The 57,671-nt window shown below is 58.3% G+C and carries 51 protein-coding genes, 2 tRNA genes, 1 rRNA gene and 1 pseudogene; 22 read left to right on the forward strand and 33 right to left on the reverse strand.

All coding sequences use genetic code 11. From position 1 onward, the window contains the following. Both A3220_RS02275 and tyrS read right to left on the reverse strand, forming a co-directional pair. Nucleotides 1-590 (reverse strand): 16S ribosomal RNA (locus A3220_RS02275); the annotation flags it as partial. Between the two features lie 463 nt (nt 591-1,053). Further along, entirely contained in the window at nt 1,054-2,253 is a 1,200-nt protein-coding gene (tyrS, locus tag A3220_RS02280) for a tyrosine--tRNA ligase (protein WP_044629499.1), read from the reverse strand. Nucleotides 2,254-2,369: 116 nt separating this feature from the next. On the opposite strand from tyrS, the gene A3220_RS02285 reads away from it, so the two are divergent. Beyond that, nucleotides 2,370-3,512, forward strand: a complete 1,143-nt coding sequence (locus A3220_RS02285; RefSeq protein ID WP_062372973.1) for an anhydro-N-acetylmuramic acid kinase — start codon at nt 2,370-2,372, stop codon at nt 3,510-3,512. A gap of 9 nt (nt 3,513-3,521) precedes the next feature. Here A3220_RS02285 and A3220_RS02290 read toward each other — a convergent pair whose 3' ends face one another. Together A3220_RS02290 and A3220_RS02295 are read right to left on the reverse strand one after the other, a co-directional pair. Beyond that, entirely contained in the window at nt 3,522-4,685 is a 1,164-nt protein-coding gene (locus tag A3220_RS02290) for a PilT/PilU family type 4a pilus ATPase (RefSeq protein ID WP_084812735.1), read from the reverse strand. A gap of 24 nt (nt 4,686-4,709) precedes the next feature. Then, entirely contained in the window at nt 4,710-5,753 is a 1,044-nt protein-coding gene (locus A3220_RS02295) for a type IV pilus twitching motility protein PilT (protein WP_058578305.1), read from the reverse strand. A gap of 33 nt (nt 5,754-5,786) precedes the next feature. On the opposite strand from A3220_RS02295, the gene A3220_RS02300 reads away from it, so the two are divergent. The 6 genes from A3220_RS02300 (at nt 5,787) to A3220_RS02325 (ending at nt 10,459) form a co-directional block, all read left to right on the forward strand. Further along, nucleotides 5,787-6,485: a YggS family pyridoxal phosphate-dependent enzyme gene (locus A3220_RS02300; protein WP_062372865.1), complete on the forward strand. Its 699-nt coding sequence runs from the start codon at nt 5,787-5,789 to the stop codon at nt 6,483-6,485. Between the two features lie 88 nt (nt 6,486-6,573). Next, nucleotides 6,574-7,401 (forward strand): pyrroline-5-carboxylate reductase, encoded by an 828-nt coding sequence (gene proC, locus A3220_RS02305; protein ID WP_044629496.1) that lies wholly within the window; start codon nt 6,574-6,576, stop codon nt 7,399-7,401. 100 nt (nt 7,402-7,501) lie between these two features. Next, on the forward strand, nt 7,502-8,095 hold the full coding sequence (locus A3220_RS02310; protein ID WP_058578303.1) for a YggT family protein: 594 nt from the start codon (nt 7,502-7,504) through the stop codon (nt 8,093-8,095). Nucleotides 8,096-8,168: 73 nt separating this feature from the next. After that, nucleotides 8,169-9,365, forward strand: coding sequence for a homoserine O-acetyltransferase (locus A3220_RS02315; RefSeq protein ID WP_062372869.1), 1,197 nt, complete (start codon nt 8,169-8,171; stop codon nt 9,363-9,365). Next, complete coding sequence (metW, locus tag A3220_RS02320) at nt 9,365-9,961, forward strand: methionine biosynthesis protein MetW (protein ID WP_062372871.1); 597 nt, start codon at nt 9,365-9,367, stop codon at nt 9,959-9,961. The genes A3220_RS02315 and metW overlap by 1 nt, the downstream gene beginning before the upstream one ends. A gap of 36 nt (nt 9,962-9,997) precedes the next feature. Next, nucleotides 9,998-10,459, forward strand: a complete 462-nt coding sequence (locus A3220_RS02325; RefSeq protein WP_054640979.1) for a DUF4426 domain-containing protein — start codon at nt 9,998-10,000, stop codon at nt 10,457-10,459. Nucleotides 10,460-10,467: 8 nt separating this feature from the next. Here the strand turns inward: A3220_RS02325 and sfsA are convergent, their stop codons facing one another. Both sfsA and A3220_RS02335 read right to left on the reverse strand, forming a co-directional pair. Then, complete coding sequence (sfsA, locus tag A3220_RS02330) at nt 10,468-11,196, reverse strand: DNA/RNA nuclease SfsA (RefSeq protein WP_062372875.1); 729 nt, start codon at nt 11,194-11,196, stop codon at nt 10,468-10,470. Beyond that, nucleotides 11,193-12,353, reverse strand: a complete 1,161-nt coding sequence (locus tag A3220_RS02335) for an aminotransferase class I/II-fold pyridoxal phosphate-dependent enzyme (protein WP_062372878.1) — start codon at nt 12,351-12,353, stop codon at nt 11,193-11,195. The genes sfsA and A3220_RS02335 overlap by 4 nt, the downstream gene beginning before the upstream one ends. Nucleotides 12,354-12,543: 190 nt before the next feature. Here A3220_RS02335 and dksA point away from each other — a divergent pair, with 190 nt between their 5' ends. The 11 genes from dksA (at nt 12,544) to A3220_RS02385 (ending at nt 24,917) form a co-directional block, all read left to right on the forward strand. Next, the gene (dksA, locus tag A3220_RS02340) at nt 12,544-12,981 is read left to right on the forward strand and encodes an RNA polymerase-binding protein DksA (RefSeq protein ID WP_044629489.1); all 438 of its coding nucleotides are present in this window, start codon (nt 12,544-12,546) and stop codon (nt 12,979-12,981) included. Nucleotides 12,982-13,099: 118 nt separating this feature from the next. Next, nucleotides 13,100-13,999, forward strand: coding sequence for a tRNA glutamyl-Q(34) synthetase GluQRS (gluQRS, locus tag A3220_RS02345; protein ID WP_062372880.1), 900 nt, complete (start codon nt 13,100-13,102; stop codon nt 13,997-13,999). 1 nt (nt 14,000) lies between these two features. Next, a complete protein-coding gene (locus tag A3220_RS17400) occupies nt 14,001-14,177 on the forward strand; it encodes a hypothetical protein (protein ID WP_044629487.1) in 177 nt (58 codons plus the stop codon). Further along, the gene (locus tag A3220_RS02350; RefSeq protein WP_062372882.1) at nt 14,167-17,112 is read left to right on the forward strand and encodes an ATP-binding protein; all 2,946 of its coding nucleotides are present in this window, start codon (nt 14,167-14,169) and stop codon (nt 17,110-17,112) included. Before A3220_RS17400 ends, A3220_RS02350 begins: the two co-directional genes overlap by 11 nt. Beyond that, entirely contained in the window at nt 17,090-18,472 is a 1,383-nt protein-coding gene (locus A3220_RS02355) for a sigma-54 dependent transcriptional regulator (RefSeq protein ID WP_054645009.1), read from the forward strand. The genes A3220_RS02350 and A3220_RS02355 overlap by 23 nt, the downstream gene beginning before the upstream one ends. Nucleotides 18,473-19,375: 903 nt before the next feature. After that, nucleotides 19,376-20,764, forward strand: coding sequence for a polynucleotide adenylyltransferase PcnB (gene pcnB / locus A3220_RS02360; protein ID WP_058578296.1), 1,389 nt, complete (start codon nt 19,376-19,378; stop codon nt 20,762-20,764). Then, entirely contained in the window at nt 20,757-21,284 is a 528-nt protein-coding gene (gene folK / locus A3220_RS02365; RefSeq protein WP_062372889.1) for a 2-amino-4-hydroxy-6-hydroxymethyldihydropteridine diphosphokinase, read from the forward strand. The genes pcnB and folK overlap by 8 nt, the downstream gene beginning before the upstream one ends. Before the next feature lie 154 nt (nt 21,285-21,438). Beyond that, nucleotides 21,439-22,230 (forward strand): 3-methyl-2-oxobutanoate hydroxymethyltransferase, encoded by a 792-nt coding sequence (gene panB, locus A3220_RS02370; RefSeq protein WP_062372893.1) that lies wholly within the window; start codon nt 21,439-21,441, stop codon nt 22,228-22,230. Nucleotides 22,231-22,251: 21 nt separating this feature from the next. Next, nucleotides 22,252-23,112 (forward strand): pantoate--beta-alanine ligase, encoded by an 861-nt coding sequence (panC, locus tag A3220_RS02375; RefSeq protein WP_062372896.1) that lies wholly within the window; start codon nt 22,252-22,254, stop codon nt 23,110-23,112. A gap of 33 nt (nt 23,113-23,145) precedes the next feature. Further along, nucleotides 23,146-23,526 carry an aspartate 1-decarboxylase gene (panD, locus tag A3220_RS02380; protein ID WP_009723730.1) on the forward strand — a complete coding sequence of 127 codons (381 nt, stop codon included), beginning with the start codon at nt 23,146-23,148 and terminating at the stop codon, nt 23,524-23,526. A gap of 212 nt (nt 23,527-23,738) precedes the next feature. Then, nucleotides 23,739-24,917, forward strand: coding sequence for an acetyl-CoA C-acetyltransferase (locus tag A3220_RS02385; protein ID WP_044629480.1), 1,179 nt, complete (start codon nt 23,739-23,741; stop codon nt 24,915-24,917). A 74-nt stretch (nt 24,918-24,991) separates the two neighbouring features. On the opposite strand, the pseudogene A3220_RS02390 reads toward A3220_RS02385, so the two are convergent. The 16 genes and pseudogenes from A3220_RS02390 to rlmE all read right to left on the reverse strand — a co-directional run bounded on the left by A3220_RS02390 (nt 24,992) and on the right by rlmE (nt 42,067). Beyond that, nucleotides 24,992-26,162, reverse strand: a pseudogene (locus A3220_RS02390) (MFS transporter). Between the two features lie 90 nt (nt 26,163-26,252). Then, nucleotides 26,253-28,418, reverse strand: coding sequence for a polyribonucleotide nucleotidyltransferase (pnp, locus tag A3220_RS02395; RefSeq protein ID WP_054645008.1), 2,166 nt, complete (start codon nt 28,416-28,418; stop codon nt 26,253-26,255). A gap of 136 nt (nt 28,419-28,554) precedes the next feature. Continuing rightward, nucleotides 28,555-28,824, reverse strand: a complete 270-nt coding sequence (gene rpsO, locus A3220_RS02400; protein ID WP_009723734.1) for a 30S ribosomal protein S15 — start codon at nt 28,822-28,824, stop codon at nt 28,555-28,557. A 117-nt stretch (nt 28,825-28,941) separates the two neighbouring features. After that, complete coding sequence (truB, locus tag A3220_RS02405; RefSeq protein WP_054640975.1) at nt 28,942-29,862, reverse strand: tRNA pseudouridine(55) synthase TruB; 921 nt, start codon at nt 29,860-29,862, stop codon at nt 28,942-28,944. Further along, nucleotides 29,862-30,275, reverse strand: coding sequence for a 30S ribosome-binding factor RbfA (gene rbfA, locus A3220_RS02410; protein ID WP_044629476.1), 414 nt, complete (start codon nt 30,273-30,275; stop codon nt 29,862-29,864). The genes truB and rbfA overlap by 1 nt, the downstream gene beginning before the upstream one ends. Before the next feature lie 19 nt (nt 30,276-30,294). After that, complete coding sequence (infB, locus tag A3220_RS02415; RefSeq protein WP_062372898.1) at nt 30,295-32,835, reverse strand: translation initiation factor IF-2; 2,541 nt, start codon at nt 32,833-32,835, stop codon at nt 30,295-30,297. A gap of 27 nt (nt 32,836-32,862) precedes the next feature. Beyond that, nucleotides 32,863-34,377 carry a transcription termination factor NusA gene (gene nusA / locus A3220_RS02420; protein WP_062372901.1) on the reverse strand — a complete coding sequence of 505 codons (1,515 nt, stop codon included), beginning with the start codon at nt 34,375-34,377 and terminating at the stop codon, nt 32,863-32,865. Between the two features lie 70 nt (nt 34,378-34,447). Next, complete coding sequence (rimP, locus tag A3220_RS02425; RefSeq protein WP_044629473.1) at nt 34,448-34,909, reverse strand: ribosome maturation factor RimP; 462 nt, start codon at nt 34,907-34,909, stop codon at nt 34,448-34,450. A 325-nt stretch (nt 34,910-35,234) separates the two neighbouring features. Further along, nucleotides 35,235-35,311: transfer RNA gene (locus A3220_RS02430), tRNA-Met, on the reverse strand. A 147-nt stretch (nt 35,312-35,458) separates the two neighbouring features. Then, nucleotides 35,459-35,545: transfer RNA gene (locus tag A3220_RS02435), tRNA-Leu, on the reverse strand. 34 nt (nt 35,546-35,579) lie between these two features. Next, a complete protein-coding gene (gene secG, locus A3220_RS02440; protein ID WP_062372904.1) occupies nt 35,580-35,939 on the reverse strand; it encodes a preprotein translocase subunit SecG in 360 nt (119 codons plus the stop codon). 4 nt (nt 35,940-35,943) lie between these two features. Beyond that, the gene (gene tpiA / locus A3220_RS02445) at nt 35,944-36,693 is read right to left on the reverse strand and encodes a triose-phosphate isomerase (protein WP_044629471.1); all 750 of its coding nucleotides are present in this window, start codon (nt 36,691-36,693) and stop codon (nt 35,944-35,946) included. Between the two features lie 129 nt (nt 36,694-36,822). After that, on the reverse strand, nt 36,823-38,172 hold the full coding sequence (gene glmM / locus A3220_RS02450) for a phosphoglucosamine mutase (RefSeq protein WP_062372907.1): 1,350 nt from the start codon (nt 38,170-38,172) through the stop codon (nt 36,823-36,825). Beyond that, complete coding sequence (gene folP / locus A3220_RS02455; RefSeq protein WP_062360588.1) at nt 38,169-39,086, reverse strand: dihydropteroate synthase; 918 nt, start codon at nt 39,084-39,086, stop codon at nt 38,169-38,171. Before folP ends, glmM begins: the two co-directional genes overlap by 4 nt. A 107-nt stretch (nt 39,087-39,193) precedes the next feature. Continuing rightward, entirely contained in the window at nt 39,194-41,191 is a 1,998-nt protein-coding gene (gene ftsH, locus A3220_RS02460; protein ID WP_062372910.1) for an ATP-dependent zinc metalloprotease FtsH, read from the reverse strand. A 228-nt stretch (nt 41,192-41,419) separates the two neighbouring features. Further along, nucleotides 41,420-42,067 (reverse strand): 23S rRNA (uridine(2552)-2'-O)-methyltransferase RlmE, encoded by a 648-nt coding sequence (rlmE, locus tag A3220_RS02465; protein ID WP_044629468.1) that lies wholly within the window; start codon nt 42,065-42,067, stop codon nt 41,420-41,422. A gap of 114 nt (nt 42,068-42,181) precedes the next feature. Here rlmE and yhbY point away from each other — a divergent pair, with 114 nt between their 5' ends. Continuing rightward, nucleotides 42,182-42,508 (forward strand): ribosome assembly RNA-binding protein YhbY, encoded by a 327-nt coding sequence (gene yhbY, locus A3220_RS02470; RefSeq protein ID WP_062372912.1) that lies wholly within the window; start codon nt 42,182-42,184, stop codon nt 42,506-42,508. Nucleotides 42,509-42,610: 102 nt separating this feature from the next. Here the strand turns inward: yhbY and greA are convergent, their stop codons facing one another. The 8 genes from greA to grpE form a co-directional block, all read right to left on the reverse strand. After that, nucleotides 42,611-43,087, reverse strand: a complete 477-nt coding sequence (gene greA, locus A3220_RS02475) for a transcription elongation factor GreA (protein ID WP_044629467.1) — start codon at nt 43,085-43,087, stop codon at nt 42,611-42,613. After that, on the reverse strand, nt 43,084-46,314 hold the full coding sequence (carB, locus tag A3220_RS02480) for a carbamoyl-phosphate synthase large subunit (protein ID WP_062372915.1): 3,231 nt from the start codon (nt 46,312-46,314) through the stop codon (nt 43,084-43,086). Before carB ends, greA begins: the two co-directional genes overlap by 4 nt. Before the next feature lie 75 nt (nt 46,315-46,389). Continuing rightward, nucleotides 46,390-47,535: a glutamine-hydrolyzing carbamoyl-phosphate synthase small subunit gene (gene carA, locus A3220_RS02485; protein WP_174524455.1), complete on the reverse strand. Its 1,146-nt coding sequence runs from the start codon at nt 47,533-47,535 to the stop codon at nt 46,390-46,392. A 381-nt stretch (nt 47,536-47,916) separates the two neighbouring features. Beyond that, a complete protein-coding gene (dapB, locus tag A3220_RS02490) occupies nt 47,917-48,723 on the reverse strand; it encodes a 4-hydroxy-tetrahydrodipicolinate reductase (protein WP_062372920.1) in 807 nt (268 codons plus the stop codon). Nucleotides 48,724-48,837: 114 nt separating this feature from the next. Further along, nucleotides 48,838-49,119 (reverse strand): DUF2218 domain-containing protein, encoded by a 282-nt coding sequence (locus A3220_RS02495; protein WP_044629464.1) that lies wholly within the window; start codon nt 49,117-49,119, stop codon nt 48,838-48,840. A gap of 188 nt (nt 49,120-49,307) precedes the next feature. After that, the gene (dnaJ, locus tag A3220_RS02500; protein ID WP_044629463.1) at nt 49,308-50,447 is read right to left on the reverse strand and encodes a molecular chaperone DnaJ; all 1,140 of its coding nucleotides are present in this window, start codon (nt 50,445-50,447) and stop codon (nt 49,308-49,310) included. A gap of 109 nt (nt 50,448-50,556) precedes the next feature. Then, nucleotides 50,557-52,488, reverse strand: coding sequence for a molecular chaperone DnaK (dnaK, locus tag A3220_RS02505; protein WP_062360542.1), 1,932 nt, complete (start codon nt 52,486-52,488; stop codon nt 50,557-50,559). A 145-nt stretch (nt 52,489-52,633) separates the two neighbouring features. Beyond that, nucleotides 52,634-53,263, reverse strand: coding sequence for a nucleotide exchange factor GrpE (gene grpE / locus A3220_RS02510; protein WP_044629461.1), 630 nt, complete (start codon nt 53,261-53,263; stop codon nt 52,634-52,636). A 199-nt stretch (nt 53,264-53,462) separates the two neighbouring features. Here grpE and recN point away from each other — a divergent pair, with 199 nt between their 5' ends. Then, on the forward strand, nt 53,463-55,136 hold the full coding sequence (gene recN / locus A3220_RS02515; RefSeq protein ID WP_062372923.1) for a DNA repair protein RecN: 1,674 nt from the start codon (nt 53,463-53,465) through the stop codon (nt 55,134-55,136). A gap of 144 nt (nt 55,137-55,280) precedes the next feature. Here recN and fur read toward each other — a convergent pair whose 3' ends face one another. Next, a complete protein-coding gene (gene fur / locus A3220_RS02520; RefSeq protein ID WP_016915905.1) occupies nt 55,281-55,733 on the reverse strand; it encodes a ferric iron uptake transcriptional regulator in 453 nt (150 codons plus the stop codon). Nucleotides 55,734-55,805: 72 nt separating this feature from the next. On the opposite strand from fur, the gene bamE reads away from it, so the two are divergent. Next, entirely contained in the window at nt 55,806-56,270 is a 465-nt protein-coding gene (gene bamE / locus A3220_RS02525) for an outer membrane protein assembly factor BamE (RefSeq protein WP_062372926.1), read from the forward strand. An 8-nt stretch (nt 56,271-56,278) separates the two neighbouring features. Here bamE and A3220_RS02530 read toward each other — a convergent pair whose 3' ends face one another. Together A3220_RS02530 and A3220_RS02535 are read right to left on the reverse strand one after the other, a co-directional pair. Beyond that, nucleotides 56,279-56,590 carry an RnfH family protein gene (locus A3220_RS02530; protein WP_044629458.1) on the reverse strand — a complete coding sequence of 104 codons (312 nt, stop codon included), beginning with the start codon at nt 56,588-56,590 and terminating at the stop codon, nt 56,279-56,281. Next, on the reverse strand, nt 56,580-57,014 hold the full coding sequence (locus tag A3220_RS02535; protein WP_039181434.1) for a type II toxin-antitoxin system RatA family toxin: 435 nt from the start codon (nt 57,012-57,014) through the stop codon (nt 56,580-56,582). The genes A3220_RS02530 and A3220_RS02535 overlap by 11 nt, the downstream gene beginning before the upstream one ends. A 127-nt stretch (nt 57,015-57,141) precedes the next feature. Between A3220_RS02535 and smpB the strand changes: the two genes are divergently transcribed. Then, a complete protein-coding gene (gene smpB, locus A3220_RS02540; RefSeq protein WP_062360527.1) occupies nt 57,142-57,633 on the forward strand; it encodes an SsrA-binding protein SmpB in 492 nt (163 codons plus the stop codon). The last annotated feature ends 38 nt before the right edge of the window (nt 57,634-57,671 follow it).

Here is a 57,671-nt window from a genome sequence, read left to right on the forward strand (position 1 = left end):
GCTTATCAAGCCACCTACGCGCGCTTTACGCCCAGTAATTCCGATTAACGCTTGCACCCTCCGTATTACCGCGGCTGCTGGCACGGAGTTAGCCGGTGCTTCTTCTGCGAGTGATGTCTTTCCTAGCGGGTATTAACCGCTAGGCGTTCTTCCTCGCTGAAAGTGCTTTACAACCCGAGGGCCTTCTTCACACACGCGGCATGGCTGGATCAGGGTTTCCCCCATTGTCCAATATTCCCCACTGCTGCCTCCCGTAGGAGTTCGGGCCGTGTCTCAGTCCCGATGTGGCTGATCATCCTCTCAGACCAGCTACGGATCGTGGCCTTGGTAAGCCGTTACCTCACCAACTAGCTAATCCGACATAGGCTCATCCCATAGCGGGAGCCGGAGCCCCCTTTCTCCCGTAGGACGTATGCGGTATTAGCCTGGGTTTCCCCAGGTTATCCCCCACTATCGGGCAGATTCCTATGCATTACTCACCCGTCCGCCGCTCGTCAGCATCCAGCAAGCTGGACCTGTTACCGCTCGACTTGCATGTGTTAGGCCTGCCGCCAGCGTTCAATCTGAGCCATGATCAAACTCTTCAGTTTAAGATCAATGCGATCCTTACTCGCTGCCCGAAGGCAACAAAAGCGGATCAAACTTGGCTCAAGGTTCAAACGAACTTGAAAGATGTGAACATCTTTCTTGTGCGCTTGCCTTGATAATTGGTGATTTATCACCCTCATCGGCAAGCGCCCACATGAATTACCTGATCAAATTGTTAAAGAGCAACTTCCTTAATTTCGCTGCGACGGGCTCGATGACCTGAACCGTGCTGCCTCAGCGAGGAAGGCGTATTCTACGCACTTCCTGGCGTTTGTCAACCGCTGTTTTCAGCGAGTGAAGCGAGCGATCTAAACAACAACAAGACGGCTCTAACCTCCTGACAAACCAGAGGTTTTTCAACCTCATTCACCGCTGGTAACGCTGGGCGTCCCCGGCAGCGGATGCGTACTTTACGGATTCGCGGCCGGGTTGGCAAGAGCTAATGTGAAAAAGTTTTCAGAAAGTTCACACCAGGGTCACGCGAGCGTAACGCTTCTTGCCCGCTTGAATCACATACACTTTACCAGTGGCGAGCATGGTGTCTTGAGCAACGACCTCACCATCCACTTTGACACTGCCATTTTTCAGCATGTCTTTGGCTTGTGCGCTGTTCTTGGTTAAGCCTGAGCGATTCAGAACAGTCGCAACTGGGGCCTGCTCGCTGCCTTCAAAGTCGACGTCTACTTCTGGCAGGTCTTCCGGCAACTCACCATCGGCCAACTGGTTACCCGCCGACTTGTGCGCATTCGCGGCGGCTTCATCACCGTGGTAGCGGGCGATGAGTTCGCGGGCAAGCTCCATTTTCACATCGCGAGGATTCGCACCCTGCTCGACACTCTGCTTCAACGCCTCAATCTCTTCGTTCGATTTCAGCGAGAGCAGTTCGAAGTAACGCCACATTAAGCTGTCGGGCATGGAGACCAGCTTATTGAACATGGAGCCCGGTGCTTCATCCACGCCCACGTAGTTGCCAAGCGACTTGGACATTTTCTGCACGCCGTCCAAACCTTCTAGCAGGGGCATCGTGATGACCACCTGAGGCTCCTGGCCGAAGTGCTTTTGAATCTCGCGCCCCATGAGCAGGTTAAATTTCTGATCGGTGCCGCCCAGTTCGATATCAGCTTCTAGTGCGACGGAGTCATAGCCCTGCACTAGCGGGTAAAGAAACTCGTGAATCGCAATCGGCTGATTCGCTTTGTAGCGCTTCTCGAAGTCATCACGCTCCAGCATGCGAGCCACGGTGCTTTGTGCTGCCAGCTCAATCATTTTGGCAGCCGTTAACTCGCCAAACCATTCCGCGTTGAAGCGCACCTCGGTCTTTTCCGGATCGAGGATTTTGAACACCTGCTCTTTATAAGTTTCCGCATTCGCCTTGACGTCGGCTTCGGTCAGCGGCTTACGGGTGACGTTTTTACCGGTCGGGTCACCAATACGGCCGGTGAAGTCACCAATCAAAAAGATGACGGTATGACCGAGATCTTGGAACTGACGCATTTTGGTCAGCAGTACGCTGTGGCCCAGGTGCAAATCAGGTGCTGTAGGGTCGAACCCTGCTTTAATACGCAGCTTGCGACCAGACGCGAGCTTTTTACGCAGCTCGTCTTCTACCAGGATTTCATGCGTCCCCCGCGACAGCAGCGCTAACGCCTGATCCACCTCACTCATTGCCGATCTCCATGTACTATGTGCCGTTAAAGGCGTTTAAATAATCAATAGTGGGCGATGTTATCACGCTCCACCGCCTTGGTTGAGCCTTCACCCCGTTTTGGATGACTCGCATGATGAAAACCGCCTCCTCCACACCGACGGCCTACTATATCGGGCTCATGTCAGGCACCAGCTTGGACGGTATTGATGCCGCCCTGGTCTCTATCACTCCTGGCACGCCGCCTAAGCTATTAGCCACGGCTGCCGTTGCCATGCCCGATACGCTGCACGCGCAGCTACTGCACCTTTGCCACGCGCCAGCAGCGCACTTTGCCGAACTGGCCGCCGCCGAGGATGCCTTTTGCCGCCTCCAGGCCCAGGCCGTTACAGCACTATTAACGGAACAGGGGCTCGTCCCGGCTCAGATTACAGCGATTGGCAGCCACGGCCAGACGATTGAGCACGCGCCGCAAGGTCACCAGGGTGGTCCGGCGTATACGCTACAGCTAGACAACCCGAGCCTGCTGGCAGAATTGACGGGATGCACGGTGGTGGCCGACTTTCGCCGCCGGGACTTGGCCGCTGGCGGCCAAGCAGCGCCTCTAGCGCCCGCGTTCCACCAAGCGCTGTTTGGGCAGCGCCAAGGCGAACAGCTCGTGCTGAATCTGGGCGGCTTTGCCAATCTTACATGGCTTCCTCAAGAACAGGAGCGCGCCGTGGTGGGCTTCGATACCGGCCCGGCGAACGCGCTGCTTGATGCCTGGTTTGCCAAGCATCACACCGGGCGATTTGATGAGAACGGCACTTGGGCGGCCAGCGGGCAAATCGACCAAGCGCTGCTCGCCCGCCTGCTGCAAGAACCCTTTTTTCATCAGCCGCCGCCGCGCAGCACCGGGCGCGAGCTGTTTCACTTAGCGTGGTTGAGCGACCACCTCGCTGGCGACGAAGCCCCCCGGGATGTTCAGGCAACGCTGGCCGAACTGACGGCGGTGAGTGTCGCGCAAGGGGTGACCCAACTGCCGCTAAGCCAGCCCAGCGCCACGCTACTGGTGGGCGGTGGCGGTGCTCACAATGCCTATTTGATGGAAAGGTTAGCCGCGCACCTGCCTAAGGTCACGCTGCTCTCCCCCGCCACGCTGGGCTGGCCAGAGGATTGGATTGAAGCAGGAGCCTTTGCTTGGCTCGCCCATCAGCGCCTGCACGGGTTACCCGGCAACTTGTCTTCCGTGACCGGCGCCAGCGGCCCGCGGGTACTGGGCGGCATTTACGCCCCCTAGCGGCGACCGTCAATAATCGTCACCGTCGCGCAGAGCAAGATGAGACGGCACCTGCGCATCTAACGGCTTACCGCTGGCGACGGCGTCGCCCTGCTTGATCATCAGCCGCAGGTCGTTGGCGGAATCCGCATGGGCCAGCGCCACTTGCTGGCTGACTTGGCCCGCTTGATAAAGCGCATAAAGCGCCTGATCGAAGGTTTGCATCCCCGCGTCGCGGGAGCCTGCCATGGCCTGCTTTAGTTCATCAATACGCCCTTTTCGGATCAGATCCACCACCCGTGGCGACGAGAGCAAAATCTCGATCGCCGCGCAGCGGCCACCCTGCTGAGTAGGCAGCAATTGCTGCGCCACTACAGCACGCAAATTCAGCGACAGATCCATCAGCACCTGCTCGTGCCGCTCATGGGGAAAGAAGTGAAGGATGCGCTCCAACGCCTGGTTAGCGTTGTTGGCGTGCAGCGTCGCCAAACAGAGATGCCCGGTTTCCGCAAAAGTGAGGGCGTGCTCCATGGTCTCGCGGGTACGCACTTCGCCAATCAAGATCACATCCGGCGCTTGGCGTAGCGTATTTTTCAGCGCCACCTCGAAGGACTCCGTATCCACCCCCACCTCGCGCTGATTAACGATGCCCCGCTGGTGCGGATGCAAGTACTCGATAGGATCTTCAATGGTGATGATGTGCCCACCGACTGAGGCGTTACGCTCCTGAATCATCGCCGCCAGAGTGGTGGATTTCCCCGTTCCCGTGCCGCCCACCACCAGCACCAGCCCGCGTTTGGCATTGGCCAACGCTGCCAACTGGCTAGGCACGCCCAGCGCGCTGAGGGTCGGAATAGTCTGCGCAATGCGGCGCACCACCATGGCGGGCTCGTTACGCTGTTGAAAGGCGCTTACCCGAAACCGCCCCGCGTTCTCCAGGCTTAGGGCAAAATTCGCCTCGTGCTCCTCTTGAAATCGCTCCCGCTGCTTTTCGGGAACCGCATTCAGAACCAGGCTACGCACCTGGCTAGAGGAGAGCGGCTGACGCCCCAGCGGCATTAGCCCCTTGGGCGTTTTCAAACTGGGCGGTGCGCCCACCGAAATCAGCAGGTCTGATGCCTGCTGCTCGACCATAATACCCAGCAGTTGGTGCAGCCACTGGGTCACGGTCATACCGCTGGCTGGCTCACTCATCGCGTCTATTATCCTTGTGCCGCCTTACTCATCTTTTAACGTCAGCGTGCCTTTAGCCCTTGCTTGGGCTTCGTCCATACTCACCACGCCCTCTTTAACCAGCTTAGCGAGCGAGGCATTCAGGGTCTGCATTCCCAGTGCGCCGCCGGTCTGGATAGCGGAGTAGATCTGCGCCACTTTATCTTCGCGAATGAGGTTACGCACCGCAGACGTGGCAATCAGGATCTCGTGGGCCGCCACGCGTCCGCCACCCTGACGCTTCAACAGCGTTTGCGAGATGACCGCCTGGAGCGATTCAGACAGCATCGAGCGCACCATAGATTTCTCTTCGCCGGGGAATACATCAATAATCCGGTCGATGGTTTTCGCCGCCGAAGTCGTGTGCAGCGTACCAAATACTAGGTGCCCCGTTTCAGCAGCGGTGAGCGCTAAACGGATCGTTTCGAGATCCCGCAACTCGCCGACCAAAATCACGTCCGGGTCTTCGCGCAGCGCGCTTCGCAGCGCCCCAGAGAAGCTGTGAGTATCGCGGTGAACCTCCCGCTGATTAATCAGGCAGCGCTTGCTGGTGTGCACAAACTCCACCGGATCTTCGATGGTTAGAATATGCTCGAAGCGCTGTTCGTTGATGTAGTCGATCATCGCCGCCAAGGTCGTGCTTTTCCCCGACCCCGTGGGCCCGGTCACCAGCACTAATCCTCTAGGTAGCATCGAGAGGCGCTGGAACACCTCGCCCATGCCCAAGGCGTCCATGGAAAGCACCTTGTTAGGAATGGTACGAAAGACGGCCCCTGCCCCGCGTGCCTGGTTGAAGGCATTAACCCTAAAGCGCGCCACGCCCGGCACTTCGAAGGAAAAGTCCGTTTCTAGGTGCTCTTCATAGTCGCGGCGCTGCCGATCATTCATGATGTCGTAGATCAGCCGCCGAACGTCGCTGTTCTCCATGGCGGGCACATTAAGCCGACGAATATCGCCATCAACACGTATCATGGGAGGCAGACCCGCCGAAAGGTGCAAGTCGGATGCATTCTGCTTTGCCGAGAATGCCAGCAGTTCGGTAATATCCATCTCTCTTTCCCAGCTGCGGTAAGGTGCTTGAGTATGACAGACAACGCGCTCCCCGAGTCACTTGCATCTGCGCGTGAACGCCTGCGCCGGGCGCTTGAGGATGCCGGACGCTCGCCCACCAGCGCCACCCTGCTGGCGGTGAGCAAAACCAAGCCCGCCGAGATGCTGCGCGAAGCGTGGCAGCACGGCCAGCGCGAGTTTGGTGAAAACTACCTGCAAGAGGCGCTGGATAAACAAGCGGCGCTTGAGGATCTTGACGGCATTGTGTGGCACTTCATTGGCCCACTGCAATCGAACAAGACCCGCGCTGTGGCCGAGCAGTTTGCCTGGGTACACAGCGTTGACCGGTTAAAGATCGCCAAACGCCTGAGCGAACAGCGCCCGGTAGCGTTACCGCCGCTAAACGTATGCCTGCAGGTCAATATTAGCCGCGAGGCCACGAAATCCGGCGTGCTGCCCGAGGGTACCTTGGCACTGGCCCAAGAGATTGCCGCCCTGCCAGGCCTCGCCCTGCGCGGGCTGATGGCGATTCCCGCCCCGGCGGAGACGCTAGAAGCACAGCGCCAGCCGCTGGCAGCGCTACGCCAGCTATTAGAAGAGCTCCAAGCGGCACTGCCTGAAGCACCGCTGGATACGCTCTCGATGGGTATGAGCGACGATTTAGAAGCGGCTGTCTTAGAAGGCGCCACGCTGGTACGTTTAGGCACCGCCATTTTTGGCGCTCGGGGCTAACTACGATTCACACAGCACGCGGCTCACACAACTCACGGTTTACTTTACACGCTGCAAGACGCAGCTATTTGCGAAAAAGGATACCCCCATGGCGAGCAAGATCACCTTCATTGGCGCAGGCAATATGGCCGGTGCCATTATCGGCGGCCTGATCGAAAGCGGTGTCTCACCTAGCGACATCACCGCCACGGCCCCCAACGAAAGCGAACTGGCTCCGCTGAAGGCGCGCCTGGGTATTCATACCCACACCGACAACAGTGCAGCGGTTAACGGTGCAGATGTGGTCGTGCTGGCGGTCAAACCACAGATCATGCGCGGCGTTTGTGAAGCCCTGCGTGAAAGCGTTCAGCAGCAGGCGCCGCTGGTAATTTCCATTGCTGCAGGCCTGGATGCCAACACCATCGACCAGTGGCTGGGCGGCGGCAACGCCCTGGTGCGTTGCATGCCCAACACCCCGTCACTGGTCGGCATCGGTGCCAGCGGCCTGTACGCCAACGCGGCGGTCAGCGATGCCCAGCGCACCCTCGCCACGCAGCTAATGGAAGCCGTGGGCATTGTCGAGTGGGTCGAGGAAGAGCGTTTACTAGATGCGGTGACCGCGGTTTCCGGCAGCGCCCCGGCTTACTTCTTCTTAATGTTTGAAGCCATGGAAGAGGCCGCCGTGAAGCTCGGCCTGCCTGCCGAAACCGCCCGCCGCTTGGCCATTCAAACCGCCTTGGGGGCCTCCACTATGGCCCAGCGCAGCGACAAAGACCCGGCCACCCTGAAGCAGAACGTGATGTCACCGGGCGGCACCACCGAGCGCGCTATTGCGCATATGGAAGATGCGCACCTGCGCACGATCATTGCCGACGCCATGCAGGCCTGCGCCGCGCGCGCCGATGCCATGTCCAAAGAGCTAAGCGGTAACGATTGAGTCTTACGTAGGCAACCGACCGTGAATCACACCATAAGAACGAGATGAACTGCAGGCACGCCGCTCATCTCAAGAACGACATTTTTTAGGAGAAGCCGCAATGGGAAGTCAATTAGGCAGCGCCGGGTTAATGCTGGTGAACTCGCTGATCAATATTTATCTGTTTCTGTTAATGCTGCGCTTTTTGCTGCAGGCATCCCGGGCGGATTACTACAACCCGCTCAGCCAGTCGGTGGTGAAAATCACCCAGCCTGTTGTTGGTCTGTTTCAAGGCTTCCTCGGCCCCGTGGGTGGGCGCTTTGACCTCGCCACGCTGGCGGCCGGTTTCGTGCTGAAAGTCGTCAGTATGATTGCCATTTTCATGGTGATCGGCGTGGGTATGCCGCCCATTGCAGGGCTGCTGATTGCTGGGGTGGCCGCGCTGGCCAACGCCATCTTGAAGATCTACTTCTTTGCCATGATCGTGATGATCATTCTGAGCTGGGTCGCGCCGAATGCCAGCCACCCCGGCGCGCTGCTGGTGATGCAGTTGGTCGAGCCGATCATGGCTCCGGTGAGAAAGGTGATTCCGCCGCTAGGCATGATTGATCTTTCGCCGATCGTGGTCTTTATCGCCATTAACCTAGTAGACGGCTTAGTGGTTGGCTCGCTGATCCGCGCGGCGGGCATCTCGGGCGCACTCGTAGGCCTATAAAGGCCCTATCGACTCGACTATCGCCCCGAGCTTACTTTTTGCAGGACTTATTTTTGCAGGACTAGCGCTTTCGATGCCTGATTCAGACACTCTTGCTTATGACGACCGGCCAGCGGACTCCGTTGGCCTTGTGACCCCTCACGTGGTTAAGTTCGAGACGCCGCTGCCGCTTGCCTGCGGCAAGACGCTGCCGGAGTACGAACTAATCTATGAGACCTACGGCACGCTGAACGCCGAGCGCTCAAACGCGGTGCTGATTTGCCACGCACTGTCGGGGCATCATCACGCTGCGGGCTACCACACGGCCGAGGATCGCAAACCTGGCTGGTGGGATGCCCATATCGGCCCCGGCAAATCCATCGACACCAATCGCTTTTTCGTGGTGTCGCTGAACAACCTAGGCGGCTGCCACGGCAGTACTGGCCCGGCGAGCCATAACCCGGACACCGGCCGCCAGTGGGGTCCTGACTTCCCCGTGGTCACGGTGAGCGATTGGGTCACCAGCCAAGCGCGCCTCGCCGATCATCTGGGCATTGAGCGCTGGGCAGCGGCAGTGGGCGGCAGTTTGGGCGGCATGCAGGTGCTGCAGTGGACGATCACCTACCCCGAACGGGTTGCCAATGCCGTCGTCATTGCGGCCACGCCGCGCCTCTCGGCGCAGAACATCGCCTTCAACGAGGTCGCCCGCCAAGCCATCCGCTCAGACCCGGAGTTCTTCGACGGCTGGTACGCCGAGCACGACACCGCACCCAAACGGGGGCTGAAGCTGGCCCGCATGGTCGGGCATATCACCTACCTCTCCGAAGATGCCATGGGCAGCAAGTTTGGCCGCGACCTGCGCAGCGACGACTTGAGCTTTGGCTTCGACGTCGAGTTTCAGGTGGAGTCGTACCTGCGCTATCAGGGCGATACCTTCTCGACCGCCTTTGATGCCAATACCTACCTGCTAATGACCAAAGCGCTGGACTACTTCGACCCGGCGGCCAGCTGCGACGGCGATCTTGCCTGCGCCTTGGCACCGGCGCAGTGCCCCTTTTTGATCGTCAGCTTTACCACAGACTGGCGCTTCCCGCCGTCGCGCTCCCGGGAGTTGGTGGATGCACTAACGCGCGCGGGCAAATCGGTGAGCTATGCCAACATTGAATCGCCCCACGGGCACGATGCCTTCTTATTACCGGAACCGCGTTACCAAGCGCTGTTCAGCGCCTTTATGGGCCGCGTCGCACGAGAGCAGCACATCGACGCCGCAGGCGCGGAGGAAATACGCTAATGCGCACGGATCTTGAACTGATTTACGACTGGGTTCCCCAAGGTGCACACATCCTTGACCTCGCCTGCGGCGACGGCGTTTTGCTGGAGCGGCTGGCCCAAGAGAAAGGCGTGACCGGCTACGGGTTGGAGATCGATCCAGACGGTATCACCCAGTGTGTGGCACGCGGCGTCAACGTCATCGAGCACAACCTGGACGATGGCCTGGGCAGCTTCTGCGATAACAGCTATGACCAAGTCATCATGACCCAGGCGCTGCAGGCGCTGCGCCGCCCGGATAAGATGCTTGATGAAATGCTTCGAGTAGCCGAGGAGGGCATCATCACCTTCCCTAACTTCGCCTACTGGCGTCACCGCATTCACCTGGGGTTACGCGGCTATATGCCGGTATCGAAATCGCTGCCCCACGCGTGGTACGACACCCCCAATATCCACCTCTCGACGTTTAACGACTTCGAGCATCTATGCAAAGAGAAAGGCTTGGTGATTGTTGACCGTGCCGTAGGAGTGGGCGACCACAAGGGGCACTGGACCTCGAAGTGGTGGCCGAACCTGTTTGGTGAAATCGCCATTTTCCGAGTGCGCCGACGCGCCTAATACCGCACTTACCTCACCCATGAGAGGAGACACGCTATGGCTATCGCGACACTGCGACGCTTTTCACTGCTAACGCTGCTAATGGGGACGCTGCTCAGCGCCACCCAGGCAGCGGCCGAGCAGATGGTGGAAGTGGGCGAGTACGAAATCCACTACAACGCCATTGAAACGAGCTTTCTAACGCCAGAAGTGGCGCAGGCGAACAGTATCCAGCGCAGCATCGGGCACGGCTTAGTGAATGTCAGCGTGCGCGAGCGTCAGCCAGATGGCACCACGCGACCGGTCAACGCTAGCGTTGAAGGCTACGTTAGCGACCTCACCGACACCCGCGAACCGCTCAGCTTTCGCACCGTGCACGATGGCGATGCCACCTACCATCTGGCCACGTTCACGCTGCGCCAAGACGAGCCGATGCGCTTCAATCTCGACGTGCGCTACGACCGCAATGAAAACCCCGAGCCGGTGAGCTTTATTCAGCGTTTCTATATCGAACGCTAAATCGAGCGCTAAGCCCGTACCGGTAGCGCCCGCGCCAGGCGGGCCGCTACCGGTACACTCTGCTGCCACTCCACCATCACGCCATACGCCACTACTTCCACACCCGCGTTCACCGCATCACTCAGCGCCGCCGCATAGGTGGGGTCGATATGCGTCGCCGGTGCCACGTCCGCAATCCCCTCATGCGCCACACAGAACAGCAGCACCGCCCGCTTACCCTGCTCGGCTAACGCCGCCAAGGTGTGCAAATGCTTAGTGCCGCGCACGCTCACGGAGTCGGGAAAGTAACCATGCCCATCCGCCTCTTTCAGCGTGACCTGTTTGACCTCCACGTAGGCGGCGCCCTTCTCAGGGTCATCCAAGCGAAAATCGAGCCGCGCTTCGCCTACCTTTACCTCACGCTTTAACGTTTGATAGCCCGTAAGAGGTGCTATATCGCCTGCGTTAATCGCTGCTTCGACCAAGCCATTCGCTCGCCCGGTGTGAACCGATGCCAGCGCCGTTCCACCATCTGGCTCGGGCAGCTCTATCCACTCCCAGGTCCAGGCCAGCTTGCGTTTGGGGTTATGACTGGGCGAGAGCCATACACGGCAGCCGGGTACGTTCACCGCCTTCATCGAGCCAGTATTCGGGCAATGAGCCACCACTTCCTCACCGCTATCCAGGCGCACATCGGCCAGAAAGCGCTTATAGCGGCGCAGCAGCGTGCCAGGCACCAGCCCTGGATAGGTCATCATAAGCGGCTCACAAAACGCGCGATGCGCACCACCGCCTCCTGCAGCCGTGCCACGTCGTTGGTGAACGCGATGCGCACATGGTGCTCGCCGCCCCGTACGGCAAAGTCGATACCCGGAGTGATGGCGACGTTCTCCTCCACCAACAGGCGCTCACAGAAGGCTTGGCTGTCGCGACTGTAGCGGGAGATATCCAGCCAGAGATAGAACGCCCCCTGGGGCGGTAGATCCGGCGCAAGCCCTAGCTCGACCAAGCCATCCAGCAGCACTTGGCGACGCTGTTTGAGGGTGGCGCGACGGGTTTCCAGAATATCCCGACACTCGGGAGTAAACGCTGCCAGCGCCGCATGCTGGGAAGGCGTCGGAGCAGCCAGAAACACGTTTTGCGCCAGCCGGGTGAGCGGCTCGACAGCCTGTTCTGGCGCCACCAGCCAGCCCAAGCGCCAGCCGGTCATGCCGAAGTACTTGGAGAAGCTGTTCACCACAAAGGCATCCTCCGACAGCGAGGTGGCTGAGAGTGGTGCGTCGTCGTAATTCAGCCCCTGGTAAATCTCATCGACGATGACATCGCCGCCCTTGGCCGCCACCGTGTCGATCACCTTCGTGAGCGCCTCGGCATCCAGCGTATGCCCGGTGGGGTTGGAGGGGCTGGCCAACATCGCTAACCGCGTCTTGGCCTGCCAGTGCCGCTCAATCAGCGGCGCGGTAAGCTGCCAACCGCTGTCACGCCCAACGGGCACGGTATCAATTTCCGCGCCCGCCAGGGCCATAAAGTGGCGGTTACAGGGGTAATTAGGGTCGGCCATTAATACCCGGTCGCCGCATTCGGCCAACAGTTGGCTAGCCAGCAACAGCGCGCCAGAAGCGCCGGGCGTGACCAGAATACGCGCAGGGTCCACCTTGGCATTAAAGTGTTCGGCATAGTGCCCAGCGATGGCTTCACGTAACGACGCCAAACCGGCAGCGGGGGTGTAGCGCGTTTTTCCCTCGGCAAGCGCCTGCTGACCCGCCGCCACAATGGGTGCGGGAGTGGCAAAATCGGGCTCTCCCACTTCCAGATGAATCACATCATGGCCAGCAGCCTCACGTGCCTGAGCCATTTCTAGTAAGTGCATCACGCGAAAAGGCGCAACGTGATCAACACGCGAATTCCAGGCCATCATGGCTCCTTCAACTAATAAATAGTAGATTAATCATGACCCTGGCCGCACACGATGTGGGACCATGGTCCAAAATGCACTATTATGCTTGCATCACGTGCAATTTTCAGCTAAACAAGCATCCCTTTGGCGTGAGATCGTGACACACGCTCATGGTCGATCAGCAGTCACATACGTAAGGGGCACTCCCATGCCAGTAGCGGAAAAGAAACCGGAAGCGTCCAAGTCCTTCATCCCGTATGAGCCGGCACCGGGTGAAGAGTATATGAACGAGAAGCAGCTCGCGCACTTCCGCCAGCTGCTTCTGGACTGGAAACAGGATCTCATGGAAGAGGTGGATCGTACCGTACGCCACCTGCAGGAAGATGCTAACAACTACGCCGACCCCGCTGACCGCGCGACGCAAGAAGAGGGCTTTAGCCTTGAACTGCGCACCCGGGATCGCGAGCGTAAGTTGCTGAAGAAGATCAACGAAACCATCGAGAAGATCGACGAAGACGATTACGGCTTCTGCGAAGCCTGCGGCGTGGAAATTGGCATCCGCCGTTTGGAAGCACGCCCCACCGCCACGCTTTGCGTTGACTGCAAAACCCTGGCCGAGCTGAAAGAGAAGCAACTGGGCGGTTAAGTACCAAACGCCTCGTCATCCTAAGATGACAGCCAACGGGCACCCTTGAGGTGCCCGTTTTTGTTTGTCATCTTGTGCTCTTCTCATCGCTACGCAGTTTTCCAAACGACGGGTTGCCATGACCGCCACCGCTCACTATCGAGGGCGCTTTGCCCCCACCCCTTCCGGGCCGCTGCACCTTGGCTCGCTGGTTGCCGCTTTAGGCAGCTATTTGGATGCCCGCGCCGCTAGCGGCCAGTGGCTGGTACGCATCGAAGATATCGACCCGCCACGCTGCCCAGAAGGCGCGGACAGCACTATTTTGCGCCAGCTAGAGGCCTTTGGACTAACGTGGGATGGGGAAGTGATATGGCAAAGCCATCGTCATGATGCCTACCAGCACGCGCTGGATCAGCTCGTTGAACAGGGGCTGGCATATCCATGCAGTTGCTCGCGTAAGCAGTGGCAGGCCTTTGACATCTACCCCGGCTGGTGCCGAAACGGCGTGTGCGATGCCACCAAGCCGGTCGCATGGCGGTTGCGCAGCGACCTCGCCAAACGCCCCGTAGGTTGGAATGATCGGCTGTTCGGCGAGCAGCACTTCGACCCCGCCGAACTGGGCGACGTCGTGTTAAAGCGCAAAGATCAATTATGGGCCTACCAGCTCGCGGTGGTGGTGGATGACGCCCACCAGGGCATTACCGATATCGTGCGCGGGTACGACCTGCTGGATAACACGCCTTGGCAGCAGCAGTTACAGGCAGCGCTAAGCCTACCAACACCCCGTTACCTGCACCTACCATTAGTGGTAACTACGGATGGCCAAAAGCTCTCCAAGCAGAACCTAGCACCCGCCCTAGCCGAAGAGAGCACCGGGATACGCCGCCAGCTCTTTCAGGCGCTGCAGCTACTCGACCAAGCGCCACCGCCAGCGCTTGTCGATGAATCGCCGGAAGCGCAACTACGCTGGGCAATAGAGAACTGGACGGTGTCACGCCTGGCACCGCTTGCCCATCGCCCCACTCCACCGGAGCAGTAAGATGTACATCTACCGCATCATGCTATTTCTTGTGTTTGGCGGCTACCTGCTATCACCGCTGTTTATGGATGGCTGGGGCGACCCGAGCGTGGCCTGGTACCGCCCTTTTGCGATTTGGGGCGTCCTGATTGCCCTGACGCTATGGCTTGAGCAGAAGAGGAAGTTAGATGAACGCTGAGCTGATAGGCGTTGTATTACTGGGGCTTAGCTACCTGGGGCTGCTGTTTGGCTGCGGCATGGCCGTCGAGCGGGGCTGGGTGCCAGTACGCATTACTCGCCACCCGATGGTGTATACCCTAGCGCTCGGCGTATACGCCAGCGCCTGGGCAATTTATGGCAGCATCGAATTAGCCGCGAATGCCGGGTTTGGCTACCTCGCTTACTACCTAGGGCCAGCGGGAGCTTTCTTACTCGCCCCTGTGCTGCTGGTACCGATTCAGCGCATTACCCGCACTTACCAGCTCTCTTCGTTGGCGGATCTGTTCGCCTTTCGCTACCGCTCCCGCTGGGCGGGAACGCTTGTCACGCTGCTTAGTCTGATTGCCGTACTACCGCTGCTGGGCATTCAAGTACACACCTTGAGCGACGCCGTGCAACTGCTAACCGGCAGCCGCTACAGCTCAGCGGTAGCGCTGCTGTTTTGCGCGGTCATTGCAGGCTGCGCCGTGCTGTTTGGCGCACGCCACAGCCATCGGCACCGCCACGATACACTGCTGAGCGTCATCGCCTTCGAATCGGTGATCAAACTGCTGGCCATGCTCGGGCTCGGTGCCATTGCCTTATGGTGGGTGTTTGACGGCCCTCAAGATTTACAGCGCTGGCTGGAAGGCCCGGGCGCGGCACTCCAGAGCGCCACCCCACAGCTAGAAGCCCCCCAGTGGCGCACGCTTCTGCTGCTGTTTTTCGCGGCGGCCTTTATGATGCCGCACCTATTTCAGATCACCTTTGCCGAAAGCCTCTCTCGCCATACCTTGCTGCAGGCGAGCTGGACCTTGCCGCTCTTTTTGCTACTGATGGCGCTACCGGTGCCGCTGATCTTATGGGCGGCGCAGTCGGCCAACGAGAGCGTGCCGCTCGCCGCTTACGCGGCGTATCTGATGACCGAGCACTGGTGGGTCGGCGCACTGGCGTTTATCGGCGGCCTAGCGGCCGCCAGCGGTACCATGATGATGATCGCGCTCGCACTCTCCGGCATGGTGTTGAACCACATCGTGCTGGTCGCCCGCCCGCCAGAGGCGCGTAGCGACCTCTACGGTTGGCTGCTGTGGCTGCGCCGTGCGCTGGTAGGGGCCGTAATCTTCGGCGGTTGGCTATTTGCTGAAAGCGTCGGGCGTTACCACTCTCTCACTAGCCTTGGGCTGGCTGCCTTTGTGGGCATGGCCCAGTGCCTACCGGGGCTGCTGGCGCTACTTTACTGGCCCGGCGCGAACCGCAAAGGCATGATTGCTGGCCTTATCGGTGGTATTGGCGTCTGGCTATGGGGGCTGTGGCTGCCGTTGCTATTCGACATCACCATGCCCGCGCTCCCGTTCACTCTGCTGATGCCCGCCGATGCCCCCGCGTGGTACAACGCCACGCTGATTTCGCTAGCGGTGAATATCGTCCTGCTGATCGTGGTGTCGCTGTTTACGCGCATCTCAGAGGGCGAGCGTTCGGCGGCAGAAGCCTGCTCGGTGGATGCGGTCATCCGCTCAAAACGCCTACCGCTGGAAGCCGCCACGGCGGGCGACTTCCCCGCCCACTTAGCTCAGGCACTTGGTGATGAAGCCGCCAGTCGCGAGGTGGATCGCGCCTTAAAAGCGCTCAACCTGACCCCGCAAGAGCGCCGTCCCTATGCGCTGCGCCGTTTACGCGACCGTATTCAGGCCAACTTATCAGGGCTCATGGGGCCGTCGGTGGCGCGGGATATCGTGGATAGATACCTGCCCTATCGCCACGACGATGCTCCCGTCACCGATGATATTCACTTTGTAGAGAGCCGCTTAGAAGCCTACCGCTCGCGCCTCACCGGGCTTGCCAGAGAACTCGACGGACTGCGCCGCCACCACCGTCAAACCCTGGCCTATCTGCCGGTAGGGCTGTGCGTGTTGGGCGACGACGATGAGCTGCTGATGTGGAACCAAGCGCTCTCCCAGCTCTCTGGCATCAGCGGCGAAAGCGTGATCGGCTCCCGACGCGACAGCCTGCCCCCGCCCTGGCCCACGCTGCTAGGCAGCGTGCTGAATGCCAGCCAGACGCCGCTGTACAAACAGGCGGTCACGCTGCACGGCAAAGACTACTTTTTGACGCTGCACAAAGCGGTGCTCAGCGGCCACGATAGTCGTGGCGGCAGCGTCATTCTGGTAGAGGATCACACCGAGATGAAATGGCTGGAAGAGGAGCTAGTGCACGCCGCGCGGCTCGCCTCCATTGGCCAGCTCGCCGCTGGTGTAGCCCACGAGATTGGCAACCCGATTACCGGCATCTCATCGCTGGCGCAAAACCTGCGCTACGACACCGAAGACCCGGCGCTGCTGGAAACCGCCGACCAAATTCAGCAGCTCACTCAGCGGGTGACTAAAATCGTCAACTCCCTGGTGGGATTTGCCCATGGCGGACGCCCCGCGCTACCGCTTCCCGCCGCGCCAGCATCGCTGAAAACGGTCAGCGAAGATGCGCTGCACTTGATCCATTTAGCCCGCTCAGGCGAGGATGTCACCTTTACCAACGCCTGCCCAAGTGACATTGTGGTGCGCGGTGATGCACAGCGCCTGACCCAAGTCATGGTAAATTTACTGAGCAACGCCAAGGACGCCTGCCAGCCACAGGGTACGGTACGTATTGAGGCAGGCACCCAGGCCAGCCACGCTTGGTGGCGCGTTGTCGACGACGGCCATGGGATTGATCCCAGCGTTAAACACCGCCTGTTCGAACCGTTCACCACCACCAAACCGGCGGGTGAAGGCACCGGACTTGGGTTATCGTTGGCGTATCAAATTATCAATGAGCACCAAGGCAAAATAGAGGTCGCTTCACCACCTCCCGGAAAGCCTCGCGGCACGGCCATTACGCTATGGCTACCGCTTTACCAACAGGATGATCACTTGCCCCATGCCCAGGATACTGATTGTTGAAGATGAAGCGATTATTCGCAGCGCGCTAAAGCGCTTACTGGAACGTCATCACTACAGCGTCAGCGAAGCGGCCAGCACCGAAGAGGCCCGCACGCAGCCGCTCAGCGACTTTGACCTCATCATCAGCGACCTGCGCCTGCCGGGGGAGCCGGGCACGACGCTCATTGAGCTAGCGGCCCCCGCCCCGGTATTGATCATGACCAGCTACGCCAGCATGCGTTCGGCGGTGGATGCGCTCAAGCAGGGCGCCGTTGATTATGTTGCCAAGCCCTTCGACCACACCGAGCTATTGGAAACGGTTGAACGCATTCTGCATAAGCAGTCGATGCAGCAGGGCACGCCGCCTGATATCACCGACGGAGGCGGCGGCCGTCAAACCATGATTGGCGACTGCACCGCCATGCAGGAGGTTTACACGCGCATTCGCAAAACCGCGCCTGCCGATGTCACCGTGCTGATCCAGGGCGAGTCCGGCACCGGTAAGGAGCTGGTCGCCCGCGCCATTCATCAACAAAGCAAGCGCGCCAAAGCGCCGCTGATTTGCGTGAACTGCGCGGCGATCCCCGAAACGCTGATTGAATCCGAGCTGTTTGGTCACGAGAAAGGAGCGTTTACCGGTGCCAGCGCGGCGCGCACCGGCTTGGTCGAAGCCGCCGACGGCGGCACGCTTTTTCTCGATGAAATTGGCGAGCTGCCCCTGGACGCCCAGGCGCGATTGCTGCGGGTACTGCAAGAGGGCGAAATCCGCAAAATTGGCTCCGTGGAAACCCGCCATGTGGACGTTCGCCTGATTGCCGCCACTCACCGTGACCTGCGCGCGCTTTCCAAAAGCGGCGAGTTCCGGCTTGATTTGTACTACCGGCTGAACGTGATGCAGATTGCCCTGCCACCGCTACGCGAGCGCGAAGATGACGTACTTAAAATCGCCGACATCCTGCTGGAAAAGGCCTGCAAGCGCCACGAGCGCCCCGGGCTGCGGCTCTCTAGAGCGGCTCGTCAGGATCTACGCGACTACCCCTGGCCCGGTAACGTGCGCGAGCTTGAAAATGCTCTGGAGCGCGGAGTTATTCTCGCCGAAGGGCATTTGATTCACCCCGATGATTTGGGACTTGGCCCGGCGACTAACCGACCTCACCCACCTGCCGTTAGCCCTGGGGCTTCCACAAATGACGACGCCACGACGGCTGACGAAGACGACCTTTCCCTCGAAGATTACTTCCAGCATTTTGTGCTGGAACACCAGGACCAAATGAGCGAAACCGAGCTGGCCCAGAAACTAGGTATTAGCCGTAAAAACTTATGGGAACGTCGCCAGCGACTGGGCATTCCGCGGAAAAAAACTGCCCGCCGCCAGAATTAGCGTACCGATTGGCTGTTTTTGCAGGGGCTATCCTCTGACCATAAGACTAACGTCTAATAGATTGATTTTCATAAGAAATACTCAAAATATCGTTACCCAGACACTGTTACCTTCCCACACAACGAAGCGAAAAATAGGGTCAAAAACGGGTAACACTTTCCCTTCCAATTAGTTCCCTGGCCTACCTAAAAATCGCCAAACCATTGAAATACATAACGTATCAAATGAGTGGCACGGCGAGTGCAATATTACTGGGTAAGAAGAACAAACTGGGCAGCGCGGTTAGTCGCTAACAAAAACAACATGACACCGCCCCGACCTGAGCCAAAACAAAAACAACAAGGCCAGGTAGAGATAACGGCACGAACAAGAACAACAGGCTTGAGTCTCATGACTTGCACGCGCAGCACAGGGTTACCTAGCGGAGCCAAGCAAACGCGCAGCAAACAATAACAATACACAGCAAGTGCCCAAATAAGGACGCGACGTACACAAGGTCTGCACCCAAACAACAACAACAACAATAGCAGCATAGGTGTACACCCCCGGAGCCAATAACAACTCGCCGGGAGAGAAAAGTTCGCGGTTGGATTATTGTTTTGAATACGAGGCGGTCGGAATCAGAGTGGTTCTTTACGCCTGCCGACTGCGGTGCGTATTCAGGGCGATGTGCCATCATGAATAAAAACAGCAGCATGGATGCTGATTGTCTGCTTTATAGGGGAGGCTCACGTAGCCTCCCCTTTCCGCGTTTACGGGTGGCATTGACGTCAGGCCCGACGGCTCATTGCAAACCGCTCTTTGCAAGCCCCAGGGGGTCGGATACACTCAACCCTTTACCGTCCTCCATACGGTCACGTTTTTCGAAACTGTTTTCGATACACTGCGAGTCGATATCGCCGCATGTTTAAAGGATTTACCCGTTTATTACATAGCCCGGGAGAGCACTTGAAATCCCTGCTCGATTCCCCTGAGAGCGCCTCTGATGCGCTCAGTCCTCGTATTATTCCGCGCTCCGAGCATCCCGTCTCTCGTCAGCAAATCAGTGAAGCCGCGCTCAAGGTGCTATACCGCCTCAATGGGGCTGGTTTCGATGCCTATCTTGTCGGTGGCTGCATTCGCGACGCGCTGCTGGGCAAAATGCCGAAAGATTTCGATGTTGCCACCAACGCAACGCCCGAGCAGGTGCGCGACCTATTTCGCAACTCACGCCTGATTGGCCGCCGCTTTCGAATCGTGCATGTACGCTTTGGCCGCGAAGTCATCGAGGTAACGACGTTCCGCGGCAAACCCCAGGACGAGCACGGCGACCATATCGCTCACCAATCGGACGATGGCTTGCTGCTGCGGGACAACGTATGGGGCAATATCGAAGAGGACGCACTGCGCCGCGACTTCACGGTCAATGCGCTCTACTACAACATTGCCGACTTCACCATTCACGACTTTGCCAACGGCGTGCGGGATATTGAGTCGCGCACGCTGCGGCTGATCGGCGACCCTGCGACCCGCTACCGTGAAGACCCGGTACGGATGCTACGCGCGGTTCGCTTTGCAGCCAAGCTCGACTTCACGATCGAGCCCGCCACCGAAGCTCCGATGTACGACTTGGCGCCGCTGCTGCTGCAAATTCCGCCTGCGCGCCTGTTTGATGAAGTGCTCAAGCTGTTTATGGCGGGCCACGGATTAATCACTTTCCGCCTGCTCAGCCATTACAATCTGTTTGGCATGCTCTTCCCGGAATCAGAAGAAGCCATGGCCGATGCCGCTTGGGCAGAAGAGCTCATTGAGCAGGCACTCGCCAATACCGATAAGCGTATCGCCGAAGACCGGCCCGTCACGCCCGCGTTTTTGCTGGCAGCATTTCTGTGGGCGCCGGTCGTTCACCGCCAGGCCGAGCTCGAGCGCGAGGGCATGCCTGCCGTGCCCGCCCTGCAAACCGCAGCTCAGCAGGTCGTATCGCGCCAGCTTCAGCACACCTCCATTCCCAAGCGTTTTGGGATTCCCATGCGCGAAATTTGGGAGCTTCAGGCACGTCTGCCAATGCGGCGGGGCAAGCGCGCGTTCCAAACCCGAGAGCATCCGCGCTTCCGTGCTGCTTATGACCTCCTGTTGCTACGTGAGCAGGCGGGTGAAATTCCCCGTGGGCTGGGCGACTGGTGGACGGCATTTCAGAAAGGCGATGAGCACGAACAGCTCCGCCTACTGCAAAAAGTCGGCAGCGACCCTGCCAGCCAAGGTGACCGCCGGCGCAAAAAACGCCGCAAGCCGCGGAAGGCGAACAGTGAATAACGCCATTCGCAGTTACATCGGCCTTGGTAGCAATTTGGAGAACCCCAAAGGTCAGGTGCAGCAGGCGCTTCAAGAGCTAGCTGCCCTGCCCTTGTCTCGGCTGGTGGCTAGCTCGTCACTCTACGCCACTTCCCCCGTAGGCCCTCAAGACCAGCCTGACTTTATCAACGCGGTCGCCTGCCTCGAGACCCACCTGTCGCCGCTGGCGCTCCTCGACCAGCTACAGGCGCTGGAGCAGCGCCATCGCCGGCGGCAGCTGCGCCACTGGGGGCCGCGCACGCTGGATTTAGACCTGCTGCTCTACGGCGAACTCACGCTTCATCAGCCACGCTTGACCGTTCCCCATGGGCAGATGCACGCCCGCGCTTTCGTGTTAGTCCCACTGGTGGAAGTGGCCACAGCGCTTCAGCACCCCATCACCCTACATCAGCAGCCGCTTAATCACTGGCTAACAGCTGTAAATATGAGCGATATTCGGCACTTAAATGATACCGGCGTCACCGCGACTGCTACCATCTGACACAAATCTCGACACCACGCCCCCAATCAGGTAACAATTGCCGGTTACGCCACATCGCGCAGGCAGGGACGCTGCGATAATAATGGCCGAGCAAAGCAGGCGCGTCACACGCCCCTGCCGCATCGGCCCCATAAAGATTGAATGAGAGCACGCCATGAAAACCGTCACCCTGAGCACTCTGCAGGCGTATAAGCGCGCCGGTGAAACGTTCAGTTGCCTGACTGCTTACGATGTCTCCTTTGCCCATGCCGCTAGCGCGGCAGGTATTGATGTCCTACTGGTAGGCGACTCCCTGGGCATGGTTCTGCAAGGCCATAGCAGCACCCTCCCTGTGACCATCGACGACATCTGCTACCACACCCACTGTGCAGCACGTGGCAAAGGCCACAGCCTGCTAATGGTCGACCTGCCGTTTATGAGCAACGCCACCACCGAACGCCTGTTGGAAGATGGCGCGGCACTCATGCGCGCAGGTGCGGAGCTGGTGAAGGTAGAGGGCGAGGCGTGGATGGCCGACGGCATACACGAACTGACGCGCCGTGGCGTACCAGTGTGCGCCCACTTAGGCTTAACGCCGCAAACCGTTTACCAGTTGGGCGGTTATAAAGTGCAGGGCCGCGAGGCCGAGCAAGCAGAAAAAATCATTAATGATGCCAAAGTGCTGGTCGAGGCGGGAGCATCGGTCATCCTATTAGAGTGCGTGCCCGCTAGCCTTGGCAAAGCGGTTACCGACGCCCTCGATGTCCCAGTCATCGGTATTGGCGCAGGCCCGGATACCGACGGCCAGATTCTGGTAATGCACGACGTGCTGGGCGTTACCCATGGCCGCACACCGCGTTTTGTGAAGAACTTTATGGCGGACGCACACTCTATTCAAGGTGCGTTTGAGCAGTACCATGAAGCGGTCAAAACCCGCACGTTTCCCGCTCTGGAACACTGTTTTTAAGTGAGTGACAGCGAATCCCCTATGCGCACTTTGCAAGATATTAACGAGCTACGCGCCACTCTGCGCGACTATCGCCTAAAGGGCCAGCGCATTGCGCTGGTGCCTACCATGGGCAACCTGCACGCTGGGCATTTGGCACTCATTGCGACCGCCCGCCAGCATGCAGATGTGGTCGTCTCCAGTCTGTTTGTTAACCCAATGCAGTTTGGCCCTGGCGAAGATTTAGACGCCTACCCGCGCACGTTTGAAGCTGACCAGCGCCAGCTCACCGAAGCAGGCTGTGATCTGCTGTTTGCCCCGACAGTGAGCGCCCTTTACCCCAACGGCTTGGATGCGCAAACCCGTGTTCACGTGCCCGAGGTCGGCGAAGGGCTTTGCGGTGGCTCACGCCCTGGGCATTTTGACGGTGTCTCCACCGTAGTGAGCATGCTGTTTAACCTAGTGCAGCCAGATGTCGCTTGCTTTGGTGAAAAGGATTACCAGCAGCTCGCGGTGATTCGTAAGCTGGTGGCCGACCTGCACATGCCCATCGAGATTATTGGCGTACCGATTGTACGCGCCGACGATGGCTTGGCGCTCTCCTCACGTAATGGCTACCTCAGCGAGCAGGAGCGCGCCATAGCGCCCACGCTCTACCGTACGCTGTGCGAGCTACGTGATGCGCTGGCCCAAGGCGAATCCGCCGAACAGGTACTACAACGGGGTAAAACCGCGCTGTATGATGCCGGTTTTACGCCGGACTATCTTGAGCTGCGGGATGCCACCCTAAAACCTGTGGCGGTCTCCACGCGCCATGCCGTGCTCTTAGCCGCCGCCAAGCTCGGCCCAGCCCGGCTTATCGACAATCTCAGCGTGCAGCTTCCTAGCGCTGCCACTGACTAGCCCGTCAGGCTAGCTCTTTACCCAGGAGTTTCTATGCATACCATTATGCTCAAAGCCAAGCTGCACATGGCCCGCGTTACCCACGCCGTTCTCAATTACGAAGGCTCGTGCGCCATCGACGGCGAACTGCTGGACATGGCCGGTATCCGCGAAAATGAACAGATTCAGATTTATAACGTGGAGAACGGCGAGCGCTTCACCACTTATGCCATTCGTGGCGAAGAGGGGTCACGTTTGATCTCGATCAACGGCGCAGCGGCGCATCTGGCCTCGCCAGGGCACCGCATCATTATTTGCAGCTACGCCCACTACTCAGAAGCCGAACTTGAAAACCATCAGCCTGCGCTGGTGTACCTCCAAGAAGGCAACCACGTTAGCCATACCAGCAACGCCATTCCGGTCCAATTGGCATAAGCTAATCACCTGAGAATGCGTTGTTATTTAACGGGCCGTTGATCGGCCTGTTTTTATTTGCCAAAAAAGCGTATTGCCGCAATGCACAACCTTCCCCTATGCTGATAGCCAAGCCTGTCAATACACGCTAATAACGATGTTAATAACAACGGATAGGCAGCGACGTCTATCTGCCATAGGAACGATGCAACACTTACTCAAGGAGTCATCGTATGCAAGACGTGGTCATTGTGGCGGCACGCCGCACCGCCGTAGGTAGCTTTGGTGGATCACTCGCTGGTATTCCTGCCAGCGACCTGGGCGCACTAGTGATTAAAGATATTATGGCTTCCACTGGGGTGGCTCCTGCGCAAATCGATGAAGTGCTACTGGGCCAAGTGCTCACCGCAGGCGTTGGCCAAAACCCGGCGCGCCAAGCAGCCATCAAGGCAGGCCTGCCAGACACCGTACCGGCCATGACGATCAACAAAGTGTGTGGCTCTGGCCTCAAAGCGCTGCACCTGGCGACTCAAGCCATCCGCTGCGGCGATGCTGAGATCGTGCTGGCCGGTGGTCAGGAGAACATGTCCGCCTCTCCCCATATTCTGCCGAACTCGCGCAACGGCCAGCGCATGGGCGACTGGAAGGCTATCGACTCCATGGTGCACGATGGCTTGTGGGATGCGTTCAATAACTACCACATGGGCATCACGGCCGAGAACCTGGCAGAGAAGTACGGTATCACGCGAGAAGCCATGGACGAATTTGCCGCCGCTTCCCAGCAAAAAGCTGCTGCCGCCATCAAAGAGGGCAAATTCAAAAGCCAGATTGTCCCGGTCGAGGTGCCGCAGCGTAAAGGCGACCCGGTGGTCTTCGATACCGACGAAAACCCTCGTGAAGTCACGGCAGACAAGCTGGCCGGGATGCGTCCTGCGTTCAAGAAAGACGGCACCGTGACGGCGGGTAACGCCTCGTCGCTGAACGACGGCGCGGCCGTGGTTATGCTCTGCTCGGCGGAAAAAGCCAAAGAGCTTGGCCTGGAGCCCCTAGCCCGCATTGCCGCCTACTCCAACGCAGGCGTCGACCCGGCCATCATGGGAATCGGGCCGGCCCCCGCCACCCGTCGCTGCCTAGAAAAAGCGGGCTGGAGCTTGGATGACCTGGACCTCGTTGAAGCTAACGAAGCCTTCGCTGCTCAAGCGCTGTCGGTCAATAAAGAGCTGGGCTGGGACACGTCGAAGGTGAACGTCAACGGCGGCGCCATCGCGCTAGGTCACCCTATTGGTGCGTCGGGCTGCCGCGTGCTGGTGACACTGCTCCACGAGATGATTGCCCGCGACGCCAAAAAAGGCCTCGCTACGCTGTGTATCGGCGGCGGCCAAGGGGTTGCGCTGGCGATTGAGCGTCCGTAACACCTCTTAAGCGGAACGTAGAGAGAGTGCCCCCGCCACGCGGGGGCATTTTTTTCGCCGGCCTTGCCAAGCCATTAGCGACGCTTCTCCCCCACAATGCGCGAGGGTGTGCGCCATACCAATAGCATCCCCAGCAGGAACAGCCCCGAGGCAACCCACATCGCCACCGGTAGGCTGGTGCCATCGACCACTTGCCCCCCGACCATGGCCCCCAGGCCAATCGACATGTTGAACACGAACGCCATTAACGCCGTGGCGGCTTCCGTATTGGGCGCCGTGCGTAGTATCCATGTCTGAATACTCACTGATACGCTGCCAAATACAGCACCCCACAGCATTAACAGCAGCACGCCACTGGTCGGCTCTACGCCTACCACCGGGAAGATCGCCACGACTACCAGCAGTAGGCTGGGAATCGCCAGCACCGCACGGTAGGGATGTCGCCCAGCAAAGACACCCGCCGCGATATTGCCCAAAATCCCCGCCGCCCCGTAGAGCAACAGCAAGCTTCCGACGTGACGCTGGGCAATACCGCTAATCTCCTGAAGGATCGGGCTGATAAAGGTATAAGCGGCAAAGTGGCCAACCACCACAAAGCCCGTGGTCAGCACCGCTACCCGCACGCCACGATTCTTTAGCTGTTGCGCAAGCATCCGTAACCTTACTGGCTCGCGGGGCGGCAGTGGCGGTAGCCAGCGCCAAAGCGCCAACGCCGTGAGCAAACTCAAGCCCCCCAAGGCACCAAAGGCCACGCGCCAGTTACTGATATCACCCAGCAGCGTGCCCAACGGTACGCCGAGCACCGAGGCCGCCGCCACGCCGCCAAAAATGATGGTCATGGCCCGCGACACCTGATCGCTAGGCACCAGACGTGGCGCAATACTGCCCGCAATGGCCCAAAAACCGCCGATACTGATCCCCACCAACACTCGCGCCGCCAACAGTAGGGCAAAGTTGCTGGCCATGGCGGAGAGCACGCTGCCAAGCACCATCACTGCCATCATCAGCGTCAGCATGATACGGCGATCGAGACGCCCTACCGCCACCGGTAGCAGCGGCGCTGAAAACGCCGCCACGACGCCGGGCACCGTCACCATCAACCCTGCCATACCTGGGGTCACGCCCATCGATTCTGCCACCTGAGAGAGCAAACCGATGGGTAGTTGCTCTGCGGTCACCAACAAAAAAAATGCCGATCATCACGGCCACCACCGCCCACCAACGCGGCGATTCCTGCTGCTCCATGCTATGTCCTCACATTCCTGACCTATCAAAACGACACCGCCCCCACAGCCAAGGGCTGCGGGGGGCGGTAAATCCTACGCTGAGCACTCGTTAGCTAGCGACGTCCGCCTCGGCAGCTTCAAACGCTGCTTTCTCTTCTTCGGTGATCTCTTTGATCGAGAGCTTCACGCGGTTGCGGTTGTCGATATCCAACACCTTCACGATGACATCGTCGCCTTCGTTCAGGAAGTCGCGCACGTTATTGACGCGCTCCTGGACGATTTGCGAGATGTGCACCAGGCCATCGGTTCCCGGCATGATGTTCACGAACGCACCAAAGTCGGCGATACGTACGACCTTGCCTTTGTACAGCTTGCCGATTTCCGCTTCGGCGGTGATCGCCAGTACGGTATCGATCGCTTTCTTGGCAGCGGCTTTGTCTTCGGCGTAGATGCGAACGGTGCCATCGTCATCAAGATCGATCGATGCGCCGGTGTCTTCGCAAATCTTACGAATGGTGGCGCCGCCCTTGCCGATGACGTCGCGAATCTTGTCCGGATCGATTTTGATCGTCGCCATGGAAGGGGCGTTTTCCGACACCTCGTTACGGCTCTGGCTGATCACGGCGTTCATCTGTGCCAGGATACCGATGCGCGCATCGTGGGCCTGTTGCAGCGCAGTCTCCATGATCTCTTCGTTGATGCCCTCGATCTTGATGTCCATCTGCAGGGCAGTGACGCCCTCTTCAGAACCGGCCACTTTGAAGTCCATGTCACCCAGGTGGTCTTCGTCACCCAGGATATCGGTCAGCACCGCGTAGCCGTCTTCGTCTTTGACGAGGCCCATGGCAATACCCGCCACCGGGGCTTTCAGCGGAACGCCCGCATCCATCAACGCCAGCGAGGAACCGCACACGGACGCCATGGAGCTAGAGCCATTGGATTCGGTGATTTCCGACACCACACGGATGGTGTAGGGGAACTCTTCTTCGGACGGCAGCATCGCTTGGACACCGCGACGCGCCAAACGGCCGTGGCCGATTTCACGGCGCTTTGGGCCACCCATGAAGCCCGCTTCACCCACCGAGTAGGGAGGGAAGTTGTAGTGCAGCATGAAGCGGTCTTTACGCTCGCCTTCCAGCGACTCGATGAGCTGCGAATCGCGCAGCGTGCCGAGTGTTGCGACCGCAATGGCCTGGGTCTCACCACGGGTGAAGATGGCTGAGCCGTGAGTTTTCGGCAGCACGCCGACTTCGATGTTCAGCGGACGCACGGTGACGTTGTCGCGGCCATCGATACGCGGCTCGCCCTTGACCACGCGGGAGCGCACCACACGCTTCTCAAGCGCTGCGAACGCGCCTTTCACGTCATCCTTGCTGAACTTGCCTTCCGCTTCCTCTTCGCCTTCGGCAGCCGCTAACTGTTCGACGGCCGCGTCTTTCAGCGCTGCGAGTGCATCTTGGCGCTGCATTTTATCGGTGATGCGGTACGCCTCACCCACTTTGGCTTCAAAGGCATCGGCCATGGCCGTTTTCAAGGCAACGTTTTCTGCCGGCGCCTGCCACTCCCAGCGCGGCTTACCAGCGTCGGCAGTCAATTCTTTAATGGCGTCGATCGCGACTTGCATCTCCTGGTGGCCAAACAGTACGGCACCCAGCATTTCGTCTTCGAGCAACTCTTGCGCTTCGGACTCCACCATCAGCACGGCGTTTTCGGTACCGGCCACCACCATGTCCAGCTCGGAGGTGGTCAGCTCTTCGACGGTGGGATTCAGGAAGTAGCCTTGCTCTTCGTTGAAACCAACGCGAGCAGCGCCAATCGGGCCATTGAACGGAACGCCTGAGATGCTCAGCGCCGCAGAGGTGCCCAACATGGCCGCGATGTCCGGATCGTGATTACGGTCGGTGGATAGAACGGTACAGATCACCTGTACTTCGTTCATAAACCCTTTGGGAAACAGCGGACGGATCGGACGGTCGATCAAACGCGAGGTCAGGGTCTCTTTTTCAGTCGGGCGACCTTCACGCTTAAAGAAGCCACCGGGGATTTTACCCACGGCGTAGGTTTTCTCTTGGTAGTGTACCGAGAGCGGAAAGAAGGGCTGGCCTGGGTTGACGTCTTTCTTCGCCACCACCGTACACAGGACGACGGTGTCGTCCATGGTGACCATCACGGCACCAGTGGCTTGGCGAGCAATACGCCCAGTTTCGAGGGTGACGGTGCTGCGACCGTATTGGAACGTTTTTTTGACCGGATTCACGGCTACTTCCTTTAACATTAATAGCTACTTGTCTTTTCGCTTGGGTCGTTTGACTCGCCACCATTCTAGGCGTTGACGCGCCGTACGGCTACCAGAAACAAAAAACGGGCAGCCCACAAGGAGCTGCCCGTTTTAGATCATGGCCGTTAAGAACTTAACGGCGCAGACCCAGACGCTGAATCAGAGACTGATAGCGTTCGAAATCTTTACGCTTCAGGTAGTCCAGCAGCTTACGACGCTGGTTTACCATGCGGATCAGACCACGACGGGAGTGGTGATCCTGCTTGTTGGTTTTGAAGTGGTCCTGCAGGCCGTTGATGTTGGCGCTCAGCAGTGCAACCTGAACTTCAGGGGAACCGGTATCGTTATCGCCGCGGCCGTATTCGTTGACGATCTCGGCCTTTTTCTCAGCGGTTAATGCCATCTGTCTCTCCAGTAAGCAATATGCCTAAAAATGAATGGGTGAGACCACGCATATTTGCAGTCTCAGGCGACCATTTTCGCGCAAATCGCCACATCCTTGCAACGTTTTACCGCGATATTACGAACGAGCGACCGTACTTAACAGCCGCTTAGGGGCCACTTCCTGAGGCCCTTTTACAACGCCAAGGCCGATAAACGTCTCGGCGTGATAAAGTCGTGCCAACGCATCGGGTGCCAATTCATCGACGGTGAGCTCGGCTGACTGTCCGTGGGCCAGTCGGCCAAACGAGGTGTCATCGACGCTAAGCGACGGCAGGTGATCGACCAGCACATCCACGGGCATCAGTTCCGCCTCGCGGTCGGCTTGGCTAGCCAGTGCTTCCAGTGCCTCGAGTGTCCACATCGCATCACCATCGAACGGCCCGGTTTTGAGCCGACGTAGCTGACTGATATGGGCACCACAGCCCAGCGCGTGGCCAATGTCTTCCGCCAACGTGCGGATGTACGTGCCTTTGCTGCAGCTGACTTCCAGCTCGAACGCCGTGCCCTCGAACGAAAGCAGGCGCGCATCATACACGCTTACCCGCCGCGCTGCACGTTCAACCTGTTTCCCCTCGCGGGCCAACTCGTAGAGCTTTTTACCCTGATGCTTGAGCGCCGAGTACATGGGCGGCACCTGATCGATCTCGCCGCGAAAACGCGTCAAGACAGATTCGATGTCCTCGACCGCAAGGTTTGGCACCTCGCGCCGCTCCAGCACAGTGCCTTCGGCATCGCCGGTATCGGTGATCACCCCCAGTTCGACCCGGGTGCGATACATCTTGTCGGCTTCCAGCAGATGCGCGGAAAACTTGGTGGCCTCCCCCAGGCAGATAGGCAGCAAGCCTGTCGCCATCGGGTCCAGCGTGCCGGTATGCCCGGCTTTTTGCGCGTCGAACAGACGGCGCACACGCTGCAGCGCGTGATTGCTGGAGAGGCCTTTCGGCTTATCCAGCAGCACCACGCCATTGACCGGTAATCCGCGACGGCGACGGGGCATTAGCGCGCCTCCTCACCTTGCTCTTCACTGCCGCCCTCGTCTTCCGCTTGACGGGCACGGTCAGAAGAGACCGCTTCGTCGATCAGCGATGAGAGGTGCTGGCCGCGCACCACACTTTCATCGAAATGAAAGCGCAGTTCGGGTACGTGACGCAGCTTGATGCGCTGGGCGATTTGGCTTCTCAGAAACCCTGCTGCACGTTTCAGTACCTGCAGGTTCTCCTTGATACGCTCGGGATCCTGTTCACCCAGCAGGGTGACGTAGATATCGGCGTAGCCAAGGTCACGACTAACGGTGGCCCCGCTCACCGTGACCATGCCCAAGCGCGGATCTTTCACTTCGCGTTGGATCAGTACCGCCAGCTCCTTTTGGAGCTGGTCGGCTACTCGGTCGGTACGCTTAAATTCGCGCATGGTTGCTCCTCGCGCGGCCTTACAGGCTGCGCTCGACCTTCACTTGGTCAAAGACTTCGATCTTGTCGCCGACCTGGACATCGTTGTAGTTCTTCACGCCGATGCCACACTCCATGCCGTTACGCACTTCTTGTACGTCGTCTTTGAAGCGGCGCAGCGATTCGAGCTCACCTTCGTAGATGACCACGTTGTCACGCAGAACGCGGATACGCTTGCTGCGCGACACGGTGCCTTCGACGACCATACAGCCAGCCACCGCACCGATCTTCGGCGCGCGGAACACGTCGCGTACTTCGGCCACACCCACGATCTCTTCTTTCCACTCGGGGGCGAGCATACCGCTCATCGCCTGTTTGACTTCGTCGATCAGGTGGTAGATGACGCTGTAGTAGCGCAGATCCAGACCTTCACGCTCGATGATCTCACGAGCAGCGGCATCGGCACGGACGTTGAAGCCCACCACGATGGCTTCCGAGGCCAGCGCCAAGTTGGCGTCGGTACCGGTGATCCCCCCCACACCAGAGGAGACCACGGCCACCTGCACTTCTTCGGTGGAGAGCTCTTCCAAGGCGCCTTTGATCGCTTCCAGCGAGCCCTGTACGTCGGCTTTGAGGACGATGTTGACCTTAGCCACTTCGTCTTGGCCCATCTGGCTGAACATGTTCTCCAGCTTGGCCTTCTGCTGACGCGCCAGACGCACTTCGCGGTATTTACCCTGACGGAAGTTAGCCACTTCGCGGGCTTTCTTCTCGTCGGCCACGACCATGAAGTCGTCACCAGCATCTGGTGTGCCGTCGAGACCTTGGATCTCGACCGGCATGGCGGGGCCAGCGGTATCGACCTGCTTGCCCAGCTCGTTGGTCAGCGCGCGAACGCGGCCGTAGTGCAGGCCCGCCAGGACGATATCGCCCTTCTTCAGCGTACCGTTTTGTACCAGCACGGTAGCGACCGGACCGCGCCCTTTATCCAAGCGCGACTCAACTACCACACCTTTACCCGGTGCCGACGGAACGGCTTTGAGCTCGAGTACTTCAGATACCAGCTGGATGGCTTCCAGCAGGTCTTCGATGCCTTCACCGCTCTTCGCAGAGACGTGAACGAACTGCGTATCGCCGCCCCACTCTTCCGAGATGACGCCGTGCTGAGACAGCTCGTTCTTGACACGATCAGGATCGGCCTGGGGCTTATCGATCTTGTTCACGGCCACGACCATCGGTACACCAGCAGCTTTCGAGTGCTCGACGGCTTCGATGGTTTGCGGCATGACGCCGTCGTCGGCCGCCACCACCAGGATGACCACGTCGGTGGCTTTCGCACCGCGAGCACGCATGGCGGTAAACGCCGCGTGACCCGGGGTATCCAGGAAGGTCACGCCACCGTGGTCATCTTCCACATGGTAGGCACCGATGTGCTGGGTAATACCGCCCGCTTCGCCAGTGGCGACTTTCGCACGACGGATATAGTCCAGCAGCGAGGTCTTACCGTGGTCAACGTGACCCATGACGGTGACGACCGGTGAGCGGGTGATCTCTTCGCCTTCGTAGGAGATGCCTTCCAGCATTTCCGTTTCCAGCGCGTCATCTTTCACCAGTTTGACCTTGTGGCCCATCTCTTCCACCACAATCGCCGCTGTATCCTGGTCGATTGTCTGGTTGATGGTCACCGCCGCACCCATGGTGAACATGGCTTTGATGACTTCGTTCGCCTTGATCGACATTTTGTCGGCCAGCTCAGCAACGCTGATGGACTCAGGGATCGAGACTTCACGAACGATCGGCTGCGTCGGCTTCTGGAAGCCGTGCTTGCCATTACCACTTTGGCTAGCACCACCACGACGTCCGCCACGGCGCTCGGCACGCTTCACTTTCTTGCCGCCGCCGCGCTTACGCTCTTCGCGATCGCCACGATCATCGTCGTCGTCACGACCTTTCTTCTTCGCGGCTGCCTTTTTCGGCGGCGCAGTACGACGATCGGTACGGCCCTCTTTCGGCGGTGCCGGCGGCAGATCATCGGCTACCGGCGTGTCGTCGATTTCAAGCTCGGGCACTTCGATATCCGGCACTTCAGCGGCTTTGGCTTTGGCCTTCTCTTCCGCTTCTTTACGCGCGGCGTCTTCGGCAGCTTTGGCTTTCGCAGCGGCGGCTTTCTCTTCAGCGACGCGGGCATCGCGCGCTTTACGCTCTGCTTCTGCTTCCGCCATATCGCCTACCAACTGACGCGGGCCAGAGTGCTTGGGCTCAGGCGCCTTCGGCTTCTCATCTTCTTCGCGCTTAACGTAGGTTTTCTTCTTACGAACCTGTACTTCGATCGTTTTACCGCGCTCGCCGGTCTTGATGCGGCTGCGGGTTTTACGGGTCAGCGTAATACGGTTTTTGCTCGGTTCGCTGTCGCCGCCGCCGTGGCTTTTCTTCAAAAAGCTTAGCAGTGTCTGCTTGTCATCTTCAGACACGGCGTCGTTTTCTGAAGCATGCTTCAAGCCAGCTTCTTTCATCTGTTCCAATAGGCGGGGCACATCGCGGCCCACCTTTACTGCAAAATCTTTAACTGTCATATCTGACATAGTGACCCTCCTCAGCCCGTGACCTGTTTACTGTGTGTTTGAATCCGATGTGTCATCGACTTCAAACCAGGGCGCACGGGCAGTCATGATCAGTGCCGCTGCGCGCGCTTCGTCCAACTCCTCGATATCGACCAGATCGTCGACAGACTGCTCGGCGAGATCTTCCATTGTGACGATACCGCGGCTGGCCAGAATGAAGGCCAGGTGGCGCTCCATACCGTCCATCTCCAGCAGGTCATCCGCTGGTTGGGCACCGTCCAGCGCTTCTTCCGAGGCAATCGCCATCGTCAGCAGCTCGTCTTTTGCGCGTGCACGCAGCTCTTCCACCAGCTCTTCGTCGAACTCTTCGATTTCGAGCATCTCTTCCAGCGGCACGTAGGCAACTTCTTCCAGGGTGGTAAACCCTTCCTCCACTAGCAGGCGAGCGACCTCATCATCGACCCCCAGATGATGAACAAAGGAATCCACCAGGCTGTCGATTTCCTGCTCGCGCTTGGACTCCGCTTCATCTTCGGTCATGACGTTGATCCGCCAGCCGGTCAATTCAGACGCCAAACGCACGTTCTGGCCGCTACGGCCAATGGCCTGTGCCAGGTTGTCCTGTGCCACGGCGACGTCCATAGCGTGCGCATCCTCGTCCACCAAGATCGAGGCCACGTCGGCCGGCGCCATGGCGTTGATCACCAGTTGAGCCGGGTTGTCGTCCCACAGAACGATATCTACACGCTCGTTTTGCAGCTCAGATGATACCGCCTGAACCCGTGAGCCACGCATACCGACGCAGGCACCGACCGGATCAATGCGGCGGTCGTTGGTTTTCACTGCGATCTTGGCACGTGAGCCGGGGTCGCGAGCAGCACCTTTGATTTCAATCAGCTGCTCGGCGATTTCCGGCACCTCAATTTTGAACAGCTCAATGATGAATTCAGGGCAGGTGCGTGAGAGTTGCAGCTGCGCACCGCGAGCGTCCGGGTCAACCTTGACCAGCAGCGCGCGAACACGCTCGTTCATCCGGTAGCGCTCGCCGGGGATCATCTCGTTACGCGGCAAAAACGCTTCGGCGTTTTCTCCCAGATCAATGATCAGGCCGTCACGGGTGGTCTTCTTAACGATACCCGCAACGAGTTCGCCTTCACGGTCAGCGTACTGACGCACGACTTCGGCACGCTCGGCTTCGCGCACTTTCTGCACGATGACCTGCTTGGCAGTTTGCGCGGCGATACGCCCGAACACGGCGTTTTCGATCTTTTGCTCGACCACATCGCCCAGCTTCAGCGGCGGGTCGCGCTGCTCGGCAATGCTCTGCTTGATTTCATAGTCTGGCGTTTCGAATTCGTCATCTTCGACCACGGTCCAGTAGCGGAACGTCTCGTAGTCACCGGTGCGGCGATCAATATGCACGCGCACATTGGCTTCTTCGTGCTCAAAACGCTTACGCGACGCGCTGGCCAGCGCGGCTTCTACCGCTTCGAAGATGACATCGCGGGGGACGCCTTTTTCATTAGAGATCGCGTCCACGACCATTAAAATTTCTTTACTCATGCGTTTGCCTCGCCAGAAAACCTGTCCTTTTGTGCATCATCCCGGCGCCTGCCGGAAGCCGCGACCCGTGTTATTCGTCGAACTGCGGGACAACGTGCGCAGAATCGATGCTTTCGATAGGAAAGCAGTACTCTTCGCCTTCCAGTTGCAGTAGCACTTCATCGCCCTCGACACCTGCGAGGAGCCCTTGGTATTTGCGTCGCCCATCGAACGCGACACGTAGCTTCAGAGCGACCTGGTGGCCCTGATAGCGGATAAAGTGATCCAGGGAGTAAAGGGGACGTGCCATGCCGGGCGACGAGACTTCCAAGCGGTATTCACCGGGAATGGGGTCTTCCACATCCATCACGGCACTGACTTGGCGGCTAATATCAGCGCAGTCTTCCACGCTGACACCGCTCTCGCGCTCGATGTAAATCACCAGCCGCGAATGCTTGCCCTGGGAAATATGGTCGATACCCCATAGCTCGAAGCCCATGGCGGCAACGACAGGTTCGATCAGCGCGTGAAGCGCAGCGTGTTTTGTGGCCACAGACAAAGCTCCTATAGCCGTTGCATCAGGCACCTGGCCAGGAGTCGTAAGAAAAGCTAGGTGGCTGATTGGCATTACCTGGGAATGTGTCTCTGGCTACTCGAACAACATCCGCTCTTGAGACACGCTTGGCTCGCAAAAAGCTCTTCATAAAAGCTGTTTACAAAAAACCAGTTACAAAAAGCTACTAACAAAAAGCCCCTTCACAGGAAGGGGCTTTTCAAAAGAAACCTGTAGTACCATTTTAGCAACATGTCGCGAATTTTTCGCAGCTCAAAAGCACCTTAATACATGCCGTTGATCCTAAACCATGCTACTAGATAAATGGTAGCGGGGACCGGATTTGAACCGATGACCTTCGGGTTATGAGCCCGACGAGCTACCAGACTGCTCCACCCCGCATCAATCTAGGTCGACGATAATAGACACTTGAAAGGCTTACGTCAAGAACTCATTCCAAGAACTTGTTTCAAAAACTTTTTCAAATGCGTCTTTCGCCTCAGGTGCCAATCCTGACATTCTGGGAAGCTGGTAAACCAGCGAAACAGATGGTGCCGAAGGCGGGACTTGAACCCGCACGACCATACGGTCACTACCCCCTCAAGATAGCGTGTCTACCAATTCCACCACTTCGGCATCAGGGGAGGCTAAAGAAAGCGACATCAAGCGGTTACTCGCTGCTTTCCTCTAGCACTGGCGCGGTATTATCCATACTTGCAGGAGAGTCGTCAAGCGTTGGAATGTTTTGCTGTTGTTCGATCATCTGCGCATCAGGAATACCCGCCTCCGGCGCTTGGCCTGCCTGGGTCGCGAAGTACGCAAGCGCCATGGAGGTGACAAAAAAGCCCGCCGCAAGAATACCCGTTGTGCGGGAGAGGAAATTACCGCTACCCCGCGAGCCAAACACTGTTTGCGACGCACCGCCACCAAAAGCAGCGCCTGCTTCGGCACCCTTACCCTGCTGAAGTAGGATGAGTACAACCAAGGCGACCGCAATCACCACGTGAACCATAAGAATTGCAACTTGCATGGAGTTATCCTGCTGACTGACAAATGGCGTAGAAATCGTCGGTTTTAAGCGAGGCACCGCCCACTAAACCGCCGTCGATGTCCGGCTGGGCGAGCAGCTCAGCCGCGTTACTTGCGTTCATGCTACCGCCGTAAAGCAGTTTCAGCTGCTCGGCAAGCGACGCATCAAACCCTGCCTGATAGGCACGAATGCCTGCCATGACCTCTTGCGCCTGCTCTGGCGTGGCCGTACGGCCGGTACCTATCGCCCACACAGGCTCGTAGGCAATAACGATTTGCAGACGCTGCTCTGGCGCTAAGCGAGCCATGATATAGCCTACTTGGCGCAACACAACGTCCATCGTGCGGCCTGCATCGCGCTCTTCCAGCGTTTCACCCACGCATAGAATAGGCGTCAGCCCAGCATCAAGGGCTGCCAACAGACGGTCAAACACCTGCTCGTCGCTTTCGCGGTAAAGCTGGCGGCGCTCAGAATGCCCCACCAACACGTAGGCCACACCAAACTCTTTGAGCATGCTACCGCTCACTTCCCCGGTATGCGCCCCGGAGTGATGAGGATTAAGCGTTTGCGCCCCTAACTGCAGCGGCGTGTTGCTGAACGCATGGCGCGCAGCATCTAGATAGGGAAACGGCGGAATGACCACCACGTCGATATTGGCGGGCAGCGCAGCAGAAGCAAACGTTTTGCCAAACGACTCAATCAACGCCGCAGAACCGTTCATTTTCCAGTTACCGGCGATTAATGGCGTACGCATGGATAATCCTCACTCAAGGTGGAGCGAAATGGTATAGGAGCCGCCTTGTCAAGACAACCGCTGTTGCAAGCCCAATGACAAGCAGGACGCGCTTCGCCAAGCAAGGACGGCTATTCACGACCCAGCATGCTAGCCGAGTAGCGCCTGCACTTGACCTGCCAGCTTATTGGCTAAGCGATCCACATCCAAATGAGCGCGCCCTTCCACCATTACGCGGATTAATGGCTCGGTGCCGGATGGGCGCAGCAGTACCCGCCCTTGGTCCCCTAATTCAGCCTCCAATGCAGCAACAGCATCCAACAGCGGTTGGGCAGCCATAACCTCTTTGGCATTCGACCCTGCGGGCAAGCGCACATTAACCAGTGATTGCGGCACTTTTTCCAGCCCTTTCAGCAGCGATGGTAACGGCTTTTGTTCCCGCACCATTAACCCCAGCACCTGCAAGGCTGACACAATACCATCGCCGGTCGTTTGTACGTGGCCACAGACAATGTGTCCCGACGCTTCGCCGCCCAGCTCCCAGCCGTTGGCTGCCATCATTTCCATCACAAAGCGGTCGCCTACTTTGGCACGCTGGAACGGGATACCGAGCCGGTCTAATGCCATCCCCAGGCCGAAGTTACTCATCAGCGTGCCGACCACGCCGCCTTCCAGAAGGCCGCGCTCAAAACGGTCACGGGCGATTAAGTACAAAATATCGTCGCCATCGACCTCACGACCATCCGCATCAACGAGCAGTACACGGTCGCCATCGCCATCGAACGCAATGCCTAAATCCGCCCCTTGCTGAATTACCGCCGCCCGCAGCGCTGCTGGGTGTGTCGATCCCACATGGTGGTTGATATTTAATCCATCTGGCGCGGTGCCAATCACGCTCACTTCCGCCCCTAGCTCGCGAAAAACGCTGGGGGCAATATGGTAGGTAGCGCCATGGGCACAGTCCAATACCACTTTCAGTCCGTGCAGACTAAGTCGGTCCGGCAGGGTGGATTTACAGAACTCAATATAGCGGCCTGCGGCATCGTCAATGCGTGCCGCCTTACCTAGCTGCGCCGCATCGGCGGTGGTCAACGGGGCTTCCAGCATCGCTTCAATGCGGTCTTCCACGTCATCCGGCAGCTTTTTGCCTTCTGCGGAGAAAAACTTAATGCCGTTATCGTCAAACGGATTATGAGAAGCTGAAATCACAATGCCCGCATCCGCCCGGAAGGTACGTGTGAGATAAGCGATCCCCGGCGTGGGCATCGGCCCTAACAGGGAAACATCCACACCTGCAGCCGACAGCCCCGCTTCCAGCGCCGACTCAAACATATAGCCGGAAATACGCGTATCTTTACCAATCAATACCCGAGTGCGGCCCTTTTCACGGCGTAGCACCTGCCCAGCGGCCCACCCCAACTTGAGCATAAAGTCAGCAGTAATCGGTGACTGCCCAACGGTACCGCGAATACCATCAGTGCCAAAATAGCGTCGTGTCATAACGAGAGTTCCTTATCAACGGGCGGCTCACAGCCCTCTTGTAGTACCGCCCAAGCCATATTCACAGCATCCACTGTAGGCCCAACATCATGCACTCGTAGAATGCTCGCCCCACGCTCAACCGCCATAGCCGACAAAGCCAAGCCGCCAGCTAACCGTTCTTCCACCGGACGACCCAGCACTTTGCCAATCATGCTTTTACGTGACATGCCTACCAATATCGGCAGATCAAACGCGAGCAGCGACTCCATATACTTGAGCAAACGCAGATTATGCTCGACGGTTTTGCCAAACCCAAAGCCAGGGTCGATCAAAAGACGATGACGGCGCAGCCCTGCCGCTTCACAAGCATCGATACGCTCGGATAAATACGCCGCGACCGCACGCTCTACGGGCTCGCTGTACTCAGGAGAGTGCTGCATGTTCTGCGGCTCACCCTGGCGGTGCATCAGACACACAGGCAAACCGCTGCTGGCAGCAGCTGCCAGTGCGCCCTCGCGCTCTAGCGCACGCACATCGTTAATCATCCCCGCCCCTAAAGCGCTGGCTTCACGAATTACCGTGGCGCTGCTGGTATCCACCGATACCAACGCATCTAGTTCGCGCACCAGCGCTTCCACTACGGGTGCGACACGGTCTAGCTCTTGCTGCTCAGAAACCGCCATAGCGCCTGGACGGGTCGATTCGCCGCCCACATCAATCAAGGCAGCGCCTTCGGCCAGCATGCGCTCGGCGTGGCGTAGCGCATCTTCTAAGGCAACATGCTGACCACCATCGGAGAACGAATCAGGCGTGACGTTCAAAATACCCATCACCCGTGGAAACGAAAGATCAAGCGTATGGCGCCCACAGCGCAGCTGCAAAGCACTCTCTGCTTGGCGCGAAGGCGATGAAGGGTCAACGTTCGGTGTCATGCTACCGCCTAAAAATAGAAAAGAAACGTAACTGCTATTGGCCCACAGCATAACAAAAAGGCGCCCCAATATGGGACGCCTTTGCTAACACCAGCAGTATGGCTTGATTAAGGACCTGCAGGGCCACCTAGCGGGTCAGATGGACGACGGCGAGGCTCATCGTCACCCTCTTCGCCTTCATCGCTTGACGCGTTAGGCGCTTGGTCATCCGCTTTCGCTTCTGGCTTATCGTCGCTGATGCGCATTCCACCACCGGAGGAGTCACCGTCGTTCCAGCCTTCCGGCGGACGCGGGTCACGTCCTTCCATGATGTCTTTAAGCTGGCTGGCGTCGATGGTTTCAAACTTCATCAGCGCTTCTGCCATGGCATCCAGCTTGTCGCGGTTGTCATGCAGAATCTGACGCGCCTGCTCGTAACACTCATCGATAATCTTGCGCACTTCTTTATCAAGACGCGCGGTGGTTTCTCCAGATTTCAGCTTACCACCGCCCTGACCAGGGCCACCGAGGAACTGGTGAGACTCGTCCTCATCGTACATGATCGGACCCATCTCATCCGAGAGACCCCATTTGGCCACCATGTTGTGAGCCAGCTCAGTGGCACGCTTGATGTCGTTAGATGCACCAGTGGTCACACCGTTAGCACCCAGCGTCATCTCTTCGGCAATACGGCCACCAAACAGCGAGCAGATCTGGCTGATAATTTGCTGGCGCGACAGGCTGTAGCGATCCTCTTCCGGCAGGAACATCGTCACACCCAGCGCGCGGCCACGAGGAATAATCGTCACCTTGTAGACCGGATCGTGCTCAGGCATGACCAAGCCAATAATCGCGTGGCCTGCTTCGTGATAAGCGGTATTGAGCTTCTCTTTATCGGTCATGACCATGGATTTGCGCTCAGCGCCCATCATGATCTTGTCCTTGGCCAGCTCAAGCTCTTCCATGCCTACCAGGCGCTTGTTACGACGCGCCGCAAACAGGGCAGCCTCGTTCACCAGGTTGGCCAGGTCGGCACCGGAGAAGCCAGGCGTACCACGGGCAATCAGCTGCGGCTTCACGTCATCCGCCAGCGGCACCTTGCGCAGGTGAACGCCCAGAATATGCTCACGGCCACGGATATCCGGCAAGCCCACGGTTACCTGACGGTCGAAGCGGCCCGGGCGCAGCAGCGCGGGGTCAAGAACGTCCGGGCGGTTGGTGGCGGCGATGACAATAATGCCCTCGTTGGCTTCAAAGCCGTCCATTTCCACCAACAGCTGGTTCAGCGTCTGCTCACGCTCATCATTACCACCACCCATGCCGGTACCGCGCGAGCGGCCAACAGCATCGATTTCGTCGATAAAGATAATGCAGGGCGCCTGCTTCTTGGCCTGCTCGAACATGTCACGAACGCGGGATGCACCCACACCAACGAACATTTCAACGAAGTCAGAGCCTGAAATAGAGAAGAAAGGCACTTTGGCTTCGCCCGCAATGGACTTGGCCAGCAACGTTTTACCGGTACCAGGCGGGCCCACCATCAGTACGCCGCGGGGAATGGTACCACCCAGGCGTTGGAACTTGGTCGGGTCGCGCAGGAAGTCGACCAGCTCTTCTACTTCCTCCTTCGCTTCGTCGCAGCCTGCGACATCTGCAAAGGTGGTTTTGATCTGATCCTGGGAGAGCAGCTTCGCCTTGGATTTGCCAAAGCTCATCGGGCCACCCTTGCCACCACCGGCACCGCCTTGCATCTGGCGCATGAAGAACATGAAGATCGCCAGAATGAGCAGGATCGGGAAACTGGCAATCAGTAGCCGCGTCCAGATGCTTTGCTGCTCCGGCGCCTTGCCGACCACCGTGACATTGTTGCTCAGCAGGTCGTCGATCAGCTTGGGATCTTCTGCGGCAGGGCGGATGGTCTGGAACTGCGAACCATCCGTGCGCTCACCAAAGATGGTATAGCCATCAATGGTAACGCTACGGACCTGCTGATTTTGCACCTGCTGCACAAACTGGGAGTAGTTAGTGGTTTGTGGTGCGCTTTCCGTACTGAAATTATTGAACACTGTCAGTAGAACGGCCGCGATGACCAACCACAGAATCAGGTTCTTCGCCATATCGTTCAAGGGGCTACCCTCATTACAAGAATCCGTCAGTTAACCGCTAATACTCTGACCTTACACTAGAGCTTAACGTTCAACCATTGCCAAAGCACATTTGGCTTTGGGCCATCTGTGTCACGTTCGTCCAATGTACATAATGTGACACACCTTACGCTTGCCTGTCTGGCAATCGTGGTGATAAATCTTTGCTATAGCACTTTGCCATAACACCAGGGCCTTGCCAGCACTGGTTTAACCGCGAAAACCCTCCGCCAAAAAATAGACTTCTCGGGAGCGCGCCCGGGAGGCATCCGGTTTGCGGGTAACCACGCGGTCAAAACTGCCGCGCAGCTCTTTTAGGTAGGCGTCAAAGCCTTCCCCCTGGAAGACCTTTACCAAAAACCGCCCTTTGGGCGAGAGCGTTTCACGGGCCAACTCCAACGCCAGCTCGACAAGATACATCGCTTGTGGCTGATCGATGGCTGCCATACCACTCATATTGGGGGCCATGTCCGACATAACAAGGTCTACCGGACGATTTCCCAGGCGCTCAAGAATCGCGTTAAGTACGCTCTCCTCGGTAAAATCGCCCTGAATAAAGTCCACCCCTGCCAGCGCATCCATCTCCAGAATATCAGAGGCGATGACCACGCCCTCTGGCCCGACTTTTTCGGCAGCGATTTGGCTCCATCCACCAGGGGCTGCCCCCAGATCAATGATCGTCATACCATTACGAAACAGTTTATCCTTCTCATCCAGCTCTAGCAGCTTATAGCTCGCCCGGGAGCGGTAGCCATCCTGCCAGCTCTGTTTTACGTACTGGTCGTCAAAATGTTCTTTCTTCCAGTTATTGCTGGTTTTGCTCACTGAATGTTTACGGCTTGGAGGCTTTTGCTGCATGTGGGAATCTGACACTGGAATAAGAGATGGGCGCGTTCACGTGATTGCTTTCACTTAGCGGCATTTCACCGTAAGATGGAACGTTAAGCGCTAACCGGGATACCGCAAGATACCATGAGCTTGTCACAGCCACAAAAGAAAGCATTTCGTAGCATTGGCCACCATTTGAACCCAGTGGTCACCGTTTCTGAGAACGGCGTCTCCGAAAATTTGCTCGCAGAACTCAGCCGCGCGCTCAATGATCACGAGCTGATTAAAGTGAAACTCGCTCTGCCCGAACGGGATGACCGCGCTGCGATGATCAACGAGCTGCTGGCTGACAGCAACGCCGAGCTGGTGCAAACCATTGGCAAAATGGCGCTGCTTTATCGCCGCAACCCAAAGGCTAACCCCAAGCTCTCCAACGTTACCCGCTTCGAGAACCATCACGGGCGGCACTAACGCACACAGTACTATGCTGACACGGCGCCAAGCGCCGCTAAGTCAAAAGGCCCGAAGCAGCTACCTGCATCGGGCCTTTTTTATGGCGCTATCCGCACAACATTAGAGGTGTTCAACACTCTCAATTTCGTACTCAACGTCGCCGCCGGGCGTTTTCACCACCACCACATCGCCCTCTTCTTTACCAATCAGCGCGCGCGCAATGGGTGAAGTGACCGAAATACGCCCCGCTTTAATGTCGGCTTCATCTTCGCCAACAATGCGATAGGTAACGCTGGCATCACTATCCAGGTTCAAGAGCGACACAGTCACCCCAAAAATCACCTTGCCGGTTTTCGGCAGCTTGGTGACATCAATCACCTGGGCGCCAGAGAGCTTGCTCTCGATTTCCTGAATACGGCCTTCAATAAACCCCTGTTGTTCACGGGCGGCGTGGTACTCGGCGTTCTCCTTTAGGTCGCCGTGTTCACGCGCTTCAGCGATGGCCGCAATCACCTGAGGGCGAGCTTCGCCCTTCAAGTGGTTGAGCTCTTCGCGAAGGCTTTTTTCTCCCGCTACCGTCATCGGGACCTTGTTCATTGACTTGCTCCTGCATGCAGATCCTGAAGGCGCCGCACCGTAATCTCCCTACCGTACTCTAGCGCCATGCAAACAGCATTAGCGCCCGCCAAGGTGGTCGCATAGGGCACCTTGCGCGCGAGAGCAGTACGGCGAATGATCGAAGAGTCGTTGATTGCCTGACGACCTTCGGTGGTATTCACGATGTAGGCGATTTCGTCGTTCTTCAGCAGATCGACGATATGGGGACGGCCTTCGTAGACTTTATTGACGTGCTCCACGGGCAGCCCGGCGGCTTCGAGGGCCGCAGCGGTACCGCGTGTTGCACATAGCGTGAAGCCCAATGTTAGCAGAGAACGGGCCACTTCGATAATCCCCTGCTTATCAGGCTCACGCACCGACAGGAACGCTTTACGGTCGCCATCCAGCGCCGGGATCGCCTCGCCCGCGCCCAGCTGCGCCTTGAAAAAGGCTTCCGCGAAGGTATCGCCCGAGCCCATCACTTCACCGGTGGATTTCATTTCCGGCGAGAGAATTGGATCAACGCCCTGGAACTTGTTGAACGGGAAGACCGCTTCTTTGACGCTATAGAAGTGCGGCACGATCTCACGTTCGAAGCCCTGCTCGGCCAGCGTCTTACCAGCCATGCAGCGCGCGGCAATCTGGGCCAGCGAGGTGCCGATGCACTTGGAAACAAACGGCACGGTACGCGATGCACGGGGGTTGACCTCGATCACGTAGATCTCGCCATCCTGCCACGCGAGCTGCACGTTCATCAGACCTTTTACGCCCAGCTCCACGGCCATTTTCTTGACCTGCTCGCGCATCTCGTCCTGCACGTCGGCAGGCAGCGAGTAAGGCGGCAGCGCGCAGGCGGAGTCGCCAGAATGAACGCCCGCCTGCTCAACGTGCTGCATGATACCGCCAATCACGACCTGCTGGCCGTCAGAGACCGCATCGATATCCACTTCCACCGCCGCGCTCAGGAAGTGATCCAGCAGTACCGGAGAGTCGTTAGAGACCTTGACCGCGTTGGTCATGTAGTTTTCGAGCTCGGAGGCATCGTAGACGATCTCCATGGCACGGCCACCTAGTACGTAGCTGGGGCGCACGACCAGCGGGTAGCCGATCTTCTCGGCCTTGGTGAAGGCTTCTTCGAAGCTCCGGGCCGTGGCGTTGGGCGGCTGCTTCAGGCCGAGCTTGTCGATCATCACCTGGAAGCGCTCGCGGTCTTCGGCGCGATCGATGGCGTCCGGCGTGGTACCGATGATCGGCACGCCTGCGGCTTCCAGCTCGCGAGCCAGCTTCAGCGGGGTTTGGCCACCGAACTGGACGATGACGCCCACCGGCTTCTCCTTGTCGGCGATTTCCAGCACGTCTTCCAGCGTCACCGGCTCGAAGTAGAGACGGTCGGAGGTGTCGTAGTCGGTGGAGACGGTTTCCGGGTTGCAGTTGACCATGATGGTTTCATAGCCGTCGTCGCGCATGGCGAAGGCGGCGTGCACACAGCAGTAGTCGAACTCGATACCCTGACCGATACGGTTCGGGCCACCGCCCAGCACCATGATCTTCTGGCGATCCGACACGTCCGCTTCGCACTCCTCTTCATAGGTGGAGTACATGTAGGCGGTATCGGAAGCAAACTCGGCGGCACAGGTGTCCACGCGCTTGTACACCGGGCGAATGCCTGCTGCCTGACGCGTCTTGCGGAACTCCTTCTCGGAGACGCCCAGCAGCTTCGCCAGCCGCGCATCGGAGAAGCCCTTGCGCTTGAGCTGGAACAGCTCACGCGCCGAGAACTCTGCCAGGGCGCGCTTGGACACGGCGGCTTCGGTGAGAATCAGGTCTTCCATTTGCACCAGGAACCAGCGGTCGATGTTGGTCAGCGCAAAGATCTCTTCCACGCTCATACCAGCGCGCATAGCATCAGCCACAAAGAAGATACGCTCGGCACCCGCGGCCTGCAGCTCGCCCTTAATCTGGGCCATCGTTTCATCGGTGAACTCGGTAATGATCGGGTCGAGGCCGTCGTTACCGGTTTCCATACCGCGCAGCGCTTTTTGCAGCGACTCTTGGAACGTGCGGCCAATCGCCATCACTTCACCCACCGACTTCATCTGGGTGGTCAGGCGGTCGTTCGCTTGGGGGAATTTCTCGAACGTAAAGCGCGGAATTTTGGTCACGACATAGTCGATGGACGGCTCAAACGACGCTGGTGTTTGACCGCCAGTAATATCGTTCTGCAGCTCGTCAAGGGTGTAACCCACCGCCAGCTTCGCGGCGATTTTAGCAATCGGGAAACCGGTGGCCTTCGATGCCAGCGCCGACGAGCGCGACACACGCGGGTTCATCTCGATCACGACCAGACGACCGGTTTTCGGGTCCATGCCAAACTGCACGTTGGAGCCGCCGGTTTCCACGCCGATTTCACGCAGTACCGCGAGGCTCGCGTCCCGCATGATCTGGTACTCTTTATCGGTCAGCGTTTGTGCCGGCGCGACAGTGATGGAGTCGCCGGTGTGGACGCCCATGGGGTCGAAGTTCTCGATGGCGCAAACGATAATGCAGTTATCGTTTTTGTCGCGCACCACTTCCATTTCGTACTCTTTCCAACCCAGCAGCGACTCATCAATCAGCAGCTCGTGGTTATTGGAAAGCTCGAAACCGCGGGTACAGATCTCTTCGAACTCTTCCTTGTTGTACGCCACACCGCCGCCAGAGCCACCCATGGTGTAGGAAGGACGAATAATTGTTGGGAAACCTAGCTCTGCCTGAATTTCCCACGCCTCGTCCATGGTGTGCGCCACTTTGGCTTTCGGGCACTCCAGGCCAATGCGCTTCATGGCTTGGTCGAACAGGTCGCGGTCTTCCGCCATATTAATGGCGTCGGCGTTGGCGCCGATCATCTCAACACTGTACTTAGCAAGTACGCCATGTTTTTCAAGATCCAGCGCACAGTTCAGCGCGGTTTGGCCGCCCATGGTGGGGAGAATGGCGTCCGGGCGCTCGACTTCGATAATTTTCTCAACCGCCTGCCAGGTAATCGGCTCGATGTAGGTGGCATCGGCCATGGCCGGGTCGGTCATGATGGTGGCCGGATTAGAGTTGACCAAAATAACCCGGTAACCCTCTTCGCGCAGCGCTTTACACGCCTGAGCGCCAGAGTAGTCGAATTCGCAGGCCTGGCCGATGACAATCGGACCAGCGCCAATGATAAGAATGCTATTGATATCGGTACGCTTAGGCATAACGGTTCCCGCAAAAAGTGGTGACGATGAGCATCAAAACGGCGTAACTAGGCAATGAGAGGCAGCGCGGCTAACTTAGCGGCGCGCCTGCATCATGGCGATAAAGCGATCAAATAGCGGCGCTACATCGCGCGGGCCAGGGCTGGCTTCCGGGTGGCCCTGAAAGCTAAACGCCGGGCGGTCGGTACGCTCAATGCCCTGCAGGGTGCCATCGAACAGCGAGCGGTGCGTGGCACGTACGTTGCTGGGCAGGGAGGCTTCATCGGCGGCAAAGCCATGGTTCTGGCTGGTGATCATCACCGTGCCGGTATCTAGGTCTTGTACCGGATGGTTAGCACCATGGTGGCCGTGGCCCATCTTGACGGTTTTGGCACCGGAGGCCAGCGCCAGCAGCTGGTGGCCCAAGCAAATGCCGAACACCGGCGTGTCGGTTTCCAACACTTCCTGGATCGCTTTAATCGCGTAGTCGCAGGGCTCAGGGTCGCCGGGGCCGTTGGCCAGGAATACGCCATCCGGGTTCATCGCCAGTACCTCAGCCGCAGGGGTTTGCGCAGGCACCACGGTCAGGCGGCAGCCGCGCGCCGCCAGCATACGCAGGATATTGAATTTAACACCGTAATCAAACGCGACCACATGGTAAGGACGCTCGCCCTGGGTGGTATCCGCGTAGCCTTCGCCCAAGGTCCACTCGCCTTCCGACCACTCGTAAGCCTCTTTGCAGGAGACTTCCTTGGCTAAATCCATGCCCTTCAGGCCTGGGAACGCCTTCGCCGCCGCCAGCGCCCGCTCTACGGCATCCTCACCTTCTGCATCGGCACCCGCCAGAATCGCACCGTTCTGGGCACCTTTATCGCGCAAAATACGCGTCAGGCGGCGGGTATCGATATCCGCAATACCCAGCACGTTGTGGCTTTTCAGGTAATCAGAGAGGGTTTGCTCAGAACGGAAGCTACTGGCCAGCAGGGGGAGATCGCGAATTACCAAGCCAGCTGCCGCAATCGAGGCGGACTCTACATCTTCAGAGTTAATGCCAGTGTTGCCGATGTGCGGGTAAGTCAGGGTGACGATTTGGCGGGTGTAAGAGGGGTCGGTGAGGATTTCCTGGTAGCCGGTCATGGCTGTATTGAACACCACCTCACCGCTTGTGACTCCATCCGCGCCAATGGCAGTTCCATGAAACACACTGCCATCTTCCAGGGCCAATATCGCGGGTTTGCTCAATGCGGGGTTATTCAAGACAAGTTCTCCCATGCTGGTGGGAGCCTGTGGGCGCAGGCTCGGCGATCCGGTTGTCGGCGTTTGCGTGCAAACGTCGGGTCGTAAAAAAGCGGGACGAAGCCGATAATAAAAAATCGGTTTCATCCCGCTTGTTGTTCTCTTTCCTTGGCCTTCATAACGGTGTTAGCCATGGCGCAGCATTTAGCTGACTACTTTTCCCACTTAACGGCCAGTGCAACAAGCGCGGTGCTCTCTCTACAGCTCTTCACTGTAGATATTTTGCTGCTCTTTGCAGCCACTGGGCCAAAATTTTTGGAATGTTACAGCATTTAGCGCACCAGGGCCAGCGCTTTATGCCGACCTTGTCTAACACAAGCCCACGGCTCAGCTCAGCGCCAGCACGTCCTGCATGTCATAACGGCCATGCGGCTGAGCGGCCACCCAGCGTGCCGCCCGCACGGCCCCTTTGGCGAAGGTCATACGGCTGGAAGCTTTATGAGTGATTTCGATGCGCTCGCCTTCGGTGGCGAACATCACCGTGTGCTCACCGACGATATCGCCCGCCCGCACGGTAGCGAAGCCGATCTCTTTATCGGTACGCGGGCCGCACTGCCCAACCCGCTCAAACACGCCGTGCTCTTTCAAGGTACGGCCCAAACTTTCGGCCACCACTTCACCCATTTTAATGGCCGTGCCGGAAGGCGCATCGACTTTATGGCGGTGGTGGGACTCAATCACCTCAATATCGTAGCCTTCATCACCCAGCGCCTTGGCCGCCGTTTCCAGTAGCTTGAGCGTCAGGTTCACGCCCACGCTCATGTTGGGAGCAAACACCATGGCCACCTTATCGCGGTAGCTATCTAGCTCGGCCAGCTCCTCATCGTTCATACCGGTGGTGCCGATCACGATGCACTTACCGTGCTCGGCGCAGAATGCCAGATTCGCCAAGGTGACTTGGGGCGCAGTGAAGTCGATCAGCACGTCGAAGTCATCCACAATGGCGTCGAGCGAATCCACGGCGGCCACACCACGCTTACCCACACCTGCCAGCTCGCCGATATCTACGCCCGCCAGGGAGCTGCCCGGCTCCACAATACCGCCTGCAAGCGAGGCATCAGCCTGTTGCTCAACAGCGTTAACTAACGTGCGGCCCATGCGGCCAGCTACGCCTACAATGGCAATTCGGGTCATGGAAACTCCTACGCGTGCGCTATTTGGCATTAACTAGAAACAAAAAAGGTGGCCGCAATTATAGCAGACCACCCTTAGCGATGCGGCGCTAACGGCAGCGCCCTTCATGCACTTTCAATTCTCCCAGACAATCTCCAGCGACTCGTCTTTCGCCATACGCATTAGATGGCTCTCGACTACGCCCTCTAGCTGGTCCAAGTGCTCTTCTTCCAGGGTTTCGATGGAGACCAGTAGCCGATCAGGTTCGGCGTGCATCAGGCAAGTACCGCTGGCAAACACGATCTTGGCGTCCTGCTCACTGTGCTCCACCTCAAGCTTATGCGCCCAATGTTTACACAGGCGGTTGATCAACCGCGCGCCGGATGGGGTGGCAATTTCTGCTCGGGATAAAGGCATAGAGATCTCTCCATATAGGTGGCGGGTGAGCACCCACTAGCCTAATCCCCACCGCGATAAGAACCAAGCGTTGCATGAGAATTCGTTGCAACGGTGCAGCCACCTAGCTACACGCAACAAAAAACCAGCACCCAATGGATGCTGGTTTTTAGCGTTGCTACACAAACTGTATGAAATAGATAAAGACCTTACGGCTTCATCTCTTCAAAGAACTTCTTCACGCTGTCGAAGAAGCCAGTCTTCTTCGGCGAGTGGCTATGACTATTGCTGTCATCAAAGCTCTTTTGCAGCTGGCGAAGCAGGTCTTTCTGCTCGTCGTTGAGGTTGACGGGCGTTTCCAACACTACTTTGCACAGCAGGTCGCCGGGGGCACCGCCGCGTACCGGCTTCACGCCTTTACCGCGCAGGCGGAAGAGCTTGCCGGTTTGGGTTTCCGGCGGGATCTTCAGTTTCACGCGACCATCCAGCGTGGGCACTTCCAACTCGCCACCGAGTGCTGCATCGACGAAGTTGATCGGCACATCGCACTGCAGGTGTTTACCATCGCGCTTGAAAATGTGGTGCGGCTTAATGGACACCTGAACGTACAGATCGCCCGCCGGGCCACCGTTCACGCCGCTCTCGCCTTCGCCGTTGAGACGAATACGGTCGCCGGTATCCACACCCGGCGGAATCTTCACCGAGAGGGTGCGGGTTTCGCGCACGCGGCCTTCGCCGTTACATTTGTGGCACGGCACCTTGATGTGCTGGCCACTGCCGTGACAGGTCGGGCAGGTTTGCTGAACCGCGAAGAAGCCCTGCTGCATGCGTACTTGGCCGTGACCATGACAGGTCGGGCAGGTCTCTTTGGTGGAGCCCGGCTCGGCGCCGCCACCGTCACAGCGGTCACACTCAATATGACGCGGGACGCGAATATCCACCGTGGTGCCCGCCACTGCGCTCTCTAGATCCAGCTCTAGGTTGTAGCGCAGGTCGGAACCCCGTGCAGGTGCGTTGGGCCCACGACGACGGCCACCGCCGCCACCGAAGATATCGCCAAACACATCGCCGAAGATATCGCTGAAATCGCCAGCGCCGCCGCCACCGAAGCCGCCGCCCTGGCCATCCACACCGGCATGGCCGAACTGGTCGTAGGCCGCGCGCTTCTCACCATCGCTCAGAACTTCGTAAGCTTCCGACACTTCGCGGAATTTTTCCGCTGCGGAGGTATCGTCCGGGTTTCGATCAGGGTGGAATTTTTGCGCCAGACGGCGATAGGCCTTTTTGATCTCTTTCTGATCGGCCCCTTTTTCGACACCCAGGACTTCGTAATAATCGCGTTTGGACATGGGTCCTACGCCTCCTGGTTAGCTACACACTATAGGCGTCTCGGCCGCGGAAACAGCAACGCGGGAGTTGCCTCCCGCGTCACCACTTTCCTTGGCAGAAAGAGGTGGGTTACTGCTTCTTCTTGTCGTCGTTGACTTCTTCGTACTCGGCGTCAACCACGTCGTCGTCCTGCTTGGTGTTGGCCTCTTCAGCACCTTCACCACCCGCCTGGGCCGCTTCTGCCTGTTCGGCGTACATCTTTTGCGCCAGCTGGCCGGAGACTTCGGTCAGCGCATCCAGTTTCTTCTGGATGTCGTCCTGGTCATCGGTTTTCACCGCTTCTTCCAGTTCGGCGATGGCGTTTTCGATGGCCTGTTTCTCGTCATCGGTGGCCTTATCGCCCGCTTCTTGAACGGTCTTACGGGTGGCGTGAATCATGCCGTCCGCTTGGTTACGCAGCTGCACCAGCGCTTCGAACTTTTTGTCTTCGTCCGCGTGGGCTTCGGCATCACGTACCATTTGCTCGATCTCTTCATCGGAGAGGCCGCTAGACGCCTTGATGACGATGGACTGCTCTTTACCGGTCGCCTTGTCTTTGGCAGACACGTTCAGAATACCGTTGGCATCGAGGTCGAACGCCACTTCGATCTGCGGCACACCGCGCGGTGCCGGCGGAATGTCGGCGAGGTCGAAGCGACCCAGCGACTTGTTCTGCGACACTTGCTTACGCTCACCTTGAACGACGTGAATGGTCACGGCGGTCTGGTTGTCATCCGCGGTCGAGAAGGTTTGCGTCTTCTTGGTCGGGATGGTGGTGTTCTTGTCGATCAGCGGCGTCATCACGCCACCCAGGGTTTCGATACCCAGGGTCAGCGGGGTAACGTCAAGCAGCAGAACGTCTTTTACGTCGCCACCCAATACACCGCCCTGAATCGCAGCGCCCACGGCAACCGCTTCATCCGGGTTCACGTCTTTACGGGCTTCTTTACCGAAGAAGTCTGCCGCTTTCTTCTGAACCAACGGCATGCGGGTCTGACCGCCGACCAGGATCACTTCGTCGATTTCAGAAGCGGATAAGCCTGCATCTTTCAGCGCCATTTTGCACGGCTCGAGCGAACGCTGTACCAGGTCTTCGACCAGCGACTCCAGTTTGGCACGAGTCACCTTCACGTTGAGGTGTTTCGGGCCAGTGTTGTCGGCGGTGATGTACGGCAAGTTCACATCGGTCTGCTGGGCGCTGGAAAGCTCGATTTTGGCTTTCTCGGCGGCTTCTTTCAGACGCTGCATGGCCAGATTGTCACCAGACAAATCGATACCGCTGTCCGACTTGAACTGATCGACCAGATAGTTGATCAGCGCGAGGTCGAAATCTTCACCACCCAGGAAGGTGTCACCGTTGGTTGCCAATACTTCGAACTGCGTTTCGCCATCCACGTCGGCGACTTCGATGATGGAAATATCGAAGGTACCACCACCCAAGTCGTAGACTGCGATGGTTTTGTCGCCACGGGCTTTGTCCATGCCGTAGGCCAGAGCAGCTGCGGTCGGCTCGTTGATGATACGCTTGACGTCTAGACCGGCAATGCGGCCCGCATCTTTAGTAGCCTGACGCTGGCTGTCGTTGAAGTAGGCCGGTACGGTGATGACCGCTTCGGTGACCGCTTCGCCGAGATAGTCTTCGGCGGTCTTCTTCATTTTCTTCAGCACTTCCGCGCTCACCTGCGGCGGTGCCATTTTTTTGCCTTTTACTTCTACCCACGCATCACCGTTGTCGGCTTCGGCGATTTTGTAGGGCACCATCTTGATGTCTTTTTGAACGACGTCGTCTTTGAAGCGACGGCCGATCAGACGCTTGATGGCGTAAAGAGTGTTTTCCGGGTTAGTCACGGCCTGGCGCTTGGCGGCCTGGCCTACCAGGATTTCACCGTCGTCGGTGTAGGCAATGATAGAAGGCGTGGTACGACCGCCTTCGGCGTTTTCAATGACTTTAGCGCTATCACCATCGAGCACGGCCACACAAGAGTTAGTGGTGCCCAGGTCGATTCCAATAATGCGTCCCATAGCAAAAACCTCGAATTCAGTTGTTACAAAACTAAAAAATTTGTTCTTTAAACAAGTTGCGGGCTTATCCCGCGGGGTTGACCTTTATTTGGGGGCCGCTTGCCGCATTTCAAGGGCTTTTTTTGCGGCAATGCGTCAACGCGGCTTAATTCGCTTTTTGGCTGACCACGACCATGGCAGGACGCACGAGGCGGCCGTTCAACAGATAGCCTTTCTGCATCACATCCATCACGGTGTTGGGGTCGAGCTCTGGGTTCGGCACCATCGCCATGGCTTCATGCACCTGTGGATCGAAGGGCTCGCCCTGAGGCTCGATGCTTTCGACGCCAAACTTGCTCAGCACGTCGAGCTGCATCTTGAGGGTCATGGAGACACCTTCGCGATGCGCCTCGGACGCATCGTCCTGCATGCTTTCCAGCGCTTTCTCCAAGCTATCCACCACGGGCAGCAGCTCTTTGACAAACTTCTCTAGGGCAAACTTGCGCGCCTTTTCGGCTTCTTGCTCCGCCCGGCGGCGAACATTCTGAGCTTCGGCAGCAGCCCGCAGCGCTTGGTCTTTGGCTTCCGCCAGGCTCTGCTCGAGTTCTTCTACCTGAGCGGCCAGCACGTCGGCTTCGGGGCTACCAGCGCTATCTTTCAGCGGTGCATCGTCATCGATCAGCCCTTCCAGTTCGCCTTCCACCAACCGTTCTTCGGCAGACTGGTCGGTGACCTCTGCTTCCTGCTCTTGGCGTGCCAGCTCATCTTCCAACGGGGTTTGCGGTTCTTTTGCCATGCCTTGCTCCTGAAATAAGTGACGGTGCCGGTGGCGGCCACCTGAGGTAAGTAGCGGGTGTTAACCACGTATGCAGCCTATATGGGGGCCATCAAAGCCATCTCAAGAGGGGCATTGAAGTGAGTTATCGACTACTGTATAAAACAACAATTATTGGATAAGTATCCAGCTTCTGTGCCGCACCGCCTCAGGAGGCCTTATGCTTACGCAGCTAGCGATCCAAGACTATGCGATCGTTGATCGTCTCGAACTCGACCTCACCCGTGGCATGACCGCCATTACGGGGGAAACCGGGGCGGGTAAATCCATTCTGCTGGGTGCTCTGGGGCTCTGCCTGGGCGAGCGCGCCGATGCGGGTAGCGTGCGCCACGGCTGCGAGCGAACCGACCTCTCCGCCCGTTTCGATATCCAGCACCTGCCCGCAGCAGCCGAGTGGCTCGACGCCCGCGAGCTGCCTGCCGATGAGTGTCTCTTGCGTCGCGTGGTTACTGCCAACGGGCGCTCCAAGGCGTGGATCAATGGCCATCCAGCGACCATTGCCGATTTGAAATCTCTGGGTGAACAGCTGATTCAGATTCATGGCCAGCATGCCCACCAAGCCTTGATGCGGGAAGAGACGCACTTGGCGCTACTGGATGACTACGCCGGGCTTCGCGAACGCAGCCAGCAGCTAGCCGAGACGTTCCGCGAGTGGCGCAGTGCCCGCCGTCGGCTGAAAAAACTCAGTGAAGAGGGCAGCGAAGTCGAGGCCAAACGCCAACTGCTGCGCTATCAAGTCGAGGAGCTGGACCAGTTGGGCCTTGCCGAAGGTGAGCTGCAAACCTTGGAAGAGGAGCAGCACACCCTGGCCCACGCCGAAGAGACCCTACGTGAAACCCAGTTTGCCGCCGACTGCTGTGAAAGCGATGAAGGCGGTGCGCTGTCGCTACTCAACCAGGCCTACTCCCACCTCAGCGCCCTACCCGGCAGCGATAAAGGCACGCTTGCCAATACGCTCACCATGCTCAGCGACGCCCGCATTCAGGTAGAAGAGGCCGCCAGCGAGCTGCACCGCTTAGCCAGCACCACTGAATTAGATCCTGAGCGCTTGGCATGGGTGGAAGAGCGCATGGGCGATGTACACCGCATTGCCCGCAAGCACCACGTCGCCCCAGAGGAGATTTGCGCGCTGCACGCCCAGCTCAAACAGGAAGTGGCACAGTTGGAAGCCAGCGACGATGATTTAGAAGCCCTCAGCAGCCAGGTGGCTGAGTACCGTGAGCGTTATCGCAGCGAAGCCAAACAGCTCACCGAAGCACGCCAAAAGGCCGCTGTTCGCTTGGGTAAAGAGGTGCAGCAACAGCTAGCCTTCTTGGCCATGGGCAAAGCGCGTTTTGAAGTGGACGTTACCCCACGCGAAACGCCCTCACCGGAAGGGTTAGACCGTGTTCAGTTTCTGATCAGCGCCAACCCGGGCCAACCCGCCCGGCCGCTCACCAAAGTCGCTTCCGGTGGTGAGCTGTCGCGCATTAGCTTGGCCATTCAGGTGGTAGCGGCGTCGCATTCGACGATTCCAAGCCTAGTGTTTGATGAGGTCGACGTGGGTATTTCTGGGGCAACGGCGGAAATCGTCGGCCAACTGCTACGTAAACTAGGCGAAAACGGCCAGGTAATGACCGTGACCCACCTGCCTCAAGTGGCTGCCCAGGCGCACCAGCATCTGCACATCGAAAAGCGCGCCAAGCGAGACACCACGCTGACCCATATGGCGCTACTGGACGAGCGCGGCCGTATCAGCGAACTGGCGCGAATGCTGGGGGGCGTAACGCTTTCCGACCAAACGCTGGCCCACGCGCGGGAAATGCTGCACGCCAGCCAGCGCCTGCCTCACTGATCCACCAAGCGGGCGCGCACTTCCACCAAACGGGCACGCCCTACCCCAAGCCCCCGTTGAATACAAAACGCCCCCAGAGCGCCAGTGAGTATTCGCTGGCACCCTGGGGGCGTTTTTTACGCGGCTATTCGCTTTAACGATTCACTACTTGCGGTTCGTGGGGCCACTGTCCTGGCGCGTAACGTCCGACCCACGGGGGCGTACGTACAGCACCAGAGCATGGTCCACTAGCTCGTAGCCGTGCTCTTCGGCGATCTCTTGCTGGCGACGCTCGATGATGTCATCGACAAATTCGATGATCTCACCGCTTTCCAGACACACCATATGGTCGTGGTGGTCTTCTTGGGTCATCTCGAATACTGCATGGCCACCGTCAAAGTTGTGACGAATCACAAGGCCTGCTGATTCAAACTGAGTCAGCACGCGGTAGACAGTTGCCAGGCCAACATCCTCGCCCGCATCAATCAGTGTTTTATACACTTCTTCTGCGCTAAGGTGGTGTTGGCCCGAAGCATTTTCGAGAATCTGCAGGATCTTGACGCGCGGCAGGGTCACTTTCAGCCCGGCTTTGCGTAGTTCATGGTTCTGATCGGCCATGGTTGCTCTTCGCAGTAACAGGTTAGGTCGGGTATCATCGACCGAAACCACGATAGTGAAGAACAGGCTCAAATGCAAAAATTGACTCGTATCATTACCCTTTCCGTCGCCCTGACCGTTGTCAGTGGCTGTAGCTATGTCGGCGTTTATAAGCGTGACATCCCCCAGGGCAACCTGATCACCCAGGAGATGGTCAGCCAGCTCCAGCCGGGCATGACTCAAGAGCAGGTAGCCTACGTAATGGGCCGCCCACTGCTGGAAGCGCCCTTCGACTCCCGCGAATGGGACTACGTTTACCGCATCGATAAAGCCTATGAAGGTGTTGAGCAGCGCCGCGTCACGCTCACGTTTGATGATGCGAGCCGACTGGTCAACATTGAGCAGGAGGGAGACCTATCCCGCGACCTGCCGGTGAGCACAGACCGCGGTATGGGGCCAGCCGTTGAAGGTGCCGACCCGCTAGATGCACTGCCCAGCCAGCGAACGCCCACGCCGGAAACCACCCCCGAGCCGCAGCCGATCATCACTGGCGAGTAAGCGCTAGGCTACTGCTCTTTGGCCTGACGCTTGGCCCGCTCTAGGCGGGCCGCCTTCGGGTCGATCTGCAGCGGGCGATACACCTCCACACGATCGCCCTCGCGCAGCGGCTCCTTATCGGGGTGGCGCAACGCCTTGCCGAAGATGCCCAGCGGCGCCTGCTCGAAGGTCTTGGCGGGCAGTTCCTGAAACAGGCTGGGCAGGTCGGCCATGGCAACGGCTGCTCTGGCAGTGGTGCCGCTGGGTACCTTCAGCGCGACGATTCGCTGCTTGTGAGGCAGCGCGAAGGCCACCTCGACGGCAATGTCATCAACGGCCATACAGTTCGTTGGCGCGCTTGGTGAAGGCATCGACCAATTGCCCGGCAATCTGCTGGAACAGTTTGCCAAACGCCATGCTCAGCAACCGATTGGCGAATACGAACTCCATTTCCAGGCTGACCTTGCAAGCATCATCCCCCATGGGGATGAACAGCCAGCGGCCTTTGAGCTGCTTGAAGGGCCCTTTGACCAGCGAAAGCTCGATCCGCTCTGGTGCGTGCAGGTCGTTGCGCGTAGTGATGGTTTGCTCGACCCCCGCACGACCCAGAGTCATTTCTCCGACCAGGTGCTGGTCGTCCTTTTCCAGCAGACGCGCGCGGCGGCATCCCGGCAGGAACTCGGGGTAACGTTCGAAGTCATTGACCAAATCGAACATTTGTTGGGGGGTGTGCCGCACCAAGGCGGTACGATTAACGGTTGGCATTGACCTCTCCGCTGACTTCACAGTGCCCAAAGCGTATCATGGGAAACATTTTTTCAGACCTTGAATGGTATCACGCCTCCCCACATAACGAAGGGGGATGCTACTGACAGATCAACGATGAGGTTCCATGGCCACTAAGAAAGGTAACAGTAAGGGCCCCGGCAGCAGTGTCATTGCCCAGAACAAGAAGGCACGGTTTGAGTACCATATCGACGAAACCTTCGAAGCGGGTTTAGCGCTGGCTGGCTGGGAAGTGAAAAGCCTTCGTGCTGGTAAAGCGCAGCTCACCGACACCTACATTTTAATTCGCAACGGCGAAGCGTTCCTGCTGGGCAGCCATATTATGCCGCTGAACACGGCCAGCACCCATGAAATTGCTGACCCCACGCGAACTCGTAAGCTGCTGCTTCACCGTAAAGAGATCGCCAAAATCTTTTCGGTCACCCAGGACAAGGGCCACACTTGTGTACCGCTCAAGCTCTACTGGAAGCGCAACAAGGTGAAGTGCGAGCTGGCGCTGGTGACCGGTAAGAAAATCCATGATAAGCGGGCCACTGAGAAGGACCGCGACTGGAATCGCCAAAAAGGTCGAATTATGCGGGAACATAACAAGGCATAACTGGTCAATTAGCGATGAGCACGTTAGAATGCGGCTCT

It is taken from the genome of Halomonas sp. KX33721 (assembly GCF_001596805.1).
GTDB classification, from domain to species: Bacteria; Pseudomonadota; Gammaproteobacteria; order Pseudomonadales; family Halomonadaceae; genus Vreelandella; species Vreelandella aquamarina.

What these genes read in the sequence shown, in the direction of transcription:
- tyrS (WP_044629499.1), bottom strand. Translation starts at nt 2,253, where the DNA reads ATGAGTGAGGTGGATCAGGCGTTAGCGCTGCTGTCGCGGGGGACGCAT.
- A3220_RS02285 (WP_062372973.1), top strand. Translation starts at nt 2,370, where the DNA reads ATGAAAACCGCCTCCTCCACACCGACGGCCTACTATATCGGGCTCATG.
- A3220_RS02290 (WP_084812735.1), bottom strand. Translation starts at nt 4,685, where the DNA reads ATGAGTGAGCCAGCCAGCGGTATGACCGTGACCCAGTGGCTGCACCAA.
- A3220_RS02295 (WP_058578305.1), bottom strand. Translation starts at nt 5,753, where the DNA reads ATGGATATTACCGAACTGCTGGCATTCTCGGCAAAGCAGAATGCATCC.
- A3220_RS02300 (WP_062372865.1), top strand. Translation starts at nt 5,787, where the DNA reads ATGACAGACAACGCGCTCCCCGAGTCACTTGCATCTGCGCGTGAACGC.
- proC (WP_044629496.1), top strand. Translation starts at nt 6,574, where the DNA reads ATGGCGAGCAAGATCACCTTCATTGGCGCAGGCAATATGGCCGGTGCC.
- A3220_RS02310 (WP_058578303.1), top strand. Translation starts at nt 7,502, where the DNA reads ATGGGAAGTCAATTAGGCAGCGCCGGGTTAATGCTGGTGAACTCGCTG.
- A3220_RS02315 (WP_062372869.1), top strand. Translation starts at nt 8,169, where the DNA reads ATGCCTGATTCAGACACTCTTGCTTATGACGACCGGCCAGCGGACTCC.
- metW (WP_062372871.1), top strand. Translation starts at nt 9,365, where the DNA reads ATGCGCACGGATCTTGAACTGATTTACGACTGGGTTCCCCAAGGTGCA.
- A3220_RS02325 (WP_054640979.1), top strand. Translation starts at nt 9,998, where the DNA reads ATGGCTATCGCGACACTGCGACGCTTTTCACTGCTAACGCTGCTAATG.
- sfsA (WP_062372875.1), bottom strand. Translation starts at nt 11,196, where the DNA reads ATGATGACCTATCCAGGGCTGGTGCCTGGCACGCTGCTGCGCCGCTAT.
- A3220_RS02335 (WP_062372878.1), bottom strand. Translation starts at nt 12,353, where the DNA reads ATGGCCTGGAATTCGCGTGTTGATCACGTTGCGCCTTTTCGCGTGATG.
- dksA (WP_044629489.1), top strand. Translation starts at nt 12,544, where the DNA reads ATGCCAGTAGCGGAAAAGAAACCGGAAGCGTCCAAGTCCTTCATCCCG.
- gluQRS (WP_062372880.1), top strand. Translation starts at nt 13,100, where the DNA reads ATGACCGCCACCGCTCACTATCGAGGGCGCTTTGCCCCCACCCCTTCC.
- A3220_RS17400 (WP_044629487.1), top strand. Translation starts at nt 14,001, where the DNA reads ATGTACATCTACCGCATCATGCTATTTCTTGTGTTTGGCGGCTACCTG.
- A3220_RS02350 (WP_062372882.1), top strand. Translation starts at nt 14,167, where the DNA reads ATGAACGCTGAGCTGATAGGCGTTGTATTACTGGGGCTTAGCTACCTG.
- A3220_RS02355 (WP_054645009.1), top strand. Translation starts at nt 17,090, where the DNA reads ATGCCCAGGATACTGATTGTTGAAGATGAAGCGATTATTCGCAGCGCG.
- pcnB (WP_058578296.1), top strand. Translation starts at nt 19,376, where the DNA reads ATGTTTAAAGGATTTACCCGTTTATTACATAGCCCGGGAGAGCACTTG.
- panB (WP_062372893.1), top strand. Translation starts at nt 21,439, where the DNA reads ATGAAAACCGTCACCCTGAGCACTCTGCAGGCGTATAAGCGCGCCGGT.
- panC (WP_062372896.1), top strand. Translation starts at nt 22,252, where the DNA reads ATGCGCACTTTGCAAGATATTAACGAGCTACGCGCCACTCTGCGCGAC.
- panD (WP_009723730.1), top strand. Translation starts at nt 23,146, where the DNA reads ATGCATACCATTATGCTCAAAGCCAAGCTGCACATGGCCCGCGTTACC.
- A3220_RS02385 (WP_044629480.1), top strand. Translation starts at nt 23,739, where the DNA reads ATGCAAGACGTGGTCATTGTGGCGGCACGCCGCACCGCCGTAGGTAGC.
- pnp (WP_054645008.1), bottom strand. Translation starts at nt 28,418, where the DNA reads ATGTTAAAGGAAGTAGCCGTGAATCCGGTCAAAAAAACGTTCCAATAC.
- rpsO (WP_009723734.1), bottom strand. Translation starts at nt 28,824, where the DNA reads ATGGCATTAACCGCTGAGAAAAAGGCCGAGATCGTCAACGAATACGGC.
- truB (WP_054640975.1), bottom strand. Translation starts at nt 29,862, where the DNA reads ATGCCCCGTCGCCGTCGCGGATTACCGGTCAATGGCGTGGTGCTGCTG.
- rbfA (WP_044629476.1), bottom strand. Translation starts at nt 30,275, where the DNA reads ATGCGCGAATTTAAGCGTACCGACCGAGTAGCCGACCAGCTCCAAAAG.
- infB (WP_062372898.1), bottom strand. Translation starts at nt 32,835, where the DNA reads ATGTCAGATATGACAGTTAAAGATTTTGCAGTAAAGGTGGGCCGCGAT.
- nusA (WP_062372901.1), bottom strand. Translation starts at nt 34,377, where the DNA reads ATGAGTAAAGAAATTTTAATGGTCGTGGACGCGATCTCTAATGAAAAA.
- secG (WP_062372904.1), bottom strand. Translation starts at nt 35,939, where the DNA reads ATGCAAGTTGCAATTCTTATGGTTCACGTGGTGATTGCGGTCGCCTTG.
- tpiA (WP_044629471.1), bottom strand. Translation starts at nt 36,693, where the DNA reads ATGCGTACGCCATTAATCGCCGGTAACTGGAAAATGAACGGTTCTGCG.
- glmM (WP_062372907.1), bottom strand. Translation starts at nt 38,172, where the DNA reads ATGACACGACGCTATTTTGGCACTGATGGTATTCGCGGTACCGTTGGG.
- folP (WP_062360588.1), bottom strand. Translation starts at nt 39,086, where the DNA reads ATGACACCGAACGTTGACCCTTCATCGCCTTCGCGCCAAGCAGAGAGT.
- rlmE (WP_044629468.1), bottom strand. Translation starts at nt 42,067, where the DNA reads ATGCAGCAAAAGCCTCCAAGCCGTAAACATTCAGTGAGCAAAACCAGC.
- yhbY (WP_062372912.1), top strand. Translation starts at nt 42,182, where the DNA reads ATGAGCTTGTCACAGCCACAAAAGAAAGCATTTCGTAGCATTGGCCAC.
- greA (WP_044629467.1), bottom strand. Translation starts at nt 43,087, where the DNA reads ATGAACAAGGTCCCGATGACGGTAGCGGGAGAAAAAAGCCTTCGCGAA.
- carB (WP_062372915.1), bottom strand. Translation starts at nt 46,314, where the DNA reads ATGCCTAAGCGTACCGATATCAATAGCATTCTTATCATTGGCGCTGGT.
- dapB (WP_062372920.1), bottom strand. Translation starts at nt 48,723, where the DNA reads ATGACCCGAATTGCCATTGTAGGCGTAGCTGGCCGCATGGGCCGCACG.
- A3220_RS02495 (WP_044629464.1), bottom strand. Translation starts at nt 49,119, where the DNA reads ATGCCTTTATCCCGAGCAGAAATTGCCACCCCATCCGGCGCGCGGTTG.
- dnaJ (WP_044629463.1), bottom strand. Translation starts at nt 50,447, where the DNA reads ATGTCCAAACGCGATTATTACGAAGTCCTGGGTGTCGAAAAAGGGGCC.
- dnaK (WP_062360542.1), bottom strand. Translation starts at nt 52,488, where the DNA reads ATGGGACGCATTATTGGAATCGACCTGGGCACCACTAACTCTTGTGTG.
- grpE (WP_044629461.1), bottom strand. Translation starts at nt 53,263, where the DNA reads ATGGCAAAAGAACCGCAAACCCCGTTGGAAGATGAGCTGGCACGCCAA.
- recN (WP_062372923.1), top strand. Translation starts at nt 53,463, where the DNA reads ATGCTTACGCAGCTAGCGATCCAAGACTATGCGATCGTTGATCGTCTC.
- fur (WP_016915905.1), bottom strand. Translation starts at nt 55,733, where the DNA reads ATGGCCGATCAGAACCATGAACTACGCAAAGCCGGGCTGAAAGTGACC.
- bamE (WP_062372926.1), top strand. Translation starts at nt 55,806, where the DNA reads ATGCAAAAATTGACTCGTATCATTACCCTTTCCGTCGCCCTGACCGTT.
- A3220_RS02530 (WP_044629458.1), bottom strand. Translation starts at nt 56,590, where the DNA reads ATGGCCGTTGATGACATTGCCGTCGAGGTGGCCTTCGCGCTGCCTCAC.
- A3220_RS02535 (WP_039181434.1), bottom strand. Translation starts at nt 57,014, where the DNA reads ATGCCAACCGTTAATCGTACCGCCTTGGTGCGGCACACCCCCCAACAA.
- smpB (WP_062360527.1), top strand. Translation starts at nt 57,142, where the DNA reads ATGGCCACTAAGAAAGGTAACAGTAAGGGCCCCGGCAGCAGTGTCATT.